Source organism: Asaia siamensis (genome assembly GCF_014635085.1).
Lineage (GTDB): Bacteria > Pseudomonadota > Alphaproteobacteria > Acetobacterales > Acetobacteraceae > Asaia > Asaia siamensis.
This window is the reverse complement of record NZ_BMCH01000002.1, coordinates 285937-343607: the sequence shown is the minus strand read 5'-3', so window position 1 is coordinate 343607 and position 57671 is coordinate 285937. Positions and strand designations below refer to the sequence as shown.

Annotated in this window: 48 protein-coding genes (1 of these 48 running past the window's edge); 32 read left to right on the top strand and 16 right to left on the bottom strand. The window is 59.2% G+C overall.

Features of this window, described 5'->3' with window-relative positions:
* Positions 1 to 220, bottom strand: the 5' portion of a protein-coding gene (locus IEV53_RS05080; RefSeq protein ID WP_188425699.1) for an aminotransferase class III-fold pyridoxal phosphate-dependent enzyme. The gene continues 1133 nt to the left of window position 1, outside the view; only the first 220 of its 1353 coding nucleotides appear in the window; the start codon lies at positions 218 to 220; its stop codon lies off the left edge, out of view.
* 232 nt (positions 221 to 452) lie between these two features.
* On the opposite strand from IEV53_RS05080, the gene IEV53_RS05075 reads away from it, so the two are divergent.
* The 8 genes from IEV53_RS05075 (at position 453) to IEV53_RS05040 (ending at position 8480) form a co-directional block, all read left to right on the top strand.
* Positions 453 to 1895 carry an aminotransferase-like domain-containing protein gene (locus IEV53_RS05075; protein ID WP_188425698.1) on the top strand — a complete coding sequence of 481 codons (1443 nt, stop codon included), beginning with the start codon at positions 453 to 455 and terminating at the stop codon, positions 1893 to 1895.
* 479 nt (positions 1896 to 2374) lie between these two features.
* Positions 2375 to 4558 carry a TonB-dependent receptor gene (locus IEV53_RS05070; protein ID WP_188425697.1) on the top strand — a complete coding sequence of 728 codons (2184 nt, stop codon included), beginning with the start codon at positions 2375 to 2377 and terminating at the stop codon, positions 4556 to 4558.
* Between the two features lie 125 nt (positions 4559 to 4683).
* Entirely contained in the window at positions 4684 to 5877 is a 1194-nt protein-coding gene (locus IEV53_RS05065) for an amine dehydrogenase large subunit (protein ID WP_188425696.1), read from the top strand.
* The gene (locus tag IEV53_RS05060; RefSeq protein ID WP_229719611.1) at positions 5874 to 6395 is read left to right on the top strand and encodes a MauE/DoxX family redox-associated membrane protein; all 522 of its coding nucleotides are present in this window, start codon (positions 5874 to 5876) and stop codon (positions 6393 to 6395) included. The genes IEV53_RS05065 and IEV53_RS05060 overlap by 4 nt, the downstream gene beginning before the upstream one ends.
* The gene (locus IEV53_RS05055; RefSeq protein WP_188425695.1) at positions 6392 to 6991 is read left to right on the top strand and encodes a thioredoxin domain-containing protein; all 600 of its coding nucleotides are present in this window, start codon (positions 6392 to 6394) and stop codon (positions 6989 to 6991) included. Before IEV53_RS05060 ends, IEV53_RS05055 begins: the two co-directional genes overlap by 4 nt.
* Positions 6978 to 7583, top strand: coding sequence for a methylamine dehydrogenase (amicyanin) small subunit (mauA, locus tag IEV53_RS05050; protein ID WP_188425694.1), 606 nt, complete (start codon positions 6978 to 6980; stop codon positions 7581 to 7583). Before IEV53_RS05055 ends, mauA begins: the two co-directional genes overlap by 14 nt.
* Positions 7580 to 8044: a c-type cytochrome gene (locus IEV53_RS05045; RefSeq protein ID WP_188425693.1), complete on the top strand. Its 465-nt coding sequence runs from the start codon at positions 7580 to 7582 to the stop codon at positions 8042 to 8044. Before mauA ends, IEV53_RS05045 begins: the two co-directional genes overlap by 4 nt.
* A complete protein-coding gene (locus IEV53_RS05040; RefSeq protein ID WP_229719608.1) occupies positions 8022 to 8480 on the top strand; it encodes a c-type cytochrome in 459 nt (152 codons plus the stop codon). Before IEV53_RS05045 ends, IEV53_RS05040 begins: the two co-directional genes overlap by 23 nt.
* 428 nt (positions 8481 to 8908) lie before the next feature.
* On the opposite strand, the gene IEV53_RS05035 is transcribed toward IEV53_RS05040, so the two are convergent.
* From IEV53_RS05035 to petA, 4 genes are read right to left on the bottom strand one after another with little or no spacing between them, the layout of a single operon-like run.
* Positions 8909 to 9514 carry a thioredoxin domain-containing protein gene (locus IEV53_RS05035; RefSeq protein ID WP_188425692.1) on the bottom strand — a complete coding sequence of 202 codons (606 nt, stop codon included), beginning with the start codon at positions 9512 to 9514 and terminating at the stop codon, positions 8909 to 8911.
* Entirely contained in the window at positions 9511 to 10206 is a 696-nt protein-coding gene (locus IEV53_RS05030) for a cytochrome c1 (RefSeq protein ID WP_188425691.1), read from the bottom strand. Before IEV53_RS05030 ends, IEV53_RS05035 begins: the two co-directional genes overlap by 4 nt.
* Positions 10203 to 11402, bottom strand: a complete 1200-nt coding sequence (locus tag IEV53_RS05025) for a cytochrome b (protein WP_188425690.1) — start codon at positions 11400 to 11402, stop codon at positions 10203 to 10205. Before IEV53_RS05025 ends, IEV53_RS05030 begins: the two co-directional genes overlap by 4 nt.
* Before the next feature lie 9 nt (positions 11403 to 11411).
* Positions 11412 to 12068, bottom strand: a complete 657-nt coding sequence (gene petA / locus IEV53_RS05020; protein WP_188425689.1) for a ubiquinol-cytochrome c reductase iron-sulfur subunit — start codon at positions 12066 to 12068, stop codon at positions 11412 to 11414.
* 168 nt (positions 12069 to 12236) lie between these two features.
* Here petA and IEV53_RS05015 point away from each other — a divergent pair, with 168 nt between their 5' ends.
* Genes IEV53_RS05015 through IEV53_RS05005 form a run of 3 tightly spaced genes read left to right on the top strand, consistent with a single transcriptional unit; the run spans position 12237 to position 16115 of the window.
* A complete protein-coding gene (locus tag IEV53_RS05015) occupies positions 12237 to 12692 on the top strand; it encodes a (2Fe-2S)-binding protein (protein WP_188425688.1) in 456 nt (151 codons plus the stop codon).
* Positions 12685 to 14880, top strand: coding sequence for a xanthine dehydrogenase family protein molybdopterin-binding subunit (locus IEV53_RS05010; RefSeq protein WP_188425687.1), 2196 nt, complete (start codon positions 12685 to 12687; stop codon positions 14878 to 14880). Before IEV53_RS05015 ends, IEV53_RS05010 begins: the two co-directional genes overlap by 8 nt.
* The gene (locus IEV53_RS05005; RefSeq protein WP_229719605.1) at positions 14877 to 16115 is read left to right on the top strand and encodes a cytochrome c; all 1239 of its coding nucleotides are present in this window, start codon (positions 14877 to 14879) and stop codon (positions 16113 to 16115) included. The genes IEV53_RS05010 and IEV53_RS05005 overlap by 4 nt, the downstream gene beginning before the upstream one ends.
* A gap of 163 nt (positions 16116 to 16278) precedes the next feature.
* Here the strand turns inward: IEV53_RS05005 and IEV53_RS05000 are convergent, their stop codons facing one another.
* From IEV53_RS05000 to IEV53_RS04980, 5 genes are read right to left on the bottom strand one after another with little or no spacing between them, the layout of a single operon-like run.
* Positions 16279 to 16845, bottom strand: coding sequence for a cupin domain-containing protein (locus IEV53_RS05000; RefSeq protein WP_188425686.1), 567 nt, complete (start codon positions 16843 to 16845; stop codon positions 16279 to 16281).
* A 53-nt stretch (positions 16846 to 16898) separates the two neighbouring features.
* Positions 16899 to 17465, bottom strand: a complete 567-nt coding sequence (locus tag IEV53_RS04995) for a DUF3237 domain-containing protein (RefSeq protein ID WP_188425685.1) — start codon at positions 17463 to 17465, stop codon at positions 16899 to 16901.
* Between the two features lie 32 nt (positions 17466 to 17497).
* A complete protein-coding gene (locus IEV53_RS04990) occupies positions 17498 to 19390 on the bottom strand; it encodes a CocE/NonD family hydrolase (protein WP_188425684.1) in 1893 nt (630 codons plus the stop codon).
* Between the two features lie 8 nt (positions 19391 to 19398).
* The gene (locus IEV53_RS04985; RefSeq protein WP_188425683.1) at positions 19399 to 20637 is read right to left on the bottom strand and encodes an alpha/beta hydrolase family protein; all 1239 of its coding nucleotides are present in this window, start codon (positions 20635 to 20637) and stop codon (positions 19399 to 19401) included.
* A gap of 46 nt (positions 20638 to 20683) precedes the next feature.
* The gene (locus IEV53_RS04980) at positions 20684 to 23026 is read right to left on the bottom strand and encodes a TonB-dependent receptor (protein ID WP_188425682.1); all 2343 of its coding nucleotides are present in this window, start codon (positions 23024 to 23026) and stop codon (positions 20684 to 20686) included.
* Between the two features lie 283 nt (positions 23027 to 23309).
* Between IEV53_RS04980 and IEV53_RS04975 the strand changes: the two genes are divergently transcribed.
* Positions 23310 to 24299, top strand: coding sequence for an XdhC family protein (locus IEV53_RS04975; protein WP_188425681.1), 990 nt, complete (start codon positions 23310 to 23312; stop codon positions 24297 to 24299).
* Positions 24296 to 24961: a nucleotidyltransferase family protein gene (locus IEV53_RS04970; protein ID WP_188425680.1), complete on the top strand. Its 666-nt coding sequence runs from the start codon at positions 24296 to 24298 to the stop codon at positions 24959 to 24961. Before IEV53_RS04975 ends, IEV53_RS04970 begins: the two co-directional genes overlap by 4 nt.
* Positions 24962 to 25236: 275 nt before the next feature.
* On the opposite strand, the gene IEV53_RS04965 is transcribed toward IEV53_RS04970, so the two are convergent.
* The gene (locus IEV53_RS04965; RefSeq protein WP_188425679.1) at positions 25237 to 26526 is read right to left on the bottom strand and encodes a DEAD/DEAH box helicase; all 1290 of its coding nucleotides are present in this window, start codon (positions 26524 to 26526) and stop codon (positions 25237 to 25239) included.
* A 559-nt stretch (positions 26527 to 27085) separates the two neighbouring features.
* On the opposite strand from IEV53_RS04965, the gene IEV53_RS04960 reads away from it, so the two are divergent.
* Together IEV53_RS04960 and IEV53_RS04955 are read left to right on the top strand one after the other, a co-directional pair.
* Entirely contained in the window at positions 27086 to 27664 is a 579-nt protein-coding gene (locus IEV53_RS04960; RefSeq protein ID WP_188425678.1) for a hypothetical protein, read from the top strand.
* Positions 27665 to 27756: 92 nt separating this feature from the next.
* Positions 27757 to 28242: a hypothetical protein gene (locus tag IEV53_RS04955; RefSeq protein ID WP_188425677.1), complete on the top strand. Its 486-nt coding sequence runs from the start codon at positions 27757 to 27759 to the stop codon at positions 28240 to 28242.
* Positions 28243 to 28501: 259 nt separating this feature from the next.
* Here IEV53_RS04955 and pspF read toward each other — a convergent pair whose 3' ends face one another.
* The gene (pspF, locus tag IEV53_RS04950; protein WP_188425676.1) at positions 28502 to 29584 is read right to left on the bottom strand and encodes a phage shock protein operon transcriptional activator; all 1083 of its coding nucleotides are present in this window, start codon (positions 29582 to 29584) and stop codon (positions 28502 to 28504) included.
* Positions 29585 to 29718: 134 nt separating this feature from the next.
* Between pspF and pspA the strand changes: the two genes are divergently transcribed.
* The 13 genes from pspA (at position 29719) to IEV53_RS04885 (ending at position 48101) form a co-directional block, all read left to right on the top strand.
* Positions 29719 to 30405: a phage shock protein PspA gene (pspA, locus tag IEV53_RS04945; RefSeq protein WP_188425675.1), complete on the top strand. Its 687-nt coding sequence runs from the start codon at positions 29719 to 29721 to the stop codon at positions 30403 to 30405.
* Between the two features lie 41 nt (positions 30406 to 30446).
* Complete coding sequence (gene pspB / locus IEV53_RS04940) at positions 30447 to 30701, top strand: envelope stress response membrane protein PspB (RefSeq protein ID WP_188425674.1); 255 nt, start codon at positions 30447 to 30449, stop codon at positions 30699 to 30701.
* A complete protein-coding gene (locus IEV53_RS04935) occupies positions 30698 to 32086 on the top strand; it encodes a hypothetical protein (RefSeq protein ID WP_188425673.1) in 1389 nt (462 codons plus the stop codon). Before pspB ends, IEV53_RS04935 begins: the two co-directional genes overlap by 4 nt.
* Complete coding sequence (locus IEV53_RS04930; RefSeq protein WP_188425672.1) at positions 32083 to 33282, top strand: GIN domain-containing protein; 1200 nt, start codon at positions 32083 to 32085, stop codon at positions 33280 to 33282. The genes IEV53_RS04935 and IEV53_RS04930 overlap by 4 nt, the downstream gene beginning before the upstream one ends.
* Before the next feature lie 61 nt (positions 33283 to 33343).
* Positions 33344 to 34753 (top strand): GIN domain-containing protein, encoded by a 1410-nt coding sequence (locus IEV53_RS04925; protein ID WP_188425671.1) that lies wholly within the window; start codon positions 33344 to 33346, stop codon positions 34751 to 34753.
* A gap of 110 nt (positions 34754 to 34863) precedes the next feature.
* A complete protein-coding gene (locus IEV53_RS04920) occupies positions 34864 to 35649 on the top strand; it encodes an MlaE family ABC transporter permease (protein WP_188425670.1) in 786 nt (261 codons plus the stop codon).
* A complete protein-coding gene (locus IEV53_RS04915) occupies positions 35646 to 36434 on the top strand; it encodes an ABC transporter ATP-binding protein (protein WP_188425669.1) in 789 nt (262 codons plus the stop codon). The genes IEV53_RS04920 and IEV53_RS04915 overlap by 4 nt, the downstream gene beginning before the upstream one ends.
* 80 nt (positions 36435 to 36514) lie before the next feature.
* A complete protein-coding gene (gene radA, locus IEV53_RS04910; protein ID WP_188425668.1) occupies positions 36515 to 37897 on the top strand; it encodes a DNA repair protein RadA in 1383 nt (460 codons plus the stop codon).
* Between the two features lie 264 nt (positions 37898 to 38161).
* Positions 38162 to 39532 carry a hypothetical protein gene (locus IEV53_RS04905; protein ID WP_188425667.1) on the top strand — a complete coding sequence of 457 codons (1371 nt, stop codon included), beginning with the start codon at positions 38162 to 38164 and terminating at the stop codon, positions 39530 to 39532.
* Positions 39533 to 39626: 94 nt separating this feature from the next.
* Positions 39627 to 40235 (top strand): IMPACT family protein, encoded by a 609-nt coding sequence (locus IEV53_RS04900; protein WP_188425666.1) that lies wholly within the window; start codon positions 39627 to 39629, stop codon positions 40233 to 40235.
* Between the two features lie 100 nt (positions 40236 to 40335).
* Positions 40336 to 42459: a M3 family metallopeptidase gene (locus tag IEV53_RS04895; protein WP_188425665.1), complete on the top strand. Its 2124-nt coding sequence runs from the start codon at positions 40336 to 40338 to the stop codon at positions 42457 to 42459.
* Positions 42460 to 43112: 653 nt separating this feature from the next.
* Positions 43113 to 45800 carry a TonB-dependent receptor gene (locus tag IEV53_RS04890; protein WP_229719604.1) on the top strand — a complete coding sequence of 896 codons (2688 nt, stop codon included), beginning with the start codon at positions 43113 to 43115 and terminating at the stop codon, positions 45798 to 45800.
* Positions 45801 to 45803: 3 nt separating this feature from the next.
* Positions 45804 to 48101 (top strand): Ca2+-dependent phosphoinositide-specific phospholipase C, encoded by a 2298-nt coding sequence (locus IEV53_RS04885; RefSeq protein ID WP_188425663.1) that lies wholly within the window; start codon positions 45804 to 45806, stop codon positions 48099 to 48101.
* Between the two features lie 15 nt (positions 48102 to 48116).
* Here IEV53_RS04885 and zapE read toward each other — a convergent pair whose 3' ends face one another.
* Positions 48117 to 49238, bottom strand: a complete 1122-nt coding sequence (zapE, locus tag IEV53_RS04880; RefSeq protein ID WP_188425662.1) for a cell division protein ZapE — start codon at positions 49236 to 49238, stop codon at positions 48117 to 48119.
* A gap of 258 nt (positions 49239 to 49496) precedes the next feature.
* Between zapE and sdhC the strand changes: the two genes are divergently transcribed.
* From sdhC to IEV53_RS04860, 4 genes are read left to right on the top strand one after another with little or no spacing between them, the layout of a single operon-like run.
* Positions 49497 to 49958, top strand: coding sequence for a succinate dehydrogenase, cytochrome b556 subunit (gene sdhC, locus IEV53_RS04875; RefSeq protein ID WP_229719602.1), 462 nt, complete (start codon positions 49497 to 49499; stop codon positions 49956 to 49958).
* A complete protein-coding gene (sdhD, locus tag IEV53_RS04870) occupies positions 49955 to 50362 on the top strand; it encodes a succinate dehydrogenase, hydrophobic membrane anchor protein (protein WP_188425661.1) in 408 nt (135 codons plus the stop codon). The genes sdhC and sdhD overlap by 4 nt, the downstream gene beginning before the upstream one ends.
* On the top strand, positions 50359 to 52161 hold the full coding sequence (sdhA, locus tag IEV53_RS04865; protein WP_188425660.1) for a succinate dehydrogenase flavoprotein subunit: 1803 nt from the start codon (positions 50359 to 50361) through the stop codon (positions 52159 to 52161). Before sdhD ends, sdhA begins: the two co-directional genes overlap by 4 nt.
* Positions 52162 to 52172: 11 nt before the next feature.
* On the top strand, positions 52173 to 52952 hold the full coding sequence (locus IEV53_RS04860; protein WP_188425659.1) for a succinate dehydrogenase iron-sulfur subunit: 780 nt from the start codon (positions 52173 to 52175) through the stop codon (positions 52950 to 52952).
* Positions 52953 to 53078: 126 nt separating this feature from the next.
* Here IEV53_RS04860 and IEV53_RS04855 read toward each other — a convergent pair whose 3' ends face one another.
* From IEV53_RS04855 to gmk, 3 genes are all read right to left on the bottom strand, one after another.
* On the bottom strand, positions 53079 to 55268 hold the full coding sequence (locus IEV53_RS04855; protein WP_188425658.1) for a methyl-accepting chemotaxis protein: 2190 nt from the start codon (positions 55266 to 55268) through the stop codon (positions 53079 to 53081).
* 258 nt (positions 55269 to 55526) lie between these two features.
* Positions 55527 to 56852, bottom strand: coding sequence for a tricarballylate/proton symporter TcuC (gene tcuC / locus IEV53_RS04850; RefSeq protein ID WP_188425657.1), 1326 nt, complete (start codon positions 56850 to 56852; stop codon positions 55527 to 55529).
* Between the two features lie 189 nt (positions 56853 to 57041).
* Positions 57042 to 57671, bottom strand: coding sequence for a guanylate kinase (gene gmk / locus IEV53_RS04845; protein WP_188425656.1), 630 nt, complete (start codon positions 57669 to 57671; stop codon positions 57042 to 57044).

Here is a 57671-nt window from a genome sequence, read left to right as displayed (position 1 = left end):
CAATACGCGGGTGAGCATGACCGAGGGGGGTGCACCACAGGCCCGAAAGCGTATCGAAAAGTGTAGCGCCCTCGGGCGTCCGATAATAACAGCCTCTGCCAGAGGCGATCAGGCGCGACGCCGAATTCTGCCTCACGCGCCGGTTGGCCGTAAATGGCATCCAGTACGTTCCTGCCGCAAGACTGCGCACAGGATCGAAATCGGAAGGCGACGATGCCATAAGGGGACTCTCTTGCTATTCGATCGGGGCATGGCTGGCACGCATCTCGCACAGGCGAGGCTCGCGATGGCCTCACTATTCCAATCCCGAAATAAACCTGTCTATATACAGTCAGGCGATCCCGCTGCGTATCTGTGCCGGTCCGTGCAGCGATACAGCTTCATATCGCCATACGGGCAGAGGATTTTCGCGTGGTCAGACCCTGTCTTTTTTTATTGGAGCACATGCGATCATGATCAGGCTGGACCATAATGCTGCCACCCCTCTGGTCGGTCAGATCGTCGATGCCATACGCACACGCATCGTTGCTGGCACCTGGATGGATGGAATGAAGCTTCCGTCCATCCGCAAACTTGCAGAAGGATGCGGCGTCAGCCCCCTTACCGTGTCGAATGCCTATAACCGGCTGGTTGCAGAAGGATTTCTTCAGGCCAGGCGGGCCAGCGGCTATTTTGTGACGCATGAGCCAAATGCGGCTTCCGGTGCAGTCGAGACGGCCAGCCCCCATCCTTCGGTCGACTCGCTCTGGCTGTTGCAGCGCGCCTATGAAGGCGATGTCCGGCAGATTCAGGCGGGGTGCGGCTGGCTTCCCGAAAGCTGTCTTTATACCAGCGGCGTGCGCTATGCGCTCAACAGCCTTGGTCGTCGGCCTGACATGCAGGGCCTCGGCTATGGCAACCCCTATGGGCATGACGGCCTGCGCGAGCAGATCGCGCTCAGTCTTGCGCGTCAGGGCATAGCCTGCCAGCGCAGCGGTATCATTCTCACCCATGGCGCGAGTCAGGCTCTGGAATTATCCATACGCTGCCTGACACGACCGGGTGACACGATTCTGGTTGAAGACCCCGGCTACTGCAATCTCTTTCCCGCGCTGCAGGCCTTGGGTCTCACCCTGTGCGGGGTACCCCGCCTCAAGGATGGCCCCTGCACCGAGAGCTTTGCGAGACTGGCACGCGAGAAGCGACCCAGGGCCTTCATCATCAATACCCGCCTGCACAACCCGACCGGCACCTGCTGCTCGGCGCCCGTTCTGCACAAGCTGCTGCGCATTGCCGAAGCCCATGACATCATGCTGATCGAGGATGATATTTTTGGCGATCTTGCCCCCGACACGAGCCCGACCCTCGCCTATCTGGGCCAGCTCGATCACGTGATCCGAATCAGCAGCTTCTCGAAAACCATCTCGCCCGGCCTGCGCGTCGGCTATGTCGCTGCCAGCACGGTCATTGCACGGGAAATTCTCAAGCTGAAAATGGCAAGCAGCCTGACCAGCACCTCGATTTCCGAAGCCATTGTGCATCATTGCCTCGCCGATGGGCGTTATCGCCTTCATCTGGCCAGGTTGCGCGAAAGGCTGACACATCTTCAGGAAAAGGCGCTCAGACGCTTTGCAAAAACCGGCCTCGTGCCGTTCTGCAAGCCTGAAGGCGGCATGTTTCTCTGGATGCGATTCGCCCAGGAACATGACGTGCTGCAACTCACCCGCGACGCCGCCCGAGCCAATTTTCTTTTGGCACCGGGAAGTTATTTCTCACCCGATGGCGCGCCATCGCCATGGCTGCGCTTCAATATCACCCAATGCGACAGGCCTGAGATATTCACCTTTCTCAATCAGTGGCGAGCCGCAAACAGGGGCGCGCAACGCGCTGAAACGGCCCTGTCCGCCCCCCGGTGAAACAGGCTCCTATTATTTCCACAAAAACGTTGCGCGTTCGATTTTATGCACATAGAGTTTGACAAAGGATGACGGCGCAGCCCGACCCGTGCCCTGGGCATGATGTCAGCGCTCCCCTCATCTTCAAGAAAATCGTGCTCTGACAACGCACAGCGCCCCGAGACCGTATTTAGGGGACTGACATGGGCGGTTTCGCTCAAATTGTTACGAACACCAAACGAGATGGAACGGATATGATCAAATTCACCCGCCCCACCCGATTTGATCCACGATGTCGCGTCCCGCCCCTCTCTTTTCGAACTTTGCTCTGCGCCTCGGCGCTTTTCGTCGTTCTTCCCCAATCCGGCCACGCTGCCAGCAAGGCGGAGAGCCATCGAAAATCGGGCGTTCCTTCTGCGCGTGCCGCAGGGACATCGGCGCATACTCCCCAAATAAAACGGTCTCCCACCCATATTGCCCGCTCGGGTGGCAATGAGACGATGACAGTCAGTGCCAGCCGTACGGCTTCGCGTGGCGCCGAAAACGTCATCTCCAAAGCCGTCATGGCCCAGTTCACCCCCGGCACCAGTGTCCTTAAGGCGGTTGATCGCCTCCCTGGCGTCAGCTTCAGCTCCACCGACCCGCTGGGCATCGATACATGGGGGTCGAGCATCTATGTGCGCGGCTTTTTCATGGACCAGCTCGGCGTCACGCTGGATGGTATTCCGCTCAATGACCAGACCTATGAAAGCAATAACGGCCTGAACGTCATTCAGGCCTCGATCTCGGATGATATCGAGCGTTCTGTGCTCTCCGAGGGCCCTGGCGGCGTCGATGTTCCCTCGACCTCCACGCTTGGTGGCACGCTGCAATTCGAAACCAGCGACCCCAAGGACAAGATGGGCGGAAAGATCTCGCAGGGCTTTGGCACATACAGCTCCTATCGCACCTATATACGCGGTGATTCCGGCGTCCTGAATCCGAGCGGCACCAAGGCCTTCGTGGCCTATTCGCGCAGTGAGGAAGGCAAATGGATGGGGGGTGGCACCCAGTTCCAGCAGCAGGTCGATGCCAAAATCGTGCAGCCTGTCGGCCATGACAGCGTGATCAAGGCCTTCTTCAACTGGAGCGACCTGCAGGAATGGGGCTATCAGGACACGTCTCTGGCCATGATCGACGCGCTTGGCTGGCGTGTGCCGCATCTTTATCCGAATTATGCCCTGGCCACGGCCTATGCTTCAGGTGCCGTTTCACTGCCTACCTCAGCCGCTATTCAGGCCAATGGTGACGAGCCCTATCTTTATGACGGTGGCCAGGCAGAGGTCGATTATACCGGCGGTCTGAACATGGATCTGGCGCTGACAGATCACCTGCGCTGGAAATCGACGCTCTATGGCACCAGCCAGACGGGTTATTATACCTATGCCGATTACAGCACCCCTTCCGCCGGAACGGGTGCCCCGTTCTCGGAAGAAGTCTGGCAGACCAGGCAGGAGCGTTATGGCTTCACCTCGGCCCTGAATTATCGCATCGCGCATCACACGATCGATACGGGCGTCTGGTTTGAGAACAACAACCAGCAGGCCGATCTGTTCTGGTATAACGAGCCCCTTCTCGGCACCGGATCCCCGCTGAAAACAGTGGGCCCCTATGACACCTATGGCCCTGCCTTTCTTCAGGGCTATGGCTTCATGTGGCACACCAACACATTCACCTATCATCTTGAAGATACCTGGCGGCCGCTCGATAATCTGCGCCTGACGGCCGGATTTAAATCCATGCTCTCCACCACGGCGGGTGGCGCCAATTACAATAATCCGGATTATACCGGTGCCGACGCACTGCCCAATGGCAGCATGACCGCCTCTTCGGCCTTTCTGCCCCATGTGGGCGGCAGCTGGCATTTTCTGCCGCATCATGAATTCTATTTCGACCTCGCCGAAAATATGCGCAGCTATCAGGTATTGCCCAATGGTGTAGGTAATGCGCTGTGGTCGGTGCAGGACCAGGCGACCTTCGACCAGCTGCGCCAGACCGTCAAACCCGAGCGCGACTGGGTTTATGCTGTCGGCTATCGCTATACCGACAAATACCTCCAGGCCAGCCTGGCCGGCTATCACGCCGATGCCAGTCACAGATTGCAGGCTGCCACTGAAGGCACGATTACCAACCCGGTATCGAGCGTCGCGCAGACGAGTGTTCACACCAATGGCGTGGATGCCGCCCTGACCCTTACCCCGATCAAGGGTCTCTCCCTGTATAACAGCGTGAGCTACAATCACTCTACCTATGGTGGCAACATCACGACGGCCGATGGTATTTATTATACCAAGGGCAAGAAGGTCGTGAACTATCCGCAGTTCATGTACAAGGCCAATCTGTCCTATCGCTGGAAAGGCCTCGAAACGCATTTCGATGTTCATTATTACTCGAAACGTTATTTCAGCTATACCAACGACACCTCAGTCGGCGGTTACTGGCTGACCAGTGCTGGCGCCCGATACAATGTCGGCAATTACGGTTTTGCCAAGAACATCACCATCGATTTCAATGTCTATAACCTGCTCAACTCGAAATATATCTCGATGATGGGCGAAAACGGCAACCCGATGTCGGGCGATTACCAGTCGCTCGAACGCGGCTCGCCACGACAGTTTTTCGGTACGGTCAGCACCGAGTTCTGACTCCGCTCCCTTCGCCGCAGGCGAGACCGTGCAAAGGCACATGTCCCCTGCGGCACCTTCATTTTCCAGATTTTTCGCCCTTAAGCGCCTTCTCGTTTCCGCCCCTCCGCAAGGACCGAACCCCAATGCGTTTCCTCTCCAGAAAACTGGCCGGCATGACAGCGCTGTTGCTCGCTGGCGCAGCCCTGACACCCTGCGGCAAGGCCCTTGCGGATGATCCCGTTCTGCAGACGGAAGAAAGCGATATCATCAAGCTTTCTCCGGTCACGCCCCATCGTATTCTCGTTCAGGACCCTGTCGGCCATCATGCCAAGGACGGGCGTGTCTATGTTGTCGACGCCGACCAGGGCAAACTGCTTGGCATGGTGCAGGCGGCCTATAACGGCAATGTCGTTCAGGACCCCAAAGGGCGCGCCTTCTATGTCGGCGAAACCGTCTGGTCGCGCGGCAATCGTGGCGACCGCGCCGATCTGCTTGCAACCTATGACCCGCAGACGCTCGAGATCACCAATGACGAAGTGCTGCCCGGCCGGGCGCTCGTTACACCCAAGAAGAACGATCTGACCATCAGCCACGATGGCGGCCGCGTCTATGTCTATGACATGGTGCCGACAAATGCCGTTCACGTGGTCGATACGGCCACCCACAAGGTCGCCATAAATGTCGGGCTTCCCGGCTGCGCCCTGACCTATCCCTGGGGCAATGCCGGTTTCACCTCGATCTGTGCCGATGGCAGCCTCGCCAATGTGAGCATTGGCGCCGACAAGGCCGACATCACCCATACCAAGCCGTTTTTCGACCCCGAGAAAGACGCTGTGTTCGAACACAGCCCGTCCCATAGCGAAGATGGCAAGACCTATTTCATTTCCTATAGCGGTCTGGTCTACCCTGCGACGCTCTCGGCCCATACGGTTATCGACAAGCCCTGGTCGATTCAGGAAGCCGCAGGCATGAAAGCCGCGACCAACGCCGACAGCCCGTTTACCGTCACCTGGCGCCCGGGTGGCTGGCAGCTTGCGGCCCTGCATTATGCAAGCGGCCATCTCTATGTCGCGATGCATCAGGGTACATTCTGGACGCACAAAGTGGCCGGTTCGGAGATCTGGGAACTCGACGTGGCCACGCACAAGCTGCTGCGCCGCATCAAGCTGCCCAAGCCAAGCTCGATGGTTGGCGTCACCCAGGATGCCAACCCCCTGCTCTTCACGGATGACGAGGCAGGTGATTTCTTCATCTGGGATCTGAAATCGGGCAAGATCGTCCACACCATGAAGCATCTGGGTGACGATCTCTATTTCACGGTTGCTCTGGGGGAATGATGGGCGCGCTTGCTCTGCAAATGGCCAGTGCTCTGGGCACCGATGCCGTCGGGGCCCTGTTTCTGGGCACGGGCATTGCCAAAATGCTCGACCAGCCCGGCTTTGCCTCGGTCATCGCGTCCTATCGTCTTGTCCCGCTCGGCGCAGCCTTTCCTGTTGCACGCTTGCTGACAGGCGCGCAGATTCTGCTTGGAGTCTGGCTCTGCTCCGGCGTTCTGACCCGCGCGGCCTGTCTCTGTGCCGTGATACTGCTGGTTGCGTTCGCGCTGGCCATGGGCATCAATGTCGCGCGCGGCCGTACCGGACTCTCCTGCGGCTGCCTCCCCGGCCGCAACACGCCGCTTTCCAGCCGGTCCGTCATGCAGACCCTTCTTTTGGCGCTGCTCATGCTCGGAGCCGGCAGCATCGGTCATCCCCCCGGTGCCCTGCTGGGCGCGATTACCCTGCTGGGCGGTGTTTCCCTTCTGCTTCTGGCGCTCGCCGCCTCTCAGCTCGGCAACGCAGGAGACGCGGCATGACGGTTTTTCTGCTCATCTCCACCCTGCTTCTGGCGGGGCTGTGCTGCGCCCTCGCCCTTGCCGTTCTGGTGCTGGCCCGACAGATCGGCGTGCTGCATGAACGTATCGCTCCTATCGGGCAACAGCCTGTTCTCTCCGGCCTGCAGGCCGGGCAGGCCCTGCCCCGTATCACCGCGCGGCGCCTTGATGACTCTCCTTTCATTCTGGGTGGACAGCATGACACCGGCAGGTCGAGCCTGATCCTGTTTGTCTCGCCCGATTGCCCTGTCTGCAAACGCGTTCTGCCCATCGTGCAGGCTCAGGCCAGCATCCATGATCTCGATCTTGTTCTTGCAGGCGAAGGCGATGTCGTGGCCCTGCGTGCCATGGCTGCAGGCATCCGTCTTGGGGCAACACCTTTCGTGACCAGCCAGGAGCTGCTCCTGCTGCTTCAGATCGGCAGACTGCCCATGCTCGTTACCCTCGATGCCCGTGGCGTGATCACAGCACGTGACGTGGCCAATACCAGACAACAGGTCGAGGCGCTGATTGCGACCCTTCCTGCTCCCCCTTCCCCCTCGCTTGAGACCAAGGAGTTCCTCCATGACGCAGTCTGAACTGATTTCGGGCCGCGCGATCCAGGACGGTGTCTCGTCCAGCCCGCTCGACCGGCTAACGGAACGCCTGACACGGCGTGTCGCCGGCCACAGCTCGCGACGCAGCGTGCTTGGTCGCCTTGGCGCCTGGGCGACATTCGGCGCCATCGTGCCGCTTCTGCCGGTCGAACGTGCCTCTGCTGCAACCCCTACGAAGAAGGACGATAAGGCTACCGCAAAGGCGCCTTCTCCTTTTGCTGCCAAGGCACAGACAACCGATCCGACCGCCTGTGACTACTGGCGCTACTGCGCCATCGACGGCTTTCTCTGCGCGTCATGCGGCGGCGGTGTGCATAGCTGCCCCCCGGGCACACGCCCGTCGCCTACTTCATGGATCGGCACCTGCTTCAACCCGCGTGACGGCCAGTCCTATCTCGTGGCCTATCGCGATTGCTGCGGGCAGGATGCCTGCAGCCAGCCCCCCTGTCTCGGCACGGATGGCGACCAGCCCAGCTATCGCCCCCAGGCCAATAACGACATCATCTGGTGCTTCGGCACGGGTGCGCTCGTCTATAACTGCTCCACATCCGTCATCGTCGGAAACGCTTCATGATCAGACGTCTCCTTCCCTTCGCAAGCCTTCTGGCCCTGCCGCTTCTTACCGGTGGCCTCGCCCATGCCGAAGACGGTGCGGCCATCTACAACGCCAATTGCAGCGTCTGCCATCAGGCAGGCGGCGCAGGCTCTCCGGGGCAGTTCCCCCCGCTGGCCGGACGTATCGGCAAGATCGCTGCAACGCCTGAAGGCAAGACTTATGTCGCCGATGTGCTACTCAATGGCGTTCACGGCACGATCGAGGCAGGCGGCGCCAGCTATATGGGCTTCATGCCCTCGTTCAAGGCTCTCACAGACGACCAACTCGCCATGGTGCTGACCTATATCAGCTCCCTCAATTCGCCGGGCGCCCCGGCCTTTACCGCCGATGAGGTCAAGACTGCGCGCGCCGCGCCGAAGAAGGCCAAGGAAATTCTCGCCGAAAGAAAGGCCCTGAATGACGCGCATCCGCTTCCCTGATTTTCTGCTCGTTGGCGCTCTTTTCCTGCTCGGCCTCGCGGGTGCGGGCGGGGCAAGGGCGGCGACACAGACCCATACGGTAACGAATTATCTGACCCATTGCGGCGGCTGCCACGGGATCGAGGGAATTTCAGGCAGGACATTCGTGCCCACACTGCGCGATCAGGTCGGATGGTTCGTCTGCTCACCGGAAGGCCGGGATTATCTCGTGCGTGTTCCGGGAATTTCGATGTCGCTGATACGTGATGATCAGGAACTGGCTGATGTCCTGAATTTTGTCGTCTTCCGTCTGGGTGGTTCCAGCACACCGACAGGAACGAGGCCATTTACCGCTGCGGAAGTGCATAAGCTGCGGGCCCAGCCTCTACAGACCGACGACCTGATGGCCCTACGTGCCGAAGTGCTCAGCCGCGCCCGCGCCGCCTGCCCCCATTGACGGCGGGTTCTGCTCAAACAGCATTGAGCCGGTGGGGTGCTTTCGCCAGCTCGGCTGCGTATCCGTCAGGAACAAGCTGTGGAGTAAGCAGAGGTCAGCCCGGCGCGTGACACAGAATGGGAAAAGCAGGCCCGGCAGCCCCTCATTGGCAGCCCATGGAATAAACGTCTCACTGACCTCAAAGGTGACACAGGACTACCCCTGCAGACGGCCTTATCAACACCAGAGACGATGCGGAACGTTGGCCCCTGCTCCCTCCTGCCATGTCCTGCGAAACACTACCTGGGATAAGCCGCAGCTACTTCCAGCACAGACGCTCATCGGGGACGCCTTGCTGACAGAGCCTCCTGAGAGAAAGATCACGTTTGCTCACGCGCCTGCTGGTATTGATGGCAGGCGCGGCATTTCAAACCCTTCAAGCGGTCTTTTCAGCCCGCCAAAGCCTGCGGGTTTGCCGTCATGAAGCCCTGCAGGGAACGATATCCTGTTTCCTGCACACCCAGCAGGCTTTCCAGATGCTCCAGATTATTCACCAGACCGCGTGCCTGAACCGCACCTGTGGGGTCGAGTAGCACGGCAAAAGGCACGCGATCCACACCAAGCAGGCGGCCAATCGCCGGATCATTGACGAAGCCGTTTTCAGACAGGCCCAGTGCAGCGATTGTGCGTTTCTGCGCCTCGTCGCTTTCATCACCACAATAGAGCAAAGACAGGTGCTCACGCCGGGCAAAATCATTGATGATGGGCACCATCTTGCGCGAAACAGGGCAGGAGCCGGAAACAAAAACCAGAAGCTGGGGCCGCCCGTCATCGCGGCTTCCCCCTGCCGTCACCTCACGCCCTGAAAGGCTGAGCAGGCGTGTGGCTGGCAGATGATCGATGGCCGCTGCCGTGGGCGCCAGAGCCCCCAGAGGTGCGATACGACGATAGAAGCCCCTCACACGCTGAAACAGCAGCGCGATTACCGCACACAGGCCGAAAACCACCAGCCAGATGACAGATTGCGCGCAGATCAGTGTTGTCGTGTCGCTCATTGACGGGTTTCCTTCACACGCTTCCAGACGCGACGCTTGAGCAGGGCCAGAAGTGTCCCGAGACCCGCAAGATAGATCAGAACGACCAGCCCGGTATGCGAGCGCGCTTCGCGGTGAGGATGGGCCACCCAGTCGAGAAAAGCACCAACATCGTGTGACATCTGGGGTATCGTCGCCTTTGTCCCGTCAGCATAGGTGACCTGCCCGTCATGAAGCGGCGGCGGCATGCCGATATGGTTCTGGGCAAAAGCCGTATTGTAATAAGACCCCGGTGCCAGAACGACATCCGAAGGTTTGGGGGCATAGGAACGCAGGATGGTCTCGATCCGCCTGGCGCCCCCTTCTTCGGTCATGGCAAGGCGCGAGAAATCAGGCGGCAAATCACCATGATTGGCCAGGCGCGCCATGGCCTCATTTGGATAGGGCGACCCGATCGGGTCGGAGGGATGCGCCGCACGTGTCTTGGGATCACCATCGTCGTCGAGCCCGTCGGGAACCTGACGCGAGGCCGCATAGGCCTTGATATCGGGCACAGCGAGGCCGATTCCGGAAAGATCGGCAAATGTCACATGGTTGAGACTGTGGCACGTGCTGCAGACCTGCCGATAAACCTGAAACCCTCGCTGTTCGGGCGTGGCAGCCTGCGCCGACAGAGGCAGAGCCAGAAACACGCCAAGGAAATACCGCTTCATGCGCCCTCTCCCCTCAGGGTGGCAGGCTCGGGACGGGTAATTTCCACCCTTGGCAGAAATGGCAGCAGGATCAGGAAATAGGCGTAGTAATACGCCACGCTGATGCGACTGAGTGCGAGCCAGAGCCCGGTGGGCTTGTGCATTCCCGCAACGCCCAGCGCGATGAAGGCAGCGAATAATGCCAGAAGTGCCCAGCGCAGAACCGGGCGATATCGCGCCGATCTGACGGGTGAGCGATCAAGCCATGGTACGGCAAACAACACGACAAGACTACCCGCTGTCAGAATGAGGCCACCCAGCTTGGACGGAACGGCGCGCAAAATGGCGTAGAAAGGGGCAAAATACCATTCCGGCGTAATATCGCCTGGCGTCACCAGCGGGTTGGCCATCGCATAATTATTGGCCAGCGTCAGGAGATCGGGCGCAAAGAAGATCAGCGCCGCATACACCATGAGAAAAAGGCAAAGACCAAGTCCATCCTTGGTGGTGTAATAGGGATGGAAAGGCACGACATCAGCCGATGTTTTTGGTTCCACCCCTGTCGGGTTGTTGGACCCCACCACGTGAAGCGCCGCCACATGCAGCACGATCACGCCGATGATGGAAAAAGCCGTCACGAAATGCAGGACATAGATCCGGTGCAGGGCAACCGACCCAAGCCCCTCGCCGCCCAGCAGCCATGAGGCCAGTGCCGGGCCGATCAATGGCACGGCGTTCATGGCATTGATGACGACTGTTGCCCCCCAATAGGACATCTGGCCCCAGGGCAGGATATACCCCGCAAAGGCAGCAATCATGACCAGAATGAACAGACCGAGCCCCGTCAGCCAGAGCAGTTCGCGCGGCGCCTTGTAGGAACCATAATAAAGACTGCGCGCCATATGCACATAAAGTGCCGCGAAAAGCATCGAGACACCACCCATATGGATGGCGCGCACAAGCCAGCCCGATGACACATGGCGGTCGATCGTCTCGATGCTGTTGAACGCCTCGGCCACGCTCGGCGTGTAATTGAGGGCGAGAAAAATGCCGCTCACGATCAGGAGCGCCAGGGCGATGGTGGCAAACGCCCCGAAATTCCAGAGATAGGTCAGATTGCGCGGCATGGCGAAATCGACATATTCGCGCCGAAATGCCGAAATGATGGGCAGGCGTGCTTCCAGCCAGCCTGCAGGCGTGTTGTCCGGTTTGCTCATGGTCGCCGCTCAGATCTGCTGGATGGAGGCGATGGAAAATGCCGGGTCGCCCTTGCTCTGGCCAATACGCACATGGGTGGCAGAAAGCATGGTAACCGGCGGCACGGGAAGATTATAGGGTGCAGGCGCGTCCTTATAGACGCGACCCGCCACGTCGAATTGCGAGCCGTGGCAGGGGCAGGAATATTTTCCCGATTTATCGTTGGGTGACGGCGTGGCGTAGGAGGGCACACAGCCGAGATGGGTACAGATACCGATCAGCACGCCAATTTCGGGCACGACAGAGCGATGCCAGTTTGTCGCGTCTTTCGGCTGCTGCAGGATTTTCGAGTCGGGGTCGCGCAGACGCTGCACGATATCGGCTGTTTTCAGCGATGCGAGCATTTCGGGTGTGCGCTTCTGTATAAATACAGGCCAGCCGCGCCAGGTCACGACCAGCTGTTGGCCGGGGCGCAAGGCGGCGATATCGACATCGATCGAGTCATCTTCGCCAAGAGACGTATTTTTCGTACCGTTCAGACTGTCGAGAAAGGGATAGGCCAGGGCGCAGGCGCCAACACATCCGGCCCCCACAATGACAGTCGACAGCACATCGCGTCGCCTCGCCCCTCCTCCAGGTATCGGACAGGAGGGAGAGGGGGTGGGGCGGTCTGCGTCCTGAGTCATGAAGTCCTGCTTGAATAGGATGATTTAATCATCCCGGGCTCGCAAAATCGTGTCAACATCAAAACAACTTCCCGCGTCGAAATAGAAGAGCGCACTTGCAATCCTGCGCGACACTGGTGATCCTTCCGAAACGAGCGGCGCCACAAAAAAGCGAGAGATCACAACGACATGAGAACGATTCTTATCAACGGTGAATCGCATGACGTCGATGTTCCGGATGACATGCCGCTCTTATGGGTTCTGCGTGACATTCTGGGGCTGACTGGCACAAAATATGGCTGCGGCATCGCACAATGCGGTGCCTGTACCGTGCACGTGGCAGGCCAGCCTGCGCGCGCCTGTCAGCTGCCTGTTTCACTTGTGGGCGACCGACCCGTAACCACCATCGAAGCCATTGGTCAGACCGCGCTCGGTCAACGCGTGCAGGAGGCCTGGCTGGAAGAACAGGTCATTCAGTGCGGTTATTGCCAGTCCGGGCAGATCATGGCGGCAACCGCCCTGCTCCAGACCACGCCGGCACCGAGCGACGACGATATCGATGACGCCATGTCGGGTAATATCTGCCGCTGTGGCACCTATGTGCGCATACGCGCCGCCATTCACAAGGCTGCCAGCAATGCGTAAGCCCCATCAGATCGGCCCTGTGCTCAACCGCCGTGCCATTTTGCGTGCCGCCCTCGCTACAGGCGGCGGATTGATGCTTTCCGGTGTTATTCCCGGCCTGCCAGGTGCCCGCGCCGAAGCAGCAGGCGCTTTCACACCCAACGCCTTCATACGCATCGATCGCGAGGGCGCCATTACCTTCATCATGCGTCATGCCGAAATGGGCCAGGGTATCTATACCGGGGTCGCCATGCTGATCGCCGAAGAGCTTGAGGTGCCGCTCGACAAGATTACCCTCGAAGCCGCCCCTGCCGATACGCGCTATGTCGACAAGGCTGCCGGTGAGGAAGTGACGGGAGGTTCGGCTTCGACACGCGATAGCTGGATCCCGTTGCGTCAGGCGGGGGCAGCAGCACGGATCATGCTCCTGCGCGCCGCTGCCGCAAGATGGTCGGTTCCGGTCGAAAGCTGTGTGGCACGAGAAGGGGCCATTCTGCATCCGGATTCAGGCCGCAGCCTTCCTTATGGTGCCTTGGCAGAAGATGCCGCCCGTCAGACTGTTCCCGACCCCATTCCCCTGAAAGACCCCGCGCAGTTCCGCCTGATCGGGACCAGCCCGCAGCGGATGGATACGCATGCCAAGAGCAATGGCAGCGCGCTGTTCGGTATGGATGTGCGTGTCGATGGCATGAAAATCGGCCGTATCATGGCCTGTCCGGTCAAGGGGGGAACGCTGGCAGGCTTCGACCGCGACGCGGCGATGAAAATTCCCGGTGTGATCGATATTATCACCCTTCCCGATGCGCTTGCCGTTATCGGCGCGCATAGCTGGGCCGCCATTTCGGGGCTCAGGGCAGCAAATCCGCAATGGAATTTCGGCCGGAATGCCGGGGTATCGAGCGCCACATTGCTCGAAGCACTGAAGAATGCATCGGCAAAAACCGGGCTCGTCGCGAAAAAGACCGGCGATGTCGAGTCCGCGCTTGCGAGCGCCTCTACCCGCATCGACGCTGTCTACGAACTGCCCTTTCTGGCCCATGCGGCGCTTGAACCCATCAATACCACGCTGCATATCCGCCCCGATTCCGCCGATGTCTGGGTGGGAACGCAGGTGCCCATACGCGCCCGGCAGGAGGTTGCGGACGCCACTGGCCTGCCACCAGAGCGCATTACCGTGCATAATCACCTGATCGGTGGCGGTTTTGGCCGCAGGCTTGATTCGAATTCGATCGGCCAGGCGGCACGCCTTGCAAAACAGGTACCCTATCCGGTCAAGCTGTTCTGGACGCGTGAGGAGGATATCCGTCAGGACCAGTTCCGCCCGTTCTATTATGACCGCATCACGGCCGGGCTTGATGACAAGGGCATGATCAAGGCGTGGCACCACCGTACCACCGGGTCCTTCGTCTTGGCGCGCTGGGCGCCTGAAGGGTTGCAGAACGGACTTGATTCCGATGCCGTCGAAGGCGCTACCGAAACACCCTATGCCATTCCCGCCCAGCGTAACGAGGCCGTGCAATGCGAGCCGGAAGGGCTGACAACCCTGTGGTGGCGCGGCGTCGGCCCGACCCATAACGTGTTTGTTGTCGAGGGCATGATCGACGAACTGGCCCATGCCGCCGGCAATGACCCGCTCACCTTTCGCCGCAGACATCTCGGTCCCTCCCCCAGAGGGCTGAAAGTTCTCGACGAAGCCGCGAAACAATCAGGCTGGGGACGCATATTACCAAAAGGGCACGGGCTCGGCATCGCGCTTCATTATTCCTTCCAGAGCTGGGCTGCGACCATTCTCGAAGTCAGGGTTGAGGAAAACGGGCAGATCCATCTGGTGAGGGCCGATACGGCGGTCGATTGCGGGCCTGTCGTCTTTCCCGATGCCGTGCGTGCGCAAATCCAGGGCGGCCTGATTTTCGGTCTGACCATGGCGCTTTACAACGAAATCACCTTTCGCGACGGTCAGGCGGAGCAAAGCAATTTTCATGATTATCGCATGATGCGCCTCAATGAGGCGCCCGATATCCGTGTGCATCTCGTCTCCGATCCGACAGCAGAGATCGGTGGTATCGGCGAGGTCGGCACCGTGGCGGCAGCCCCCGCGCTGGCCAATGCCATTTTCGCAGCAACCGGAAAACGCCTGAGGCGCATTCCATTCGTGCCGCAGATGAATGCCCCGAAAAACCCCGAAAATACTGGGGAGAAAGGCGCATGAAACGCCGCATCGTTTTCTCCGCCTCCGCCCTGATGTCCCTGACCATCGGGCTTAGCAGCGCCGCACAGGCACAACAGGCCCAGCCGGAAACGCAGCAGCCTGCCTCGGGGGAAAGCGCCCAAGTTACACGCGGCCGCGCCCTATTCGTCGCAGCCGATTGCGCAGCGTGCCACCTCTCGCAGGATGGCCGTGCCCTGACGGGCGGGCGCGTCTTCACCCTGCCCTTCGGATCGATTCATGCGGTCAACATCACCCCGGATCGTGAGACGGGCATTGGGGCCTATACCGACAAGGCCTGGCTGAAAATGCTTCGCAAAGGTGTGGGTCTGGGGGGCAAGCATCTCTATCCCGTCATGCCCTACACCTCTTACACCCTGCTGAGCGATGACGATGCGCTGGCCATAAAGGCCTATTTGTTCACCCTGCCCGCCATTCATGCCCCTGCCCCGAAAAACAGCCTGTCCTTTCCGTTCAACCAGCGCTGGACCATGATTTTCTGGAACTGGTTCAATAATCCAAACCGACGCATGGCGACGGATACCACCCACTCTGCGCAATGGAATCGCGGGGCCTATCTTGCCGAGGCGCTGGGCCATTGCGGACAGTGCCATACGCCGCGCAATTTCATGTTCGGCCTCAGCAGCCGCGCCTATGCCGGGGCGGTGCAGGTGGGATGGACCGCCTATAATCTGACCTCCGACCGCGAGCATGGGCTTGGGGCCTGGAGCGATGACGACCTCTTCAGCTATCTCTCAACCGGCCACGCCAAAGGCCACGGCCCTGCCTCCGGCCCCATGGCAGAAGCCATAGAGCACAGCCTCAGCCAGCTACCCGCTGATGATATTCGTGCGATGGTCGTCTATCTGCGCGATATCCCGGCGCAGCCTGATGGCCCCAGTCGAAACCATGGGCAGATTGCCGAAAATGATGGTCCCTCGGCGGGCAGGCATGTATTCCAGCAGGCTTGCGCCGGATGTCATATGGAGGATGGATCGGGCCGCCAGTCGGACTGGGCCGCTCTTGGCGGCAGTCATTCGTTGAGCGACCCGTCAGCCACCAATCTGGTTTCCGTGCTCAGAGAGGGCACTTCCCTTCAGACCGCTCATGGCGCCATGACGATGCAGAAATTCACCTCTGCCTACACGCCGGAAGAACTCTCAGCGCTGTCTTCCTGGATGCTGCATCATTTCGGCGGGGTAAATGCCTCGGTCGATCCCACAAAATTCAGACCCTGAATCCCTGCCTCGTAACCGGTGACGCGTAGGGGCCTGAAAACCCGTGTTCAGGCCCTGTCTGATACGAGACTGGTATTTTCCAGCCAGGATCAGAAAATGCTCATGGAGAAAAATACTTTCTCCATGAGCGTCGCAGCGGCCTCAGGTCAGGCCTTCAAGCCGTTCAGGGCGTATCGACATTTGCCCAGACGACGCGTGTGACCTGCTGCGAGCCATTGCTGTAGCGATGCGGCGTTTCACTGGGAAAGGAGAAGGAATCTCCCTCACGCAGAATACAGTCCTGACCGCCCACCTGCAGATGCAGACAGCCTTGCAGGACCAGACCGGATTCAAAGCCGCTATGGGTCAGGATCTTGGAACCCGAATGCCCGTTGGGTTCGATGATCATGAGATAGGTACGCAGCAATTCCGGGTTCTGTGAATTGAGCATCACCTTCGTAATCCCCTCGCCGAAGCTTAGAAGGCCATGATCCTCGATACGGGTATAGAAAGCAGGGGTATCAAGGGACTGGCCCTTGATGGCCCCGAAGAACGTCGACATGTCGAGTTCGAGCACGTCTGAAATCTTCATCAGATCGCGTATGCTCGGCGATGAAGCGCCACGTTCAATCTGGCTCAGATGGCTGAGCGAGATACCGACACGCGACGCGACATCCTTGAGCAGATATCCGTTCTGCTTTCTTCTCTCACGGATGGTGTTGCCCAGAGTACGATCGATGTTCGACGTCATAACGACAGATTCGTTCAAAGACATTTCGCGTGAACCAGATCCCGGAGAAAATATCAGTTAAGTCGGAGCACCTGAATCAACCGGTCGTTCTGATGAGGGCCTTTGGCGAGCTCCATCCCTTTAGGGACCGGATAGACAAGAGTGGCAACAAAAATGCTTTTATTCAACCAGTCATATTTACCCTTCGGGGCGATGAATTCAGGGCTCAGGCGATATTTGTAATCCTTGCCACCGTCAATCGGGTAGGCGAGCCCCTTGTTGTGGATGACAATAATCTGTCCGTCATCGGTCCTGAGGCGATAAAAGGCATCCACCACCTCGACCCCATCGGGGCGCAGAACCGGCAGATCGGCCCCGCCAGCCTCGACAGTGCCATGAATACCGGGGCCATCGAAACGCCCGCCAATAATCGGCCAGATTTCCGTGCGTTCGCCATCCTTGCTGGCGCCTTCAGGGCCGGGGCGCACGGGGTCGGTGCAGGTCACGACTAGATTGAGCACCAGCTCGGTCTTGACCGGATCATAGACCTTGCCGTTGAACGGGGCCTCTGTCGCCGCATGGGCCGCCCCTGATGCAACCAAGCAGGTAAGCGCGCAAAGTGCTGATTTCAGGCTCTTCATGTCAAATCACCTAGAAAGAGAGAAAACGAGGGTCACTGCAGCGGATCGCGCCGACAGGGCTGCATGAGCACGTCGTTGCATGGCCCAGGCGCTGCAGGAATGGCGGAAACAGCAAGACCCGGCGCGCCCTGCTCGGGCACGGTGCCCAGCACGAGACGCGACAGATGCTGTGGATCATGCCAGAGGCGGTTGGTGGCAGGCAGCAGCCAGGGCGAGAACCCGTAGCCGCCGAAATTGCCTGGTGCATCGATCCAGAGGCGCAAACGCGACCCGGCACGAAACACATGGCCCATCTTGCTCAGTTCGACGCGCGCCAGAACCGGCTCGTCGGGCGCAAGACTTTGCGTGGTATCGACATGATCCAGCGGAAACGGGCGCAACAGAGTGGATCTGGTCGGGTCCTGCGCCCGATCGGAAAGACGCAGCCAGCCACGCTCGACAAACATTTCCTGATGGTCGGGGCGCAGCTCCGTCAGCGTTACCTCAACATCGGTATCGGGCATGTCGGATGACAGCCAGAGATCTGCACTGGCAGGCCCATAGGCAATGAGTGTCTTGCCCAGAGGCGCCGAGGTATAGGCGAGGCTCCCTTCACGCCAGTGTTCCGGCAGGGCACCCCAGCCATAATGATCGGCATCGACATCCACATCCGGCCCGCGTACGGGATAGGCATAGCTGTCAGATCCGGTTGAGGGCGTGGCATTGTCTTCCAGCAGACCTTTGGCGGCGAGCGTGAACACATGAGGTGTCGCCGCGATCGGATAATGCGCCCCGCTCAGGGTGAGGCGGGGTGCCATCTGCTCGACCTTCTCGTGTCCCTCGCCATGAGAGCCGCTTTCAAGCCAGACGCGCACATGAGGCGTATCGCTGAAGGCCGCTTCATGCCCCTTGAGGAAGCGATCGAAAAACCCGAGCAACAGACTGCGATATCTGAGCGATTCATAAGCGTCATGCTGCCCGTTGGTCTGCACCAGCCATGTCTTTTCCGGGGCAAGCGTGTCCTGATAATAGCCTTCGCGTGAGGTCACAGCCTCATCCTGAAAAGCCTCCATGGACAGAACGGGCACCTCGATCTGGCTGGTTCTGGCCGCCAGATTGCGCTTCTCGATTTCTGCGTCGCGCAGCGGATGACGCAGGATCAGATCACGCAGATTATCCTTGCGATTGGCGTCGGTATTGATGGCAAGACGATCTAGGCAGCGCTGGTCATGCTCGGTCTGGGCGCCTTCCTTCAACGCATCCCAGCGCGACTGGAGATAAAGCAGCCAGCCGGAGGGAAACTGCATGTTCGGCACGCCACCCGGCGCCCAGCTATCCAGACGCGCATCCCCCAGAACCATGCCCGGCGCGATGGCCCGCAAATGCGGGGGGCGTGTCGAGGCGGTCGCGATCTGCGACATGCCCGCCCAGGACCAGTTTGCCATGCCGACATGCCCGTCAGACCATGGCTGCGAAGCTGCAAATTCGACGATGTCGTAGCCGTCCTGGCCGTAGCTCGGGGTCAGAAAGGTAAACTGCCCTTCCGAACACCCCGTCCCGCGGGCATTGACCCCGAATACCGCATAGCCATGCGCAACCAGATCGCGATCGAGGCTGACCGACATGGCTGTATCGCCCTTGAGATAGGCCGAACTGCCGATGCCGCCGGGGTCGTAACCGCTGTAATTGATCACGACGGGAAACGGCCCCTTGCCCTTTGGCAGGAGCACGCTGTAGCGCAGGGGCGTATGATCACGCGTCGGCAGATAACCGACGACACGTCGCCCCCAGAAGGGCGCCGTTCTGACCAGCTCGGGATTATATCCCGAAACGGCGGCAATCACACTGCCACCTGAACGCGCCTCCTGTGCCTTTCCCACGCAGGGAAAGGCCAGCAGCGAAACACCAAGGCAGAGACCTGCCAGAGAAGACCGTCCTGCCGTCATGAGCGCGGTCAGTGACGCTGGCAGGTATTGGAGGGGGCGTTCCCTGCAAGAACCGATTTCAGCCACGCAATCTGCGTGTCCATCGATTCAACCATGGCGGCGCCATGCTCGGCATTGGGCACAACCATGTATTTCACGTCCGATCCGGCATGGCAGGCATCCTTCGCATAGGATTCCAGCGTGTGGATGGGAATGGTCGTGTCACCACCGCCAGCAATCAGAAGGATCGGCCCCTTGGCCTTTTCATATCCGACCGTCTGCTCGGCAAAGAACTTCTTGACGTATTTGTTCTTGTCCCAGTCCGGCCGCACCAGTTCCTTGGCCGAATAGGGGTAATAGAGCGCATTGCCGGTCAGCCAGCAGGCCTTGCCTGTTGCTTCGGGATATTGCGACAGACCGGTTTTCGACAGCAGATCTTCAGGCTTGAATTCAGGATATTGCGCGTGAATGGCATAAGCGAGCCATGACATGTAGGGACCGCCTGCCTTTTTCACGGCAGAGATATTGGCATTTATCATGCCGACACGCGCAGCCGGTGCAATCGAAATGGCGCCAAGATAGCCAGGATCATTTGCCTTGGCTTCGGCTTCTGCCGTGGCGAGCGCGGCATAAGCGCCCTGGGAGTGACCGACCACGAACCATTTCTGCGACAGATCGGGAAGCAGGGCATGGGCTGCGGGCACCGCATTACGGATATCGGCCACCTGGGCAAACTTGTTCATGTACTGGTGCGGGCTGTCAGTTCCCAGACCATGATAATCGGTCATGACAAGCACAAATCCGGCAGCGGCCAGATCGAACACGCGCAGCCCGCCGTAATAGACATCCTTCATGAGCGACGGCGCGCAGGACTGGGCGGTGCCACTGGTGCCGTGGGCCCATACGATGACAGGCCAGCCCCCTTCTGGCGCCTTGCCGGGAGGCACGACAACGACGCCCGATGTCGCGACCGGATTACCGTGCGAGTCAGTCGAACGATAGAGAATGCGCGTTGCGGTAAAGCCCTTGGGCAGGCTGTATTCAGGCGCTTTTTCCTGACGCAGCAATGCGCCCGGTGCAGACGCAGCAATATCGGCGGGCGTGCTGTAGAATGCCGTGCGCGGCAGGGCATCCTGGGCTTCGAGCGAACGGGTGACGGCCGGATCGGTCGGCAAGGGTGGCTCTCCGGCATGAGCAAGCCCGCTCAGCCCGGTCGAGAGCACAAGCATGGCAAGCAGATTGGCTTTGAGAGACAGTTTCTTTGTCATGTTCCACCTGAAAAGAGAGAAAAACCTGTTCTGAAACCGGGTCCGTTCAGAAATCATACCCGATCTGGAAACGATAGCTGGCGGGCATTCCGTAGATCTGCTGGAAGTCGCTCACCCCGTCGGTCTGACCGACCGTGCGGTAATGCACATTGGTCACGTTGAACCCCATAAGCGCCAGATTCCAGTGCTGCTTGTGGGAGAGCAGATCGAGACGCACATCCAGCAGGCCGTAACCCGGAATATTATTGATCCAGGCCCCTACCCCGCGCGACGCATTCAGCGTGGTGCGGAAGCTGTAATTCATCTGCACCCCTGCGGTATAAGCCCCGTTGAACATCTCGTGCTCATAACGGGCCGAGGGCGTCAGGCTCCAGCGCGGGGCATAAGGCAGGCGCTGCCCCTGCCACGACACCAGGTTACCGGCGTAATCCAGCTGGTACTGCGAGGATCTGACGATTTTCGCGTCGTTATAGGCAGCCCCGAGATTGAAGGTCAGGGTCGGTACGGGCTTCCAGACGATATTGCCTTCGAGGCCCTGATTGACCGCCGTGCCCAGATTGGTCAGGGTCGAAGTGATCGTCTTGCTGACAGCCGAATATTCGGTCGTGAAGTTCTGATAATTATAGGTGCGGTAGTAGAAGGCCGCGCCGTCGACGATCAGCTTGCGGTCACGCGTCTGGGCCTTGAACCCGGCCTCGACTGCCCAGACCTGCTCCTCACGATAAGGGTCGATCTGTGCCGTGCTGGCAATGGGGAAGCCGCCGTAGAAACCGCCCGACTTATATCCGCGCGCAACAGAGGCATAGACCATGTTCAGCGGGTCGAACTGGTAGCGCAGCACGGCCTTGCCCGTGACATGGTCTTTCAGCTGGTACTGGCGCGTCACGTCAGAAGCGACGTAATAACCCGGCGATTGCTGGAAAGCGCCATTATAGGTCTTGTATTCCCAGGTGCTGCGTGCACCGAAATCGAGCGAGAGCTTGGGCAGGATATGATAGGTGATCTGCCCGTATCCGCTATAGGATTGCGTTTTCTGGGTGTAGCTCAGGATCCCTTCATTGGCCGCGCCGGAGAGACCGGTATAGAGAGTCTGAAGCGCGTTATCGAAAAGCTGGAACTGCTTGTTCTCTTCCAGATCCTCATAAGCCACATCGAGACCGAGCAGCCAGTCGAGACGCTTGGGCTTGCCCGAGCTGAGGCGCAGGTTTTCCTGCGCCATACGCATGGGGGTATGCTCGACCTGCGTGGCATAAACGGGGCCGGTCGCAGCGTAGTTGTAATTCAGACCGTAATCGAAATAATCGAGCGAGGTGATGGAAGTCAGCTCAAGACCACCCAGATCGCCCACCGCGCTGAATTGCGCCCCACCCGCCTTGTTGTCGAGCTGATTAACCGGAGAGGAAAGCACCTTGGTGCCATCCTGCGTCTGACGTGATGCCGCCTGACTGGCATCGCCGAAAGCCTGAGGCAGTGTGAGACAGTTCTGCTGATCGGCATAACCGGCAATCATGGCCGAGCAGAAACCACCCGTATTATTGTAAACGCCAATTGCCGTTGCCAGAGCGAGCTGCGACTTGTCGCGGCTGCCATGCAGATCGAAATTGAGCGTCCAGTTATCGAGTTTTGCAGCCACTTCGAGACGGACGGAGTCACGGTTCTTGCGCCCCCATTTCGCGCCATTCTGCAGCGATGTCTGCCAGCCGCTCCAGCCATGGTCCGATGTCTCGGCAATACGGAAGGCCAGATTACGGGTGATCGGCGCGCCATAGGCTGCATTGATATGGCCATCACCCCAGCGCCCGTAGGAAACCGCTACCGAGCCGGTTGCCTTGTCGAAATTGGGCTTGTTCGTCAGAACACGCACGGCGCCGCCGATTGTATTGCGTCCATAAAGACCGCTTTGCGGCCCCTTGAGAACTTCGACACGGGAAATATCGAACAAACTGCCCGTGCCCATGACCGTGCTTGGCTGATAGGCGTCGTTCAAAAAGATGGGGGCTGCGGGGGTCGAGTTTGGGTTGAAATCGGCAAGACTGACGCCACGGATCACCCAGGTCGGCATGGCGCCACCATAGAAATCGAGGTTCTGTGCGTTGGTCGTGTATTTGATCAAATCCGGCAGGGTCTGCACGCCAAGGCGGTTGAGTTCCTTGCCCGTGAAGATCTGTACGGTTTCAGGTATCTGCTGCGCCGTTTCCTTGCGCCGACGCGAGGTGACCATCACCTCTTCAACACCGCTGCCTCGGGCAGAAGAGGGTTTCGCAGTCTTCTTTTTTGTTGCGTAACCGGAATGTTTAGGATGCGCCTGCACAGAAGAAGAGGTCTGGGCATGCGCCGCAACCGGCAGAATGCAGAGCGAACAGGAAAGCCAGAAGCGAAGCGACAGCACGCCCTTGCCTCTGACGGGGCGACACGCCCCTGCCGCGACGCGGGGCCAGAAAGAGTCTGGTTCGGTATCGTAACGACTGGACGTGCGATATCGGCTCTGCTCGTGGCGACACATTGACGGCCTCAAATTGTTCGGGTGCGTGTTTGCGTGGGAAATTTTTCAAATCGATCCGAATACGAAACATCAGATCATGAGGGGAAAATCCGGTCAACAATTTTTTTGAAGAAATAATGACGGTTACAATTTCCTGTCAAAAAAATCTCCATAATGAGGGCGGACAGCCGTGAAAGTCAGCGCTAGTCTCTCTTTCCTGCCCCTATCGAAACAGGAAACCATGCAATACCCGACCAGACCGACGGCGATTCCTGTCATGGCGGTCTGCGCCATGACCAGCGATCATCCTGATGATGTCGTGCGCTTCCTTGTTGAGAGCCATCAGGCAGGCCAGGACTGCGTCCTCGCAATATTGACAGATATCATTGAGGGCGCCTCACGCCCCTTGGGCACACTCATGGCCATACGTGATGATGGTCATTATGTCGGCATGGTATCTGGCGGCTGTGTCGAAGCCAGTGTCGTCAGCGAAGCCTGCACGGCCATGACAGAGAAGCGCGACCGCATCTGTCGCTATGGCAAGGGCTCCCCCTGGTTCGATATCGTCCTGCCATGCCGTGGTGGCATTGGGCTCCATTTGCACGTTCTGCGCGACCTGACTGCCCTGATCGGGTTTCTGGAACACCGTCAGTCCAGACAGGCGGTCATGCTGCATTATGACAGCACAGGCGAAACCCTGCGGACAGAAACGGGCGAGGCGCCCACAGGATGGCAGGGCACGGTTTTTACAGCCGGGTATCGCCCCGACCCCCAGATCATGATTTTTGGCGGCGGGCTCGAAAGCCATTTTCTGACCGCGCTCGCCACTGCTGCCGGACTGACAATCATGGAAGGTAACGTGACATGCATCATGCACCATGCGCAGGATCAGGACACCGCACTCGTGCTGCTCCATCACGATCTCGACCGCGAACTGCCTCTGCTGCAAGCCGCGCTGCAGACCGAGGCTTTTTTCATCGGCTGCCTTGGCAGCCGCAGGACACAGGCCCGACGTCTTGCAGCCCTGCGGGCCATGGGTCATGACGATGCCTCCCTCGAACGCATACGCGGCCCGATCGGTCTTTTTGGCCCATCGCGTGAAGCGCGGTCTGTTGCGGTCTCGGTTCTGGCCGAGATATTTTCCCTGATCGAAGCACGAAAGGCAGCGCCGCGGACATGACAGGGCAAGATTGCGTTCTGCTTGTTCTGGGGGCCGGTCTGAGCCGTCGCTTTGGAGAGGATGACAAGCTTGAAGCCGTGATCGGCCAGCGGAAGCTGGCGCATCACCTTCTGGGCACCGTCGGGAACTTCAACTGGCAGCAGAAACGTGTTGTTCACCGCGCCAACGGCAACTGGCACGAGGCCTATGAGGAGGCAGGATTTCAGTCCCTGATCAATGCCGCATCGGAGCGCGGTCTGGGCGCGTCGCTCGCTCTGGGAATAACCGGCCTGCCACCTGAAACAAGAGTGCTCGTCTGTCTGGCAGATATGCCGTTCATCTCGACAGATCTGATCGGCACGCTGCGCGCGGCCAGTGAAGCGGTTCCAGATCAGATTTTCGCATCGCACTCCCTCGATTACAGAGGGCCACCGGCTGTTTTCCCGGTTTCCGACCTGAGAACACTCGACCCTGATAGCGAAAATGGTGCGCGACCGCTGCTTCGACGCGCGCGGCTCATTGCCGCAACGCCCGATGAAATACGAGACATCGATTTTCGCGAAGACGCCCAAGAGGCGGATCGCAGAATGCGCCAGGCAGAATCGGCGTCACTTGCTCATACAACAGGCCTTGGAAAAACAACCAAGGAGCCTTCTTCTCAGGAGAAGCGCCACCGGCAATAAGGCGGCGTGAATTTATGACAATGACCTGCTTTCAGCTCGGATTTTATCTGGTTCAAAGCGACGATACGCAGCGCGATCATTGCCGGGTTCGACACTATTTGGCGCCCCTTTACTTTGGCATTTATGCTGCAAGGGGCAGACCGCCAGAGAACGCGCTGGCGGATCCAGCCCGAGGGAAGCAAGGCACGGGAGCGTCCACATTAATGACGCCCCCTCACCCTGTCATGATACCTGACAAGGCTGATGGCTCCCGATACTCACGAGAGCCGTAAGTCTCAGTTTGCGCGGTTTGCCATAGCAGCGGCACGTGCCGCAGCCTTCTCTTCTTCGGTCCAGACCTTACGCTCGCGGACCTTCGGCTCCTTGATCTTCTTTACCGGACCACCGCCCAGCACGGGGGCGCGTGCAGTTGAGTAGCGTGCTTTCTCGCAATGCCATTCATGGTTTTCATGCACTGTCAGCGCCCGCCCGATGGTGCGCTCGACATCATGCAGCCAGGCGCGCTGCTCGGCATCGCACAGGGTAATCGCCCGGCCGCTGCGTCCTGCGCGGCCCGTGCGACCGATACGATGAACATAGGCTTCCGGCAGGCTGGGCAGATCATGATTGACCACATGGGTCACTGTATCGACATCAATGCCGCGCGCGGCGATATCGGTCGCCACCAGAACGCGCGCACGGCCTTCGCGGAACGCCTCGAGCGCACGCTCGCGCTGACCTTGCGACTTGTTGCCATGCAGGGCCTCAGCCGTAATGCCCGCTTCGGTAATATGCGAGCAGACCTCGTTGGCGATGTTCTTCTGAAGCGTGAACACAACGGCCTGTCCGACATCAGGCGCGCTCAGCAGCGACAACAGGGCCGCCTTCTTGTGCTCTGCATCAAGGAACATGACAGTCTGCTCAATGCGATCGACCGTGGTGGAAGGCGGCGCAATTTCCACCTTCGCAGGATCGCTCAGCAGACTATCCACCAGCGCTGCGATCGATTTCGGCATGGTCGCGGAAAAAAGGATCGTGTGGCGTTCGCCCGGCGTCGCAGCGACGATCTTTTCGATAGGCTTGGCAAAGCCCATATCGAGCATCTGGTCAGCCTCATCCAGCACCAGGGCTTCGAGGTTCGACAGATCGCAAAGCCCCTGCTCGATCAGATCCAGCAAGCGGCCGGGCGCTGCAACGATGATGTCAACACCGTCCTGCAGCGCATTGACCTGATGAAACTGGCTGACACCGCCAAAAATCGTGGTCACGCTGAAATTCAGATGACTGCCGAATGCCTCGAACCCATCGGCAATCTGGCTGACGAGCTCGCGCGTCGGGGCCAGAACGAGCACACGGGCCCCGTTTTTCGGTGCGGGACGAGGGTTGGCAGCCAGACGATGCAACAGGGGCAGTGCGAAAGAGGCCGTCTTGCCTGTTCCTGTCTGAGCCATGCCCAGAAGATCACGCCCCTGCAGAAGCAGGGGGATCGATTGTGCCTGAATGGGGGTAGGCGTCTTGTATCCGGCTTCGGCCAGCGCCTTGAGAATGGCAGGCGCCAGAGCAAGATCGTCGAATGTCATGGTCATGAAGAAACAGCGCCTCCGGCGCACAAAATCGGTTGCGCCTTGGTGGGCATTCAGACTGCGGAGGTGCCCTTTAGCGGGCGAATTGTTGGCACGTCAACGCAAACGTAGACTCACGCTACGGTGGCTCCCGGTTGAAGCGATAAAGATGCGTCAGCGCCTGCCCAGCCTTCTCCCCGAAGCCCCGATTATACCATGGAAGGCGGATCATGCATGATTTCGGCGACTAGTCACTGGATGCTTCAGATCACGACTTTGGAAACCTGCTTTCGCGTGAGAACCCTGATACGACGCAAGAAGAAACCGCAATATTTGACAAGATTATCGCGAATTACCGAAGCAGCCAGTACGCATGACACAGTGCGCTTCATTCACCGAACCATAACCGATGAGACCCATTTTCGTAAACTGCATATCGGAAGATTGAATCCAGCCATTCTCTACAACAACCCCAAAGCCAACGTATTGCACTACAATGTGATTCGTGTCCGATCTATATGAGGTTTATTTTCACACGCCAAAATCGGAATGTATTGACATTCACGAATACAGCGAGACAGAGATGAGAAAAACAATAATCCTGTTGGTCACCACTTTATTATGTGGCTGCGAAACACAGATACGACTCAAATCCTTTCAAAAGACAGACGCGCCAATCAGCGAATCACATCGAGTGTTCTTCTTCTCAAATATGATAGATGAAAAAGAACATCATGATAAAATTCTATACGAAGATTTTTCGAAAGAATTCGCAAAATGCAACGTAAAAACTGACATATTCTATTATGGCCAACTTCGACTGGACTGGAAAAAAGAACTTCACACTGCAACAGAAAAATTCCAGCCAGATAAAATAATCACAATCAGAGCCGATAATCTGGAGATGGGCGCATATAATTACATCATGTCCGAAGATCTTTATGTAAACGTCTACCAAATACCAGGGAAGAAAATCTGGTCTGGGCGCTATAGCGTCGGTGTCGGCAGCTTGCTAATGGGAAAAAAGAAAGGCCTTCAATCACGCTTTGATACACCCAAAATAACCGATACTATTTTTCATGCTTTCCATTCCGCTGGTCTCTTCCTGAATTGCGATGCTCGGACTGAGTCGAAAGACGCAACGACGCAGGTAGCAAAATAAGAGCCGACCTACCGGGAATTGAAGCAATGAAAAGATTGATAGCCCTATTGTCTCTTGCCACTCTCGCGTCGTGCGGACCGAGCGTACAATCCGTGCAAGAGCTCTCCGATCTCGATGGCATCTCCCCTGCGAGACATATCCTGCTGATAGATCAGATCAACGGTATCCGCCTGAAGCAAGGTGCGCATATCCTTAAAGCACTCAACAAAAGGATGAATACCTGCGGGGTAATGTTCTTTGCCAGTGACGATGAGACTGCAACAGATCCCGACATGCCAGCCACGAAAGAGGCGGTCAGAAAGGTCGATGCCGACAAGATTCTCATCCTCAAAAATCGGATGTCACTCTACAATGTAGCTGGGCTGGCAGACGAAAAGCTCGTCACCTACATCTATGACGTTTCCAAGGCCAGATATGTCTGGGCAGGAGAGCTGGCTATCGCGATCCCGCACACCTCCCTCATGGGAATTCCTCTCGATAGCCACGAAGACGCTGCCGGAGAAATTGCTGACCAAGTTGTCAAATCTCTCTCAGCAAAGAAACTGGTTCCCGAGTGCTCTCGCCAAGCGCGGCCATGACATCCGTATGAACACCCCGTTTCCGCACTTTCTCCTCTACGTCTTTCAGCGGCGCAAGGCGACGGTCCAAAAGCTTCATGAAGAGAAAGATACGACCCAGACTGCCATCTTGTACAAGGCAATGAAAATCAAAGGGAGAAATACGCCATTTTGTGGCAAATATCACCCCTGATTCCGGCGCGTCTCGATAAACGCTACCGCCCTACGGACTTGGCATGGTATTTGCATGAAGAACTCCATGACGTTCTTCGCCCCTCTTTCAATCCGTCGGACCGACCGGCTTTCGCGCATTGCGATCGGCCAGGCCGTGCTGTCGGAGCAAATGCCTGAGCTGATAATAGGTCAGGCCGAGCGCCGTAGCGGCCTGCTTCTGGTTGAAGCGGGCGTGACGCAAAGCGTGTTCGAGCAGATTGCGCTCATAGGCGCGGATGGCCTCGGTAAAACCAAGCCCCTCGGGCAGGGTGTCGGGCATGGCTTGCGGGGCTGGAGCTTCACGCGCAGGCAGCGGAGTGCTTTCAGGCTCTGGCGTGGCAAGCGGCCGCAGCCAGTCCGGGCCGTTCCTGAACGGATCGAACACGATATCGTCGAGGGGCCTCTCCGGCCTGTCCATGCGATAGACGCTTCTCTCGACGACATTACGCAGCTCACGGACATTGCCGGGCCAGTCATAGCGCATGAGGGCATCGCGCGCCCGGTCCGAGAAACCGGCAAAAACCTTGCGCCCCAGACTGGCGGTCATGCGGGTGGCGAAATGCTCGGACAGGATCAGGATATCTTCCTGACGGGCGCGCAAGGGCGGCAGCATGACGACATCGAAAGCCAGACGGTCGAGCAGATCGGCGCGGAAATCGCCCTTTCGCGCCATAGCGGGCAGATCGGCATTGGTCGCGCCGATCAGACGCACATCGACATGGATGGTCTCGTTGCCACCGACGCGTTCGAAACTTCCATATTCGATCACGCGGAGCAGCTTCTCCTGCACCGCCATGGAAGCCGATGCGATCTCGTCGAGAAAGAGCGTACCGCCATGGGCCTGTTCGAAGCGCGACAGCCTGCGACGCTGGGCCCCGGTAAAGGCACCAGCCTCATGACCGAACAATTCGCTGTCGAGAAGACTGTCCGGCAGAGCCGCACAGTTCAGCTTGATGAGCGGCCTGTCCCAGCGCGGAGAGAGCAGCGCCAGTCGGGCCGCAACGAGCTCCTTGCCCGTGCCGCGCTCTCCGATGATCAGGGCAGGACGGTCGAGGGGGGCCAGGCGCGAAATATGGTCGAGCATCTCCAGAAAGGCGGGAGATTGTCCGATCGGTGTCGGGTTTTCATCGTTTCTGGGGGATCGTGCCATTTTATGGCCAGTCTCGCATCTCACGCCTCGGGGCCCACATGTTTCACCCCGTATCGCGTCGCTGACAAGAGAAGCTGGTGTTCTCCTGCGATCATTTCCTGTTAAAATCGTTTCAGCAAAGAAAGAGCATCACAATGGGTATCTTTTCCCGCCTCGCGGATATCGTGAATTCCAATCTCAACGCCATTCTGGCCAGCGCAGAAGACCCGGAAAAGATGATCCGGCTCATCATCCAGGAAATGGAAGACACGCTGGTCGAAGTCCGCAGCCAGGCTGTCACCATGATTGCCGAACGCAAGGGGCTCGAGCGCCGCGCCCGCGCCATGGTGCAGGAAGAGGATGAATGGCTGCGCAAGGCCGAACTCGCCCTGACCCGCGACCGTGAAGATCTGGCCAAGGGCGCGCTCGCAGCAAAATCGACCATCGAACAATCACGCAAATCGCTCGAGCAGCAGATCGCTCAGGTCAATGAGAGCCTCGACCAGCAGCACGATGATATCGGCAAGCTGCAGGCCAAGCTGGCAGATGCGAAATCGCGCGAGAAATCCCTCTCCCTGCGTCACAAAGCCGCTACCAACCGCATCAAGACGCGTGAGCGCCTGTACGATACCCGTGTCGAGAATGCCTTCAACCGTTTCGAACAGGTGGAACGCGCGCTTGACGCGCTCGAAGGGAAAGCTGAATCCTATGATCTCGGCCGTGGTCCCGGTGGCACGCGCAAGCCGAGCCTGCAGGAAGAGCTGGCAGGACTTGAAACGGATATGGCCGTCGAGAACGAACTCGAGGCGCTGCGGGCCAAGATCAGAAACCGCCAAGGGTAAAAGACAGCAATGAGACGCGTTAAGAGCAAGGGTGGCCGGTTATGAGTCATGGTTCAGCAATCGATCTGGGCGATCTGGTCGCCCTTGCGGCGGTCGTCATGCCTTTCGTCATGGTCATGTATATCGTGACCATTCGTGCCCGCTCCCGTGCCACGGCCAGCAAGCTTCAGGAATCCGACCTGGCAGCGCTCAACATGGCGCATGTCCAGGCCCGGAGACTCGAGGAACGTGTAGATCAGCTTGAGCGCATTCTTGATGAGGATGTGCCGGGATGGAGGACACGGAGCTTCTCATGATATCTGTCCGCCTGTTGACCCCGCCCATGCAGCGTATCGCTCTGACGGCTCTGCTTCTCTCCGGCCTTGCCATGACCACGCCGCTTCACGCGGCGCCTCAGGTCGTCATGGATGCAGAAGACCTCGATCTGAGCGTACCCTGTCTGGGGCGCTTCGAGATTACGGTCGACCCGGCCATGAGCGACGGGGTCTCGATCGACAGTTCGACAACAGGCGGCGCGCATCTCACCATGCGCACGGGCAAGACACAGGGCTCTTCCAAGGTTCTCATCACCAGCAAGAGCTGCGCCCCTACTGCAAAGGTCTCGATTCTTGTCGCCCCCAGCGTGGGCGTTCTGATCCACGACAGCCACGATACGCATTTCGTCATCAACGGCACGCTGGCCTCTCTTGAAGCCAGCCTCGAAGCCGGACAGCTCGACGCCGATACGATCCAGTCGCTCGACCTCAGCCTGCGCGGTACCGAGCAGGTGCATATCGCTCATCTCAATCGGGCGGCGCAGGTTGTCGAAACAGGGGCCTCTGGTCTTGTGGTCGATCATGCCGAGCTTGATGCGTTTTCGGCCCAGCTTTCCGAAACCAGCCATCTCACCGTGACGGATGGCCGTGTCGACGTGCTGACGCTCATGGTCGAAAACGGGGCCAGCGCCCGCCTGGGCGGCACGCTCAACACCGCCACGGTCTCAGCCAATGGCACGGGCCTTGTCGCCATTCCGACGGTCAGTGGCGCCCTGACACGTACCGGCAACGTGCAGGTAGGCCCAGTGGCCGCCGCAGCCGTTACGCAGCCCTCCGCCCCGATAGCCGCACAGCCTGCGCCGCCTGTACCTGCGGCACCGGCCGCCCCGGTCATCACCCCGCCGGTTGCGCCGGTTGCCCCGACCGTTTCGGGTGTCGGCGTACCGGCAAGCCAGACACAGCCCCCTTCGCCGCCAGTCGCCCCGACGAAGCCGGTCTCCCCTTCTGCGCCCCCCGCTTCGACGCCCTCCTCCGCTGTTTCGGGCAGCGCGAACCTGCCGCTTCCCCCCGCGACACCGGCCTCGCCGAGACCCGTCAATGGAGCGACAGTCTCGGCTCCCGCCACGGCGTCGCCACCCACACAGCCTGTGCCACAGCCTGCCACGCCGACAACGCCCACACCGGGCGCGTCCACCGCACAGCCCGGTCAGAACAGCCCTGCCGTTCCGGATGAGCAGCCCTGGGCGGTTTCCCCCACCGATATCCCCTCCACCGGGACACAGGCTCCGCAAGGCGGGCCAGTCAACAGCCAGACTACCCCCGCTCAGGGCAGGACCCAGCCTGACGGATCGACGGTCAACACGACTCCGGCGCAGGCACCAGCCACAAGCGCTACACCGGCGGCAAAGGGAGATCAGACAAGGTGATACGGCTCAGCCTCAGCCTTACGCTCGTCATTGGCGCGCTACCGACACTCGCTCTTGCCAGCCCGGATACGCCCAAGGCGGCGCTGGATGCAGCGCCTTTTACCCTGACGCTCGAGGCGCCATGCGCCTCGGCCATCACGGTTGAAGGCGCAGCAGGTGAGCAGGGTGCGGCGCTGCTGCCAGAGGGTGACAAGGCGCCAGAGGGGCTGTCCTTCACCTCGGATACCCATTCCGCCACCCTCAGTGGGCAGGAATGCACAGGCCCTGCCCATCTGCGTGTTCCTGTGGGCACCGCCATCATCGCTAGGATGAGTCGTTTCGGCACATTGCGCATTTCCCGCGTCGATGGGCCTCTTTCTGTCACGCACAGAGGCAGCAGTGAGGTCACCGCTGATCAGGTGACGGCACTTGCATTCGACGGAGGCGGCTTCGGCGCGCTGAAGCTCGGCTGGCTGCATGGCCCTGCCTCCATTACCCTGAACGGTAGTGGTGATATCATGATCGGTCGTGTCGATTCCCCCAGCGTTGCGGTACGGTCAGGCGGCTTTGGCAACATCACCCTGTCTGCTGGCAGGATTGCCGCACTCGACGCCCATCTGCATGGCTCGGGCAATTTCAATTTCAACGGCGTTGCCCAAAAAGCCACGCTGGAAGCCACCGGCTTTGGCACCATCACCGTTGATACAGTGACGGGTGAGGTTCAGAAGGAGGCTCATGGCGCGGCTTCGGTGACTGTCCGCCACGAAAAGGCGCCGCCCAAAAGCCCCCCAGCCACCCATCCTCTGCTGACCCTTCCTGACGGGACGGTGGTGACAGACCATGATCTGGTCAAACCCGACGGGACGATCATCGCCTTCGACAAGGCGGAAGCCGAAGATGACGAGGCGGCAGATACGGGGCAAACCTCTCAGGCGCCGCACCATCATCATTCTGCGGGCTGGCTCTTTCTGCTGGGCGTGGTGCTTTGCGTCGCCCAGCGCAAACGGATTGTCCCGCTCATGCGCCGCATCATGGGCTCACGGGTCGTCTCTTCAGACCGCCAGCCTGCCTTCGTGACAGAGCAGCCTGCAATCGCAGATCTGACTGAACGGCTCAAACGTCTGGAACGACGGGTGGGTGACGTCGAGCACTGCGTGACCTCGCGTGATTTCCATCTGCATCGCGAATTTCACACCCTCTCTCGCCGCTGCGGGTGAGAAACGAACCGATTATGCTGACGCCCGATACGAGGCCTGCAGGAACAAAGGGAAACACGCCGTGAACCGTCTTCACCTGAGCGCTCTCTCTCTGATTCTGGTCTCGACTATCCCTGCCCAGAAAGCGCTGGCGCAGGCCGCAGCGCCCAGCTCACCCGAGGCCGCCCTCACCGCAGCGCCCTATACGCTGCATGTCGGAACCAGCTGCATCGGCACACTCCATATCCAGGGTGCTGCCGGGCTGCATGAGCAAGCCGATATGCGTGATGTGCCGTCCGGGCTGTCTTTTCAGGCCGGATCGCATGATGCCTGGCTCACAGGCAGTGCCTGTGGCGAGAACGCAACCATTCAGCTTGTAGCCGGGGCAGCGATCGTCTCGACCACCATGAATTACGACGATCTGAAGATCGACTGGGTCGAAGGGCCGCTCTCGCTGCGTCAGGGACGCGGCACGATCCATGTCGACAAGGCCAGTGCCCTGCTCTATCGCGGCGGCGGCCCCGGCGACCTCATCATGGGAAGCCTGACCGGCCCGGCAACCATCGCCATTTCAGGCCCGGGCGATATCCATATTGAAAAGGCACAATCTCCCTCGATCATCATCGGCTCCAGCGGTCCGGGCGATGTCGTGATAGGGGGTGGCTCGGTCGATCAGCTTGCCATCACCCTTTCCGGCCCCGGCGATGCGATTTTCGACGGTGCGGCGCGCATTGCCACATTACGCACCAGCGCGTCAGGCGATATCCGTGTGCATCAGGTGGTGGAGAAAGAACACACCCATTCGAGCGCGAGTGGCGAGATAGAAATTGCGCACTCATCCGGTCACAGCGAGACGTTCACCGGGTCTACCAACAGCAGCATCACGAATAACGGCACGCGCATCACGTCTGATGACATGCTGCTGCCTGACGGAACGCGCATCAATGCCCATCGCATGATCAAGGCCGATGGCACGATCGTCGATTTCGATGCGCTGCGTCATGCTGCCAGCGAAGCAACGCCTCCTGTGCCGCCGACACCGCCAGAGCCTCCTGAACCGCCCGAGCCGCCAACCCCTCCGGAAACCACAGATAGCGCAATGCACGCCACGACCATTCACACGCATACTGACAGTCACCCTAAGACCGAGGCATCTTTCAGTGTCTCGACCGATAGTGGCAGCATGACCTCAGGGGTGATCGTTCTGGTTGTGCTGGGGATCGTGCTGCTGCGTCGGCGGATCATTCCCAGACTGATCCCCCTGCTGCACGCCGCCAATCCGGCCCTCGCGAAACGGCTGGAACCGTTTCTTCTCTCGCTCATGACGCGTGTCACCACGCCCATGCCGCAAACCCAGCTGCCGCAGCTTCTCGACCTGACCGAACGGCTGCGGAAGCTCGACCGGCGTATCGGGGCAGTCGAGACCTGCGTGACCTCTCGCGACTTCCATCTGCACACGCAGTTCCGCGATCTGGATCGCAATAGTGGCTGAGCAGGCAGCAGCCCATGCCTGTGCCCAAAGGGCGCAGCAAGGGCTTTGACGTGACGCCCCAGTCAGGCTAGGGCTTGAATCATGATCCTCCTTGCTGGCGGCTGCTGACCGTGAATTTCATCCTCGATCCTGTCGCAGCCATTGGGCGTGCCTTTCTCGGCATCGTGCGCAAGGCCGGCGCGTTGGCACTTTTCGCGCTGGCAGGCCTGTCTCATCTGCTCCGCCCCCCTTTCTACTGGGGGGTGTTTTTCAACAGCCTGATAGAGATCGCCTTCTATTCGCTGCCTGTGGTCGCCCTGACGGCCATTTTCTCGGGTGGCGTCATTGCCCTGCAATCCTATGCCGGATTTGCCCAGTATCACGTACAAAGCGCCATTGCCGGCATTGTCGTTCTGGCCGTGGTACGCGAACTTGGCCCCGTGCTGGCCGGTCTCATGGTAGCGGGCCGCGTGGGCGCCGCCATGTCGGCTGAAATCGGCACCATGCGCGTGACCGACCAGATCGACGCGCTGCGTACGCTCTCGACCGACCCGATGAAATATCTGGTGACGCCGCGCCTGCTTGCGGGCACCCTGGCCCTGCCGTTTCTGGTACTGGTGGCCGATATTCTCGGTGTGCTGGGCGGATTTACCGTGTCTGTCTCCAAGCTCGGTTTTGACCCGCAGAACTACATCATCGCAACGTTCAACGCGCTGAAGCCGCTCGACGTGATTGTCGGCCTTTCGAAAGCTGCCGTCTTCGGCTTCATCATCAGCCTGATGGGGTGCTATCACGGCTATACTAGCCGGGGTGGCGCAGAGGGCGTAGGCTCTGCCACTACCGCCGCCGTCGTTGCAGCTTCGATCCTGCTTCTGGCTTTCGATTACCTCCTGACGGATCTGTTCTTCGCCTCATGAGCGCCCTGCCCAAGATCCGCATTCGCGGCCTGACCAAGTCCTTCGGCTCAAAAACGGTGCTGGATGGCATCGATCTCGATGTCGAGGCCGGTACGTCTTTCGTCGTCATCGGCGGGTCGGGCAGCGGTAAATCGGTGCTGCTGCGCTGCATTCTGGGGCTCATCACGCCAGATTCCGGCACGATCGAAATCGATGGCGAGAATGTTCTGACCGCGACGCCTGCACGACGTATCGCCCTGATCGAACAGATCGGCATGCTGTTCCAGAATGCGGCCCTGTTCGACAGCATGAGCGTGGCAGACAACATCATGTTCGGTCTGCGTGCCAAGGGACGCGGCAAGGCGCATCGCCTGACCAAAGCCCAGGCGCGTGAACAGGCGGGCGATATTCTCAAACAGGTGGGTCTCGACCCGACGGTCGGGGCACTCGCGCCTTCAGAACTGTCAGGGGGCATGCAGAAACGTGTCGGCCTCGCCCGCGCCATTGCAGGCACACCCAACATCCTGTTTTTCGATGAACCTACGACGGGGCTCGACCCCATCATGGGCGCTGTGATCGACGGTCTGATCGTCGATTGCGTCAAGCGTCTTGGCTCGACCGCCATTGCCATCACCCATGACATGGCCTCTGCCCAGCGCATCGGTGATCAGGCCGCCATGCTCTACCACGGCAAGCTGGTCTGGAAGGGCCTCGCTTCGGAACTGATGAACAGTGGCAACGCCATGGTCGATCAGTTTACCCATGGACGCAAGGATGGGCCGATCGGGATGGAATTGCGGAAATAGAGCACCCCCTTCGTTCTTGTTATGTTTCCACGCCTGCCCTATCTTTCAGACTGAACCTCTCGCCTGAAAGCCCCCCCAGAATGGCCAAACGCCCCACTGCCCGTTTCGTCTGTCAGGCCTGCGGCACGATCACCAGCAAATGGTCGGGGCGTTGCGATGGGTGTGGTGAATGGAACACCATTGTCGAAGAGGCGGTCGAACCCACGAACCGTGAGAGCCGAAAGCGCGCAGGCAAGCTGACACTCATGCATCTCGACGGCGATCTCACCCCGCCGCCGCGCATTGAAACATCGATTGCCGAGTTCGACCGTGTGCTTGGTGGAGGGCTGGTACCTGCCTCTGTTGTGCTGGTGGGCGGCGATCCGGGTATCGGCAAATCGACGCTGCTGCTGCAAGCCACCTGCGCCCTCGCCAGGGCAGGGCGGCGCGTGCTGTACGTGTCGGGCGAAGAAGCCGTAGACCAGATACGCCTGCGCGCGCGGCGCCTGAAACTGGAAGCGCCGACGCTCGATCTGGCAGCCAGCATCAACGTGTCGGAAATCGCGAGCTCGCTGGAACAGGACCGCGAGCATAATGTGGTGGTCATCGATTCCATCCAGACCATGTGGCTGGAAACCATCGAAAGTGCGCCGGGCTCAGTAGCGCAGGTGCGCGCCTGTGCTTTCGAGCTGATACGGCTTGCAAAAACAGTTGGCTTCTCACTCGTGCTTGTCGGCCATGTCACGAAAGAAGGCGCTCTGGCGGGTCCGCGCGTCCTGGAACATATGGTCGATGCGGTCATGTATTTCGAAGGCGATCGCGGCCATCAATTCCGCATCCTTCGTGCTGCGAAGAACCGTTTTGGGGCGACAGACGAAATTGGCGTTTTCGCCATGACCGATACGGGGCTGACCGAAGTACCCAATCCGTCTGCCCTGTTTCTGGCCGAAAGACGCGGCAATATAGCAGGCTCTGCCGTTTTCGCAGGCATGGAAGGCACGCGCCCTGTTCTGCTGGAAATCCAGGCGCTCGTTTCCCCGAAGGCCGGAGAGGGCGCGGCACGGCGGGCTGTAGTTGGCTGGGAAACGGCACGACTGAATATGCTGCTCGCCGTACTGGAGGCCCGCTGCGGTCTCAAGATGGCAGGGATGGATGTCCATCTGAATATTGCAGGCGGCCTGCGTATCAGCGAGCCTGCCTGCGACATGGCGGTGGCGGCGGCCCTGATCTCTGCAGCGACCGGCGTACCGACCTCGTCAGGGGCTACCTATTTCGGCGAGGTTGGTCTGTCCGGCGAGGTGCGTCAGGTATCCCAGACCGATCTGCGCCTGAAGGAGGCACAGAAGCTCGGTTTCGCCCAAGCTATCCTGCCGCGCCGTGTCGCGAGTGGCGCCGCGCGCGCCAAACCCCCTGAAGGTCTGGCGCTCAAGGAGATCGGGCATCTCAATGATCTGGTCGAACTTTTCCAGCCGGTTGAAGACTGAACCAGCAGTCTGATACCGGGCAGTCGGGAGCATAGAATGCCCCTATTACTGCTGCCCGGCAGTTTTTACCGCAGTTGCCCGAGCAATTCCTTCATCCAGTCTCATTTGCGCAGATATATCCTTCGTGTAAACGAATGGACCGAGAATTCGACTGGCGCAGAAGCTCTGACTATGGCGGCTTTACGCCCGACTTCTGCTCTTTAACTGCCTGACATGACGCGGGAGAGGTTTCTCCCTTGTCGCTTCATCCCGGGAGAATGCCCTATGCTGGCCGCGCCATCCTCAAATCCGGGCGGACAGCGCCACTCTCCCTTCTCAATGTTCATGCATAATCGCCAGAACAGACCCTATGATGTCTGGCTGGTCAGCCTGTTTGCCGTGCATGTCATTATTTTTGCCTTCGTCGTCTGGGGCACGGCAATGACAACGCCCTATCTCGACATGCTGACCTGGCAGCATGAAGCGCTTGAGGCGCTGAGGGTAAATGATGGAGCCAATTGGCTCCATCATTTCCTGCTGCCGCATAACGAGCATCGCATCGCCTTTGAGCGGGCACTCACGCTGGTCGACCTCGAAATTGGCGGCGGCCATCAGATCGCCTTCATCGCTGCATCGCTTCTGTCTGTTCTTATCATAGCCGGATTGCTTTGGCGCATCCTGTCAGAAGGCGCCTCGAACAGGGAAAGGCTGCTGGCTCTCCTTGTTCCGATGCTGATTCTGAGCAGCACCTCGGCACTTGATATCGGCGTACCGATCAACTGCGTCTATCCGATTTCCCTCGTCTTCTCTGTAGCCGCCATCGTGCTCTTTGCACGTGCCGTGACCGCACAGCAGAACGTCACGCCTCTTTTCGCAGGGGCTATGCTCTGTGCGCTTCTTTCGCCATTCAGCAACATGACAGGCCTTGGAATCTGGCCCGTGCTGCTTTGGCTCGGCTGGCAGGCCAAAGCAAAACAGTCGATCCTCGCGGTCATACTGTCTCTGGCAGTTATCGAAACGAGCCTCTATCTGTGGCACGACTCAACAGCGCCTGCAGTGCATTCAGGCGCACACGGCATTGCCGCGCTTGAGCGTATGATCGCCTATGCCGGTATCTTTCTCGGCCTGCCTTTTTCGAGGCTTGCAGCCCTCGCCCTGCCTGCCATGGTGTTCGGCCTTTGCCTTGGGCTGGTTGCTCTTGCCGTGCTTGTCAATGACTGCCTGCGCAGGAAGACAGCCACACGTGCTTCGCTTGTCTCAACCGGGCTGATCCTGATCGGTCTCGGGGTCGCCCTCATGGCGAGCCTCGGCCGCCTCAATGAAAACGTCGAGCTTATCGCTCCGGCGCGCTACGCGCTTTATGTCGTGCTGCTCCATGCAGGACTGATCATGCGCGCGCTCGTGTGGCTCCGCTCGCGCCCTTGCTGTGTTGGTCAAGCCGATCTGAAAACAGCGACAGGCTTTGCGTTACTCCTCGTTCTTTTTCAGATGGCGTCAGGTCTGGCCGGAGTCAGGGCAGCCAGCGACCTTCGTGCCGTCGTTCTCTCCTGGCAGCCAGGGATGCAGGACGCGCGCTACGTAAAGCTGATCTTTCCGGAACTGTCCTATGCCGTGAAGGTGCACCAGGAGGTTGAGGATTTTCTCTCAACGCGATAAATCCCGGACAACCTGCGAGACCGGAACACACTTCTTGCAAGAACGCGGCGACCCTGCTTCTTGAAGTCAAAAAAACAGGACAGGAAGACCCTTCATGACCCGGACCCTGGTAGCCGAAACGCAGCTGGATACGGTGGTGAAGAAGAGCCTGTTCCGCGTTCATGCTGCGCCCATCGCCCATGAGGAAGAAGCCATCGCTTTTTTCGAACGCGTCCGTGAAATCGACGCCACCCATAATTGCTGGGCGTGGCGGCTTGGCGCACGCTATCGCAGTTTCGATGATGGCGAGCCGGGCGGAACAGCGGGACGGCCCATCCTGCAAGCCATCGATTCACAGGAATTCGACCGCGTGGCCGTTATTGTCGTGCGCTGGTTCGGCGGCATCAAGCTGGGTGCAGGAGGGCTTGTGCGCGCCTATGGCGGGGCTGCCGCTTCCTGCCTCAAGCAGGGCGACGCCATCGAGATCGTGCCCATGCAGCGCCTGGGTTTCCATGCGTCCTTCGGGGTTCTGCCGATCATCCAGGCACGTCTGAACGAGTGGAGCGCACTGCAGGAGAGCTGCGTGTTCGATGAGACCGGCGCGGGGCTGGAAATTTCCGTGCCGCTGCGCGAGGCCGAGACTGTCAGAAACATTTTGCAGGATCTGTTGCGCGGTGCCGCGATCAAGGTGCTCGATGAGGAGAATGAGCCCGGCTTCGAGTAGGCGCCAATCGAAGCGGAGGTGAAACGACCATCGGGGTTTGACGCTCCCCTCTTTCCTTCCTACGGTAACATATCATGTTACGATCGTAGGATCCTTTTTCATGCCCGTTTTCAGACACGCCGCCGCTCTGGCGGCTGTTGCCCTTCCCCTGCTTTCCTCCACCGCGCTGGCAGCCCCTGCCAACCCGCTCTTTCAGGCAAGCCCCCTGCCCTATCAGGCGCCCCCCTTCGACAAGATCAAGGACAGCGATTACGTGCCGGCCTTCGAAAAGGGCATGGCAGACCAGCTGAAAGAAATGCAGGCGATCGCCAACAACAAGGCGGCGCCGAATTTCGACAACACGATCGTTGCCATGGAGCGTTCGGGCCAGTTGCTGGGCCGCGTGCAGAACGTGTTCTACGGTGTCTATTCGGCTGACAAGGATGACGCCATGGACGCCATCGACAGCAAGGAAGCGCCCAAGCTCAGCCAGCATTCGGACGAGATCTATCTCAACCCGAAGCTTTTCCACCGCGTGAAGACGCTTTACGACAACCGCGCCAAGCTGAACCTGAACCCCGAGCAGGCGATGCTGCTTGAGGTAACGTATCAGCAATTCGTCCATTCGGGCGCCGAACTGTCTCACCCTGACCAGCAGAAGCTGCGAGCCATCAACACCCAGCTCTCGAAACTGGAAACGGCCTATAACCAGAAGCTGATCGCCAGCGCCAAGGCTGGCGCCCTTGTGGTCGACAGGAAAGAGGCTCTTGCCGGGCTTGATGACGGCGCCATTGCCTCCGCACAGAAAGCCGCCGAAGGCCGCAAGCTGAGCGGGAAATATGTTCTGCCGCTTCAGAACACGACCCAGCAGCCCGATCTGGCTTCGCTGAGCGATCGCAGCACGCGTGAAGCCCTGTTCAATCAGAGCTGGACACGCGCTGAAAAAGGCGATGCCAACGATACGCGCCAGACAATTGCAGAAATTGCCCAGCTGCGCGCTGAGAAAGCCGCGCTCTTCGGCTATTCGAGCTATGCCGCCTATACGCTGTACGATCAGATGGCCAAGACCCCGGCGGCTGTGAACAGCTTCATCCACCAGCTCGTTCCGGCGACCGCTGCAGAGCAGCATCGTGAGGCGGAGGAGCTGCAGAAGGCTATCGGCGACGACCATCAGAATTTCGCGCTCAAGCCCTGGGACTGGAATTTCTATGCCGAGCGCGTGCGCAAGCAGAAATTCGACCTCAACCAGAATGACGTAAAGCCCTATTTCGAGCTGCACACCGTGCTGACCGACGGCGTGTTCTATGCAGCCAATCAGCTTTATGGAATCACCTTCGAGCCGCGCAAGGATATCCCGGTCTATAATCCCGACGTCATGGTCTTCGAGGTGAAGGACAAGGACGGCTCGCCGCTGGGTCTGATGTATTTCGACTATTTCAAGCGCGACAACAAATCGGGCGGCGCCTGGATGTCGAATTTCGTGGGTCAGAGCGACCTGCTGAAGACGCGCCCTGTCATCTATAACGTGGCGAATTTCACCAAGGCGGCTCCGGGCCAGCCGCAGCTCATCACGTCTGATGACGTGACGACCATGTTCCATGAATTCGGTCACGCACTGCACGGCCTGTTTGCCAGCCAGACCTATCCGTCGCTTTCGGGCACGGCAGTAGCACGCGATTTCGTGGAGTTCCCGTCGCAGTTCAACGAAAACTGGGCGATGGACCCGAAAGTGTTCGCCCATTATGCCCGTCACTACAAGACCGGCGCCCCGATGCCTGCCGAACTGGTCGAAAAGATCAAGAAGGCCGCGCATTTCAATCAGGGCTATGCACTGGGTGAAATCGTGGCAGCGGCCCAGCTCGACATGTCGTGGCACGGCCTGTCTGCCGATGCACCGCGTCAGGATGTCGATCAGTTCGAAGCCAAGGCACTCAAGGAGACCGGTCTCGACGTCGCCAATGTGCCGCCGCGTTATCGCTCAAGCTATTTCCTGCATATCTGGGGCAATGGCTACTCGGCTGGCTATTACGCCTATCTCTGGACCGAAATGCTCGATCAGGACGTGTTCTCCTGGTTCCAGTCGCATGGTGGTCTGACCCGTGAAAACGGCCAGCGCTTCCGTGACATGATCCTGTCGAAAGGTCACACCATGGATTACGGCCCGATGTTCAAGGCCTTCTACGGCAAGGACCCCGAAATCGGCCCGATGCTGGCCCATCGCGGCCTTCTGCCCGCAGCGAAGTAAAGATCCTTTCCACTGTCCGGTCGTATTGCTCTTGCAGCAACACGACCGGACAGGGTCATCTCTGCGGCCACGAAAAACGCTTTCTCACGTCGCCCACTATGGGCGTTTCTCCTTCTCTCACTCTCGTGTCTGATACAGGCGCAAACAGGGAGAAGAGCCGGACACGGCCGGCACCCATCGCCCTCGACAAAAAGGGCTCCCCGCAGACACAGTGAATCTCGATCGCAACCGATCGTTACATTGTGATGTCATTCGACATTTAATAAAGCCTTCACACTCTGCCTGGCTGATTCATTTTAAATATCGATTCGAAACAAGTGGCAGCAATACACAAACATTGTTCGTCATTTTACGGTTTTATGAATCAAGTAAAAAATCAATAGTTCGCCCGCGACGCATCGTCCTTTCCGGATCTCGGAATACCTCACTTATATAATGAGGTATTACGCAATCCAGATGGCGGGGAGTGCTCGTGCGCGCTCGTGAGGTTGCGCCCAATGACGTCCTGTAAGCCTGTATTGACCGGTTGCCTGGCCACTCTTGTCGCATTGGGCACGGTGGCCCCCGTAAACGCCCAGAATCTGCATCACAAGAAAAAAGAGGGGCGGAAGAGTGCAGGCCAACCCGTCAGCCCTGCTTCCGGGCTCGCTTCGATGCCTGCTTCAACCCCGACTGGCCCGACAAAACCGCTCGAAAAAGACTCCGTGCATGAGCATATAAAAGTGACAGCCCTACGCAGCGGCACAGTCGCTGCGGCGCTGGACGAGCAACGCCGTAGCACGGGCGTGGCCTCGGTTCTTTCCCGCGAGCAGATCGACCGCGCTCCGGAAACCAATCTGTCGGATATCCTCACCCGTCTGCCGGGCGTTTCAGCCTATAGCAATATGAGCAACGGCCAGGCTGCGACGGGTGAGGCCCAGTACATGACCATTCGTGGCCTCGATTCCAGCTATAATGCCTATACGCTCAACGGCGAGCGCATCGCACCGGCCGACCCTTCGACCCGCGCCATATCGTTCGACATGCTGGCACCTTATGGCATCACCTCCATCAAGGTCTCCAAAAGCACGACTGCCGAAACAGATGGCGATTCGATAGGCGGGACCATCGATATTCGTACCCCGACAGCTTTCGACTTCTCCGGGAATTATCGGAAAATCATCCTCCAGGGGCAATTGAACGACAATGCCGCCCAGACGGGAACACCCGCGCTTGGAGGTACCGCACAAATCGAGTTTGCCCGCCGCTTTGGGCGTGATGGACGCTTTGGCGTCTATGCAACCGGTTACTACTCGTCGAAAAACGTTCTTGCCGATGCGGCAGCGCCAAACAGAAGCTACGTGCCCAGTTTTGCGTCCGAGGCGGGCGTCAAAACACCCGATCAGGCGTCGCAACTGACCACCACACAGCTCAAATATGATCTCTTCACCAGCTCAATCAAACGCTATGGCGGTTCGCTCTCCCTCAACTACAAGGGCGATCGTCACGAGTTTTATGCCCTTGGCACATGGGGTCAGTACAATGTGCAAATGGATGACAATCAGGTCAGCTTTCGCGGAAGCAATTCAGGCTATGGGGCAGATGGTATCTATCGCTCGCAGCTTGGCCAGCGCGCTGGATATTTCATCACAAATGACTCGACTCAGCTTCTCACCACCCAGAAAATCGGCGGCATAAGCCATCTCGACCGCTGGACCGTCAATTACGATATCTTCAACAGCTATGGCGTGCAGGCCACCCCCAACACGGTCGAAGCCAGTATGTATGGCAGCAGCAGCATAGCCGGCCCCTTCTATCTCGACACCGCCAACACAACCCTGCCTGTCGCAAGCGGCCCCGCTTCGGCCATGAGCCAATTGCGTAACCAGAATACGAGCCGCTTCTGGAAAACGCAGGGTGGAGATTCACAGAGCACGGCAGACATGTTCGGCATCCATGCCGACGCAGCCTATCGCTTCAGAAATGATATCCTGAGATCGATCATTTTCGGCTTCAAGATCAGCGATACCGAGCGCCTATCATGGTCCCATCCTCTTTTTCATAACAATAATAATTTTATTTATAACGGTCCGTTCTTCGGGGGCCAGAACTGGCCATCCACTAACGCCGCAGGGCCCAGTATCGGCAATATCCCGGGCTATCAGGTTGATGCGTTTGGCGGCAAGCTCGGCGATTTTCGCATCCTCGATCGCGACTGGGTGCGCAACACAACGCTACCTTATAAATATCAGAACGATCCGAATGGTGCCGGCAATTATACCAGGAACGACTGGAACGCGAATACGAGCACCGGCTCGGAAAAGATTTATGCCGGGTTTGTTGCCCTGAATCTTCAGGCGGGTCCGGTCGATATTCATCCTGGTTTCCGTTACGAATACACCGATTTCGGCGGGACTCACTGGCAGTCAGCTGGCGATAACATCAATGGCCGTTTTGTCAGGATCCATCAGAACTACGGTTCACCTCTGCCCTATCTGAACATCAACTGGCGCCCGAGTGAGTTGAGCGTTCTGCGCTTCTCGGTCCGACGAGGGCTTACACGTCCGGCTTTCGGACTGATCAATGGCGCCACCACACTCTCGACAGATCCCGTTACCAACCAGATCCTGTCCATCTCGCAACCCAACCCCAACCTGCGCCCGACGACCGCAACCATGTTCGATTTTTCGGGCGAGCTCTATAACCGGCATGCAGGCGTCATTTCCGCCTCCGTCTATTACAAGCAGATCCAGAAATTCATTTTCACTTCTGTTTCGAACACCAGCAACAGCGCCACGCTCGGCGGCAATGTGCCTACCAGTTCTTTCACAGATGGCGGGACGCTCTATTCGATGCCAACCAATGGCAAGGGCGCAACGCTTGAAGGCATCGAGCTGGCTACCCAGCAGAATCTCTACTTCCTGCCTGGCTGGATGAGCGGTTTTGGGGTGAACGGCAATGTGACGCTCCAGCACTCCAATGCGACAAGCAGTATTGCGGGCCATGCCGACACCGCCCTGCCGCGCGCGCCCGAGATGATGTATAATCTCGGCTTCTATTACAGCCGTGGTCCGATACATTTCGATCTGAACTACAATTATATCGGTACCCAGCTTCTAAGCGTTAATGCAAAATCTCCCGATTTCTACCTGCAGCCTACGCAGCGCCTCGATCTGAGCATGAAATACAAATTCGGCTGGGGCATCACCGGCACGCTTGCCATGCAAAACCTGCTGAATACCCCCGCCTTCTGGGAAACCTATGGCAAGGGAAAATCCTATCTCGCCTATGATGGCGGGTCTAATGGTGCCTATGTCCGTACAGGACGCATGTATCTCGCCGGGCTCAACGGCGAGTTCTAAAAAATGCCTCTTTTCCCTCGCACGCCCCGAGCGCTGACAATCCTCACTCTGGGCGTCAGCCTCCTTTCGCTTTCAGCGGGACTTGCAGCGCCCGGCTCCTTCTCGCCAGACCCGGGCAGGAGCAAGGATGGCTTATCGGAAAGTCACGCCAGCATCCGCCTCGACCAGATTCAGGTCATCGGGTCGCATAACTCCTATCATGCAGGCATTGCTCCCGCGCGCCTGGCCCTGATCGCCGAAGACGCACCTCAACTGGCATCGCTTCTCGATTACCGTCATGCAAGTCTGACCAACCAGCTGGATCACGGCATACGCCAGATCGAGCTCGACCTTTACGCTGACACACAGGGTGGGCGCTTCGCAACGCCGCATCGTCCCGGTCATGCCGATGAGCGCTGGCCTCTTTCCCTCCGGGAAGAGGCGGTGATGAGACAGCCCGGCATCAAGGTCATGCATATCCCTGATCTGGACCAGCACGCCACCTGCCAGCCCTTTACCGCCTGCCTCGCTGAGATAAGCCACTGGTCGCGTGCCCATCCCGGCCATGTTCCCATATTCGTCATTCTCGAGACTGAACAGCACAACGACATACCGGGCACGACCCCGGTAGAACCTTTCTCGCGTAAAACATTCGACACCCTTGATACCGATATCCGCTCGATTTTTCCGGCTGCCAGCCTGCTGACGCCAGACGATCTGCATAGACCCGACGAGACGCTTGCCCATGCCGTTTCGACCCGCGGCTGGCCTGACCTCGAAAAAAGCCGGGGCAAGGTCGTGTTCCTGCTCGACCAGCGCGCTGACGGCCCGATCTACGAAAAAGGCCATCCCGGACTACGAGGCCGCATAGCGTTCCCCAACGTGGCGCCTCAGCAGAGTGACGCACCGGATGCCGCTTTCACAGAGCTGAATGACGGGCCAGCAGACGCCATTCCTGCCCTCGTCTCACGTCACTGGCTTGTCCGGGTTCGGGCCGATGCCAATACGATCGAAGGGCGCACAGGCGCCACAGGCCGGCGTGACGCGCTGATGGCAAGCGGGGCTCAACTGGTCAGCACAGATTATCCCGATAGCGAGCCGGCACGCTGGAGCGGTTATCATGTCGGGTTTCCTGCAGGGGGGGCAGCGCGCTGCAATCCGGTCACGCAACCACGTTTCTGCCGCGATGACAGGCTCGAACCCAATGGGGCAAATCATCTCGTACTAAGCCGTCTGGTGCTTGTCATGCGCCATGGCATACGATCTGCCCTGAACGGACAGCACCCTTCACTGGCAACATTACCCGCTGCATGGCCTGTCTGGGATGGGCGCGCGGGAGACCTGACACCCCGCGGCGCGAGAGCCTTGTCTGCGGCAGCGCAGTCTCTGAGGGAATGGCTGACTCTGAACGGCCTGTTTTCCGCTGCGACTTGCCCTGCATCGGGGCAGATCGTCATTCATGCCAATACCGAGCCACGAACCATCGCAAGTGCCGACGCCTTCGCACGAGGGATAGCGCCAGCTTGCGCCGTCAAGATCGATCATCTCCCGATAGCCACCGCTGACCCGCTTTTTTCACAGCAGATATTCTGGGATGGCGCGACCGACATGACGCGCCTGATGGCGGCCATGCCCGATCCGAACGAGGCTTCTGCTTCACAGGGCAACGCACTCACCCTGCTTGGCACCATCATGAACTGCACGCAGCGTCTTTGCCCGTTCCTTCATGAACCGAATCATATCCGCCTCAGTCACGGCAGGAGCGGTTTCATTCTGTCAGGTCCGATCAACGAAGGCTCGTCCTATGCCGAGGCGCTGGAACTCGGTTTTCTCGATGGGAAAACATTGCCCGATCACGCCGGCAAACCGGTCGATGCAACGATGATTGAGACACTCTCCGGCCTGCATGCGGCCATGCTCGACGCTCTGGTGCGACCGAGACCGCTAGCCTCTCTGACCTCCCGCCCGCTACGCGAGGCAATTATCAGGGATCTGACGACGCCTGATGGACCCAGGCTCAAAATCTATATGGGGCATGACGACACCATCGCCCCTTTGCTCGGCATACTCGACATCAATGTCAGGGCGCCTGGCTATGCCCAAAACGAGATTCCCGTCGGGGCTGCGCTCGGCTTTGCCCTTTACCGAAGCCAGAGCGGTCGCAGCGTTATCCGGGTGCTTTTTCTCTCGCAAATACCAGAGGCGGTGCGGCGCAATCCCGACCATGCCTCACTCCTCACGAGTTATCCGGCTGTTCCCGCCTGCCGGATGGAAGACGGAAGCTGCGAGATACAGGAACTGACAAAGGCACTTGCCCCCTGAAGGGCTGGCCCGCGCTCAAACGGCCCATCCGCTCGAACGCATTTCATCGAGACGTGATGCTGTGCGTTCAAATGCCTTGGCGTTTTCACCCGTCTGATACAGGGCTTCGGGCTCGGCTGCGGCGGTGGCAAAAAGAACCGTATGACTTTCATACATGACGTCAATCAAGGTGATGAAGCGTCGGGCCTTGTCATACTGATCGGGCACCAGTGCCGGAATGCCCTCGATGAACACGGTTCTGAACCGACCAACAACAGCCAGATAATCGGCAGGCCCAAGAGGCTGGCCGCACAGCGCATCGAAAGTGAACCAGGCCTTGTCTCCATGGCAGGAAGGTACTGCAATGCGACGTGACCCTATCTCGACCGCGCCCGGTGCGGCCTCGCCCCCGGTCATGGTCTCGAATCTCTGCCGAAGATGGGCCCGGCTCTCTTCCGTATCAGGCACCAGCCATCTCTGTGCATCGATGTCGCGACCCCGCCGGTAATCGCGTGCTGATTCAAGCGTGAGAACGGTCATATGCGCCGAAAATGCCTCGAGATAAGGCCGCATCGTGGCGCGGTTCTGTGCCTGATGTTTCATCAGATCCGCTGGCGCCGTGTTTGATGTGGCCACGACGACGGTTCCGAGCTCCATCACCATATCCAGCAGGCGCAGCACGAGCACGGCATCGGACATGTCGTTGATCTGGAATTCGTCAAAACACAGCAGGTCATTCTGCTCATGCACTTTCTGCGCGAGTTCGCGCACCGGGTCTTCGCGACGCTCGCCACGGCTCTGCCCCTTGTGCAGCGCACGAAGGACTTCCTGCATGAAGACATGAAAATGAATACGCCGCTTTTTGGTGACCGCAACCTCGCGACAGAAAAGATCCATCAGCATCGTCTTGCCGCGACCGACTTCGCCAACAAGATAAAGCCCCTTGATGGGAGCCGGGCGACGCTTTGCCAGGCGCGAGAAAAAGCTGTCCTTTACGTCGTGGCGCGCCTGAAGCGCCTGCGCAAGTTGATCCAGAGCCGTGGCAGCGCGCGCCTGCACGGCATCGGCTTCGATCTGTCCCTGCTCGATCAGACGTCGATAGGCCTTCGACACACTGCCTGAAGGACGGCTGATGGCGGCAGGATTCAGTTCTGACATCGGGCTCTCTCTGCTGTCGCTTGCCCGGGTTCTACCGGGCTCTCCAATCAGTCCTATCACGCGGGAAAGCGTAACGCGCCCCTGAAACAGCGTCACGCCTTGGTGAGACGATACAGATGCGAAAGCCTCGGAATTGCATGAAATACAAGACAAATTCAGTGCCAATTCTCACATCAATATGCACATGACGAACCATGGGAATGCGACTATGTGGGTAAGGTATCGCATAGCCCGAAGACAGAATTCCGAGGTATCGCCATGGCTTCCGACGGACGCGAAGCGTTCTATCACGGCACCGACACGCAGGGACGGGCCATACGGCGTCCCATGTCGCCCCATTTGGATGTCTATCGTTTTCGCCTCTCCATGGCGCTCTCGATCGGCAATCGCATGGCAGGCGTCGCCTCGTCGCTCGGTGCGGGTCTGGCCGTTGCCTGGCTGGCAGCCCTGGCCCAGGGGCCGCGTGCCTTTTCCCGCGCACAGCGCGTCGCAACCCACCCGCTGGGGCGCCTCGTGTTTCTCGGCTGGGGCGTGGCCACCACCTATCATTTCGTGGCCAGTATCCGCCATCTGATCTGGGATAGCGGCGCGCGCTTCGAAAAGAAGGAAATCGACGAGGATGGCCGTCGCTCGGTCTTCGTGACCGCCGGGCTTTGCGTCACCCTGACCGCTGCCTTCGTCACGCTGGCACGTCTCCGCAGCAAGGGAACACGCGCATGAACCGCCTTTCCGACATGCGCACTCCGCTCGCCCGCGCCAAGGGGCTGGGCGGGTTGGCCGATGGTGCCGAACACTGGACAGCCGAGCGTGTCTCCGCCGCCCTTCTCGGTCCGCTCACGATCTGGGGTGTTGCGCAGGTTCTGCGTCTGGCCGGGCGTGACCGCGAGTCCATTCTTGCCTGGGCCGGGCGGGTGCAGAATGCCGCCCCTCTGGGCCTGCTGATCGCCCTGACCGCACGTCATGCCCAACTCGGGCTTGAGGTCGTGGCCTCTGATTATTCACGTGGCTGGCGGCGCTTCGGCCTGCGTCTGGTCATTCGCCTCAGCACGCTTCTTTTCGTGGCGCTGGGCTGTGCCTCGCTCGCCCGTATTCTGATTACCCGCCCGAAGGAGGGCCAGTCATGAGCGCGGAATCCGCCAAGAAATACCGTATCGTCGATCACGCCTATGATGTCGTGGTCGTCGGTGCCGGGGGCTCGGGTCTGCGCGCCACGTTGGGTATGGGCGCCGGAGGCCTGCGCACGGCCTGCGTTACCAAGGTTTTCCCGACGCGCAGCCATACAGTGGCAGCACAGGGGGGCATCGGTGCCTCTCTGGGCAACATGTCCGAAGATAACTGGCGCTGGCATATGTACGACACCGTCAAGGGGTCGGACTGGCTGGGCGATCAGGACGCGATCGAGTTCATGTGCCGTGAGGCCGAAAGCGCCGTCATGGAGCTGGAGCATTTTGGGGTGCCCTTCTCGCGCACCGAAGATGGCAAGATCTATCAGCGTCCCTTCGGCGGCCATATGAGCGAATATGGCAAGGCCCCTGTCGCCCGCGCCTGCGCGGCAGCCGATCGCACGGGTCATGCCATTCTGCATACGCTCTATCAGCAATGCCTGAAGCATCGCGTCGATTTCTTCGTCGAGTATTACGTGCTCGACCTGATCATGGATGAGAACGGCACCTGTCGCGGTATTGTGGCCTGGTGCCTCGATGACGGATCGATTCATCGCTTCAACGCCAAGATGGTTGTTCTGGCAACAGGCGGCTATGGTCGCGCCTTCCAGAGCTGCACCTCTGCCCATTCCTGCACGGGTGATGGTGGCGGTCTGGCCATGCGCGCTGGCGTACCGACCCAGGACATGGAATTCGTGCAATTCCATCCCACCGGCATTTTCCCCGCAGGCTGTCTGCTGACGGAAGGCTGTCGCGGTGAAGGCGGCTATCTGACCAATTCCGAGGGTGAGCGCTTCATGGAGCGCTACGCCCCGACGGCGAAGGATCTCGCGTCACGCGATGTGGTCTCGCGCGCCATGACGATCGAGATCAATGAAGGGCGTGGCTGTGGTCCGAAAAAGGACCATATCATGCTGCATCTGGAGCATCTCGGCCCGGAATTGCTGCATCAGCGTCTGCCAGGCATTTCCGAAACCGCGCGCATCTTCGCCGGTGTGGATGTGACCAAGGAACCGGCACCGGTGCTGCCGACCGTGCATTACAACATGGGCGGCGTACCGACCAATCTGCATGGCGAGGTTCTGCGCCCGACCGCTGAAAACCCTGAGGCAGTTGTGCCTGGTCTCATGGCCGTTGGCGAAGCTGCCTGCGTCTCGGTGCATGGCGCCAATCGTCTGGGCACCAATTCCCTGCTCGATCTGATCGTCTTCGGTCGCGCCGCTGGCAAGCGGGCTGCGGAAATCATCGATCCGACGACACCCGTGCCGCCTTTGCCGAAGAACGCAGGGGAAGCCATCCTCGAGGCGTTCGACAAGACACGTGAGGCTTCGGGCAAATTTACCGTTGCCGAGCTGCGCGAGCGCCTGCAGCGCATCATGCAGAGCCATGCCGCCGTGTTCCGCAACACCAAATCGCTCGCCGAAGGGTGCGCGAAGATACGGGACCTCTGGAAAGACGCGCAGCATATGGGTCTGGCGGATCGCTCGCTCATCTGGAACAGCGATCTGATGGAAGCGCTCGAATTTGCCAATCTTCTGGCCAATGCGACCGTGACCATCGAAAGCGCGCATGCCCGTCATGAGACGCGCGGCGCCCACGCGCATGACGATTATCCCGAGCGCGATGACGAGCACTGGATGAAGCATACCGTCTCTTATCTCGACAAGGACGGAGCGGTGAGCCTGCTCTACCGGCCGGTGCGGATGCAGACCCTGACAAACGACGTCGAGGTCTTTCCGCCCAAGAAACGTGTTTACTGAGGAGCCTCACCATGGTTGAACTCCGCCTGCCCAAAAACAGCACGACCCGCCCCGGCAAGTTTTATCCGGCTCCTGCCGATGCCAAACACAAGGCGACGTTTCAGGTCTATCGCTGGTCGCCCGATGACGATTCCAACCCGAGCCTCGACAGCTACGAGCTGGATCTCGACAAGGTCGGGCCGATGGTTCTCGACGCGCTGCTGTATATCAAGGACCATATCGACGCGTCCCTGACCTTTCGCCGCTCCTGCCGCGAGGGAATCTGCGGGTCATGCGCCATGAATATCGATGGCGAAAACACGCTGGCCTGCCTCAAGCCCATCAGCTCGATCAAGGGCACGGTCAAGATCAACCCGCTGCCGCATATGCCGGTGGTAAAGGATCTGGTGCCCAATCTGAACGGCGCCTACGCCCAGCTCGAATCCATCCAGCCCTGGCTGAAGAGCGACACCCCGCCGCCACCCGATACCGAGCGCCTGCAGAGCATCGAAGAGCGCGAGAAGCTGGACGGCATGTGGGAATGCATCCTGTGCTTCTGCTGCAGCACGTCCTGCCCGTCCTACTGGTGGAATGGCGACCGCTATCTCGGCCCTGCGACGCTTCTGGCCGCCAATCGCTGGATCATGGATAGCCGCGACGACCATACAGGCGAGCGTCTGGAGGCGCTGGATGACTCCATGAAGCTCTATGGCTGCCGCACCATCATGAACTGCACCCAGACCTGCCCCAAGGGTCTGAACCCGGCCAAGGCCATCGCAAACATCAAGAAGCTGCAGGTCGAGCGCGAATAATCCTGCCCGACAGGCGCGCAACACAAGCAGTCACTGAAAACAGAAAGGGGGCGCCTTTGCGGCGCCCCCTTTCTTGTTCCCGGTCCTGTCAGATCTGGTCCTCTCAGATCCGGGGCAGGCACTTTTTCAATACGCCATTTCCACAGAGCGGGCTGTTTCGCGCGGCAGAGAGAAGCGCGCAACCAGTTCACCCATCGACCCGACCTCATCCGAGAGAATGATCGAGGAGGAACGCGTTTCATCGGCAATCGAGGCGCTTTTCTGCGTGCTCTGATCCATCACCGCAATCGCCGTGCCGACCTCCTTGAGGCTGGCCGCCTGTTCGAAAGCATTATGGACGATGGTGTCGAGTTTCTCGCCCATTGCCGTCACGAGCGTGGTGATGGTCTCCAGCGCCTGCTCCGTATCCCGCACGCACACGGCCCCCGCACGGATCTCCTCAACCGTCTTGCCAACAAGCTCGCTGATGCTTCCTGCAGCCTCGGTGCAACGCTGGGCAAGTGTCCGCACCTCGTTGGCAACAACCGCAAAGCCCTTGCCGGAATCACCGGCCCGTGCCGCCTCGATGCTCGCATTGAGGGCGAGAACATTGGTCTGGAAAGCGATGTTCTCGATCACCTGCACGATGGCCGCCACCTGAGACGAGCTGTCTTCAATCTGTTTCATGGCCTCGCGCGTACGGCGCATGATTTCAGACGAAGAGCCTGCAGACTGGCAGGCCTGCTCACCCGTAGCCTGGGCAGAAGTCAGCACGGTTTCGGAATGCGCTGCCTTGTGCGTGATCTGGCTAATGGCCGCGGTTGTCTGCTCGATGGCAGCGGCCTGCTGCTCCGTCCGCTTGGCCAGATCCTCTGCGCCTGTAGCGAGGCTGCGGCTACCCTCGCTGATCGTGTCTGCCGCAAGGGAGATGCCCGAAATCGTTCCCGCCAGACGCTCGACCGAGCGGTTGAAATCCTCACGCAGCAGGTCGAATTCGCGGGGAAGGCGCTTATCGATCTTCGCCGAGAGATCGCCATTGGAGAGCGCCGTAAGCCCGCTGCCAATCGTCTCGATCACCTGCTTCACATCGTCCAGACGCTGCTCGTCTTCCTTATGGCGACGCTCCTGATCTTCTTCATGTCTGATGCGATCAGCGGCAACAGCCTCGTCCAGCTTGCGTGCCTTGAGCAGCGCGTCACGGAAGCTGTCGAGCCCGCGCGCAACAGAGCCGATTTCATCATGGCGGCGCGTACCGTAGACGACGACCTCATATTGTCCCTCTTCAAGGGCCGAGACGGAATTCTGCAAACCGCGCAGGGGGGCATTGAGCAGACGACGGAATACAAGCACCATGATAACAAGTGACAGGGCGATCAGCGCCACACCGGGCACGACCAGCATGTAAATGGTGTGCCAGATGGGTGTCGTGATGGCGGCTCTCGGGATTTCGACAACCAGTGTCCAGTAGATGTTGAAATTACCCATTTTCAGCGGGACGAGAATGCGATCGATGCCCGTGCCATGAGCCGGCAGAATGGTGATCTTTCGGGTCGCCAGGGCGCGGGTGAGGTCGTTGCTGGCATTATCGCTGAAATGCTTCATCGCCTGCGCCGGATCCGGCGTGACGATCCATGCCCCCTGAGCCGAAAGAAGCCCGATGCTCGAACCATCGGCAATCTGCACACTGCGCAGAAGCGGGGCGAGCCAGCCAAGCGGAATATCAGCCCCAACCACACCGATGCGCTTGCCATCGAAGGTAATCGGATAGGTCGGAGAAACCATCGGCACATGGGTGTCGTGATCGATATAAGGTTCCAGACCGTCCAGTTCGCCCGTCTTGACGATATTCCAGTAGACCGCGCTGTAATGTTCGGGCGGTGTCGAGACCGTTACCCTGTTATCGGGGCCTCGCAGCACGGACGGGAAAAAAATGCCATGGCTGTTCGTGCCTGGTCCACCGGGCACCTGCGTGCCATCGAAACCACCAGGGATTTCCTTGAAATCCATCGCATAGATGGCAGGAAAGCGTTTCATGTCCTCGACGAGCAGATCAACGATGAACTGCTTGTTCAGAATGCCGGTCTTGTGCGCCGTCTCGATCGTGCTCTGGATATTGCGCACGACGGTATTCTGCTCCGTCAGGGCAAGAATGATCTTTTCACCAAGGATCTGGCTTTTGGAAATTGCCTCGGCATAGACGTTTTTCTCGACCTGCTGCTTCATCAGCCAGCCGGAAAGCGTGACAGCAACAAGCTGGATCAGCACAAAAGACAGGCCGCAGATCAGGATGATTTTCGTCGAAAGAGACGTGCGCGGCTGCGACGAGGGGGGCACCATCTGAAATTCTCCGATCCGGCTACCATCAAATAGACTGGCTGACACGCCGCTATACCGCGCTCCCACACCGGAGAGCGTGAGGGGCGATCGTCACACGACGTGCGTAAATAAGACGTGACTCAGCCACATCTCCCACCATGCGTCAATCTGTTGCGCATTCGTCACGGAACTTCACTGAAAACGCCATTTGGCGGTGTTTCCCGAGGCAGGCATACGACCTGCCTCCATCAGGAAACGACACGTTAACCTTTCATGCCATCAGCCTTGCGATGAGGTTTCCGTTTCACGATAGGGCCGTGCGATAAACGCCGCCAGCAGGCCGCAGAGAGCGGCGAGAGAGAGCCACAAAGCGGGCATGGCGCGGTTGCTGGTAGTCTCGATCAGCCAGGTGCAGATCGTCGGGCTGAAGCCGCCGATACAGGTGGCCAGACTATAAGCAAAAGAGAACCCGGTGGTGCGTATGCGCGGCGGTACGATTTCGGTCAGCCACGCAATGGCTGCCCCGTTATACGCGCTGTAAAGCACCGCCAGCCCGATCTCGGCCCCCATCAGGCGCCCCATATCGGGCGCTGCGACCAGCCAGTGCATGAGCGGATAGGCCGAACAGATCGCCAGAATGGTGGCGCCCTTGAGCAGCGCCCGGCGACCGATGCGATCGGACAAGGCGCCGAAGGCGGGCACGAGAAGACAGTTGACCAGCCCCACGCAAAGCGTGACGAAAAGACTGTCGAGCCGGCCCAGATGAAGAATCCGCGTACCGTAGGCCGGGGTATAGGCTGTCAGAACATAAAACGAGACGGTGCTCATCAGGGCGGTCAGAACGGCGATGCCACCGAGACGCCAGTGATCACGCAGCGTGGTGAAAATCTCGCGCAGGTCGGGATGGGTCGTCTCGGCTTCAAAAGCCGCTGTTTCCTGCAGATTGCGGCGCAGGAAGAGCAGAACGGGCACGATAAGGCACCCGAAAAGCAGTGGCAGACGCCAGCCCCAGTCCGACATCGTCTGCGATCCGAGCCAGGATGTCAGGCCAAACCCAACAGCCGCCGCAACCACCACAGCCAGCTGGATGGACGCGGACTGGAAGGAAACCACAAAGCCGCGATTTTTCTCGGTCGCGATCTCTGAGAGATAGACGGAACTCGACCCGACCTCGACCCCGGCAGAAAACCCCTGAATCAACCGCCCGCACAAGACGATAAGCGGTGCGAAGATACCGATACGATTATAGCCCGGCGTCAGCGCCAGGGTGATCGTGCCGATCGCCATGAGAGTAAGGGTTAGAATCAGACCGCGACGACGCCCAAGCCGGTCGACATAAGCTCCAAGAACGAGCGCCCCCAGCGGACGCATCAGAAATCCGGCGCCGAATGTCGCGAAAGACAGCATCAGTTCGGCCTGTGCATTCCCCGAAGGGAAGAACGCCCTGCCGATATCGCCAGCGTAATAGCCAAAGACCATGAAATCGTACATTTCGAGCATGTTGCCGCTCGCAACCTGCCCGACTGCCTTGATCAGCCCCGGTCGGGGCGGGGCTGCCGGCTGGTCTAAGGGGCGCAAGACGGTCTCCTGATCGGTGCCAGTCATCTCGATATCATGCTCCTTGCACTGCACTCAGGCGAAGCGCGCCCTCACCCGCGTTACGGATACAGGCACAGCCCCGAACATGAATTATTTGCAATATTGGGTGTGTTGTCAGATCATCTTTTGATTACCGGTCTCGGTCGACCGGTTTTTCCCCGAGCAGAGGCGTATTCTTCAACCGGGGCAGAGGCGTCAATGCGCCTCGTATTCCCTCATCAGCGCAGCCAGACCATGCTGGCGTCTGGTGCGCAGCCGGGCTGCAACGAGGATCGCCTGCGCCTCACGTACCGCGCGATCGAGTTCCTCATTGATGATCACATGGTCGAACTCGCTCCAATGCGAGATCTCGGCCAGAGCCGCTCCCATGCGCTTGTCGATTTCAGCCGCATCGTCAGAGGCCCGTGAACGCAGGCGACGATCCAGCTCCTTCATCGAAGGCGGCAGAACAAACAGGCTCACGACATCATCGGGCAGCGCATCGCGCAACAGGCGATGACCCTGCCAGTCGATATCGAACACCATGTCGCGCCCGCTGGCCAGCGCTGCCTCGACCGGCGCGCGCGGCGTGCCGTAGCCGCGCCCGAAGACTTCGGCCCATTCAAGCAACTCGCCGTTTTCTGCCATGGCCCGGAATTCTTCCAGCGAGCGGAAGTAATAATGCACCCCCTCCTTCTCACCGGGGCGCGGGGCACGGGTCGTGACCGAGACGGAATGCGCGAGGCTGGAATCCCCGGCGCGCAGGGCGTTGGCAATGGTGGATTTACCCGCCCCCGAAGGCGCGGAAATAACGAGACAGACGCCACGTCTTGCTACGGTCGTCAT

Bases quoted from the DNA above. Each gene is read 5' to 3' on its own strand.
- IEV53_RS05025 (WP_188425690.1), bottom strand. From the start codon at position 11,402: ATGAGCAAACCGGACAACACGCCTGCAGGCTGGCTGGAAGCACGCCTG.
- IEV53_RS04985 (WP_188425683.1), bottom strand. From the start codon at position 20,637: ATGACAAAGAAACTGTCTCTCAAAGCCAATCTGCTTGCCATGCTTGTG.
- IEV53_RS04890 (WP_229719604.1), top strand. From the start codon at position 43,113: ATGCCTGCTTCAACCCCGACTGGCCCGACAAAACCGCTCGAAAAAGAC.
- IEV53_RS05005 (WP_229719605.1), top strand. From the start codon at position 14,877: ATGAAACGCCGCATCGTTTTCTCCGCCTCCGCCCTGATGTCCCTGACC.
- pspF (WP_188425676.1), bottom strand. From the start codon at position 29,584: ATGGCACGATCCCCCAGAAACGATGAAAACCCGACACCGATCGGACAA.
- IEV53_RS05000 (WP_188425686.1), bottom strand. From the start codon at position 16,845: ATGACGTCGAACATCGATCGTACTCTGGGCAACACCATCCGTGAGAGA.
- IEV53_RS04965 (WP_188425679.1), bottom strand. From the start codon at position 26,526: ATGACCATGACATTCGACGATCTTGCTCTGGCGCCTGCCATTCTCAAG.
- IEV53_RS04900 (WP_188425666.1), top strand. From the start codon at position 39,627: ATGACCCGGACCCTGGTAGCCGAAACGCAGCTGGATACGGTGGTGAAG.
- IEV53_RS04905 (WP_188425667.1), top strand. From the start codon at position 38,162: ATGCTGGCCGCGCCATCCTCAAATCCGGGCGGACAGCGCCACTCTCCC.
- mauA (WP_188425694.1), top strand. From the start codon at position 6,978: ATGACGCAGTCTGAACTGATTTCGGGCCGCGCGATCCAGGACGGTGTC.
- IEV53_RS05040 (WP_229719608.1), top strand. From the start codon at position 8,022: ATGACGCGCATCCGCTTCCCTGATTTTCTGCTCGTTGGCGCTCTTTTC.
- IEV53_RS05045 (WP_188425693.1), top strand. From the start codon at position 7,580: ATGATCAGACGTCTCCTTCCCTTCGCAAGCCTTCTGGCCCTGCCGCTT.
- IEV53_RS05070 (WP_188425697.1), top strand. From the start codon at position 2,375: ATGACAGTCAGTGCCAGCCGTACGGCTTCGCGTGGCGCCGAAAACGTC.
- IEV53_RS04895 (WP_188425665.1), top strand. From the start codon at position 40,336: ATGCCCGTTTTCAGACACGCCGCCGCTCTGGCGGCTGTTGCCCTTCCC.
- tcuC (WP_188425657.1), bottom strand. From the start codon at position 56,852: ATGACTGGCACCGATCAGGAGACCGTCTTGCGCCCCTTAGACCAGCCG.
- IEV53_RS04995 (WP_188425685.1), bottom strand. From the start codon at position 17,465: ATGAAGAGCCTGAAATCAGCACTTTGCGCGCTTACCTGCTTGGTTGCA.
- sdhA (WP_188425660.1), top strand. From the start codon at position 50,359: ATGAGCGCGGAATCCGCCAAGAAATACCGTATCGTCGATCACGCCTAT.
- IEV53_RS05010 (WP_188425687.1), top strand. From the start codon at position 12,685: ATGCGTAAGCCCCATCAGATCGGCCCTGTGCTCAACCGCCGTGCCATT.
- IEV53_RS05065 (WP_188425696.1), top strand. From the start codon at position 4,684: ATGCGTTTCCTCTCCAGAAAACTGGCCGGCATGACAGCGCTGTTGCTC.
- sdhC (WP_229719602.1), top strand. From the start codon at position 49,497: ATGGCTTCCGACGGACGCGAAGCGTTCTATCACGGCACCGACACGCAG.
- IEV53_RS04885 (WP_188425663.1), top strand. From the start codon at position 45,804: ATGCCTCTTTTCCCTCGCACGCCCCGAGCGCTGACAATCCTCACTCTG.
- IEV53_RS05075 (WP_188425698.1), top strand. From the start codon at position 453: ATGATCAGGCTGGACCATAATGCTGCCACCCCTCTGGTCGGTCAGATC.
- IEV53_RS04860 (WP_188425659.1), top strand. From the start codon at position 52,173: ATGGTTGAACTCCGCCTGCCCAAAAACAGCACGACCCGCCCCGGCAAG.
- IEV53_RS05055 (WP_188425695.1), top strand. From the start codon at position 6,392: ATGACGGTTTTTCTGCTCATCTCCACCCTGCTTCTGGCGGGGCTGTGC.
- IEV53_RS05015 (WP_188425688.1), top strand. From the start codon at position 12,237: ATGAGAACGATTCTTATCAACGGTGAATCGCATGACGTCGATGTTCCG.
- IEV53_RS04855 (WP_188425658.1), bottom strand. From the start codon at position 55,268: ATGGTGCCCCCCTCGTCGCAGCCGCGCACGTCTCTTTCGACGAAAATC.
- zapE (WP_188425662.1), bottom strand. From the start codon at position 49,238: ATGTCAGAACTGAATCCTGCCGCCATCAGCCGTCCTTCAGGCAGTGTG.
- petA (WP_188425689.1), bottom strand. From the start codon at position 12,068: ATGACTCAGGACGCAGACCGCCCCACCCCCTCTCCCTCCTGTCCGATA.
- pspA (WP_188425675.1), top strand. From the start codon at position 29,719: ATGGGTATCTTTTCCCGCCTCGCGGATATCGTGAATTCCAATCTCAAC.
- IEV53_RS04990 (WP_188425684.1), bottom strand. From the start codon at position 19,390: ATGACGGCAGGACGGTCTTCTCTGGCAGGTCTCTGCCTTGGTGTTTCG.
- radA (WP_188425668.1), top strand. From the start codon at position 36,515: ATGGCCAAACGCCCCACTGCCCGTTTCGTCTGTCAGGCCTGCGGCACG.
- IEV53_RS05030 (WP_188425691.1), bottom strand. From the start codon at position 10,206: ATGAAGCGGTATTTCCTTGGCGTGTTTCTGGCTCTGCCTCTGTCGGCG.
- IEV53_RS04970 (WP_188425680.1), top strand. From the start codon at position 24,296: ATGACAGGGCAAGATTGCGTTCTGCTTGTTCTGGGGGCCGGTCTGAGC.
- IEV53_RS04915 (WP_188425669.1), top strand. From the start codon at position 35,646: ATGAGCGCCCTGCCCAAGATCCGCATTCGCGGCCTGACCAAGTCCTTC.
- sdhD (WP_188425661.1), top strand. From the start codon at position 49,955: ATGAACCGCCTTTCCGACATGCGCACTCCGCTCGCCCGCGCCAAGGGG.
- IEV53_RS04935 (WP_188425673.1), top strand. From the start codon at position 30,698: ATGATATCTGTCCGCCTGTTGACCCCGCCCATGCAGCGTATCGCTCTG.
- IEV53_RS05035 (WP_188425692.1), bottom strand. From the start codon at position 9,514: ATGAGCGACACGACAACACTGATCTGCGCGCAATCTGTCATCTGGCTG.
- pspB (WP_188425674.1), top strand. From the start codon at position 30,447: ATGAGTCATGGTTCAGCAATCGATCTGGGCGATCTGGTCGCCCTTGCG.
- IEV53_RS05060 (WP_229719611.1), top strand. From the start codon at position 5,874: ATGATGGGCGCGCTTGCTCTGCAAATGGCCAGTGCTCTGGGCACCGAT.
- gmk (WP_188425656.1), bottom strand. From the start codon at position 57,671: ATGACGACCGTAGCAAGACGTGGCGTCTGTCTCGTTATTTCCGCGCCT.
- IEV53_RS04960 (WP_188425678.1), top strand. From the start codon at position 27,086: ATGAGAAAAACAATAATCCTGTTGGTCACCACTTTATTATGTGGCTGC.